Origin of the sequence: Streptomyces amritsarensis (genome assembly GCF_001953875.1) — a bacterium.
Classification (GTDB): domain Bacteria; phylum Actinomycetota; class Actinomycetes; order Streptomycetales; family Streptomycetaceae; genus Streptomyces; species Streptomyces amritsarensis.
Genome location: NZ_MQUR01000010.1, coordinates 57224 through 112895, shown reverse-complemented (window position 1 = coordinate 112895; position 55672 = coordinate 57224). Strand labels below are relative to the sequence as shown.

At 73.8% G+C, this 55672-nt stretch carries 52 protein-coding genes, 1 tRNA gene and 1 riboswitch (2 of these 54 cut by a window edge); of the genes, 31 read left to right on the top strand and 22 right to left on the bottom strand.

What is annotated here, in order from left to right; translation table 11 throughout:
* On the top strand, positions 1-957 hold the 3' portion of the coding sequence (locus AVW11_RS07225) for an S-(hydroxymethyl)mycothiol dehydrogenase (RefSeq protein ID WP_076043542.1). It extends 129 nt beyond the left edge of the window; the window shows 957 of its 1086 coding nt (coding positions 130-1086); its start codon lies off the left edge, out of view; its stop codon occupies positions 955-957.
* Positions 958-1010: 53 nt separating this feature from the next.
* Here the strand turns inward: AVW11_RS07225 and AVW11_RS07220 are convergent, their stop codons facing one another.
* Both AVW11_RS07220 and AVW11_RS07215 read right to left on the bottom strand, forming a co-directional pair.
* The gene (locus AVW11_RS07220) at positions 1011-1871 is read right to left on the bottom strand and encodes a dioxygenase family protein (protein ID WP_167389215.1); all 861 of its coding nucleotides are present in this window, start codon (positions 1869-1871) and stop codon (positions 1011-1013) included.
* A 39-nt stretch (positions 1872-1910) separates the two neighbouring features.
* Positions 1911-2876, bottom strand: coding sequence for a helix-turn-helix transcriptional regulator (locus tag AVW11_RS07215; protein WP_076043541.1), 966 nt, complete (start codon positions 2874-2876; stop codon positions 1911-1913).
* A 240-nt stretch (positions 2877-3116) separates the two neighbouring features.
* Between AVW11_RS07215 and AVW11_RS07210 the strand changes: the two genes are divergently transcribed.
* The 3 genes from AVW11_RS07210 to AVW11_RS07200 all read left to right on the top strand — a co-directional run bounded on the left by AVW11_RS07210 (position 3117) and on the right by AVW11_RS07200 (position 6218).
* Positions 3117-4427 (top strand): alpha/beta fold hydrolase, encoded by a 1311-nt coding sequence (locus tag AVW11_RS07210; protein WP_030843310.1) that lies wholly within the window; start codon positions 3117-3119, stop codon positions 4425-4427.
* Between the two features lie 124 nt (positions 4428-4551).
* Positions 4552-5316, top strand: a complete 765-nt coding sequence (locus AVW11_RS07205) for a PIG-L deacetylase family protein (RefSeq protein ID WP_060178422.1) — start codon at positions 4552-4554, stop codon at positions 5314-5316.
* A gap of 68 nt (positions 5317-5384) precedes the next feature.
* Positions 5385-6218: an enoyl-CoA hydratase/isomerase family protein gene (locus AVW11_RS07200; protein ID WP_060178468.1), complete on the top strand. Its 834-nt coding sequence runs from the start codon at positions 5385-5387 to the stop codon at positions 6216-6218.
* 85 nt (positions 6219-6303) lie between these two features.
* On the opposite strand, the gene AVW11_RS07195 is transcribed toward AVW11_RS07200, so the two are convergent.
* Complete coding sequence (locus AVW11_RS07195; RefSeq protein ID WP_079250543.1) at positions 6304-7287, bottom strand: SDR family oxidoreductase; 984 nt, start codon at positions 7285-7287, stop codon at positions 6304-6306.
* A 148-nt stretch (positions 7288-7435) separates the two neighbouring features.
* Positions 7436-8542 (bottom strand): hypothetical protein, encoded by a 1107-nt coding sequence (locus AVW11_RS07190; protein ID WP_051699775.1) that lies wholly within the window; start codon positions 8540-8542, stop codon positions 7436-7438.
* 219 nt (positions 8543-8761) lie between these two features.
* On the opposite strand from AVW11_RS07190, the gene AVW11_RS07185 reads away from it, so the two are divergent.
* The 7 genes from AVW11_RS07185 to AVW11_RS07155 all read left to right on the top strand — a co-directional run bounded on the left by AVW11_RS07185 (position 8762) and on the right by AVW11_RS07155 (position 15126).
* Positions 8762-9739, top strand: a complete 978-nt coding sequence (locus AVW11_RS07185) for an NADPH:quinone oxidoreductase family protein (protein WP_076043540.1) — start codon at positions 8762-8764, stop codon at positions 9737-9739.
* Positions 9736-10929, top strand: coding sequence for an acyl-CoA dehydrogenase family protein (locus AVW11_RS07180; RefSeq protein ID WP_060178420.1), 1194 nt, complete (start codon positions 9736-9738; stop codon positions 10927-10929). Before AVW11_RS07185 ends, AVW11_RS07180 begins: the two co-directional genes overlap by 4 nt.
* On the top strand, positions 10926-12053 hold the full coding sequence (locus AVW11_RS07175; protein ID WP_060178419.1) for an acyl-CoA dehydrogenase family protein: 1128 nt from the start codon (positions 10926-10928) through the stop codon (positions 12051-12053). The genes AVW11_RS07180 and AVW11_RS07175 overlap by 4 nt, the downstream gene beginning before the upstream one ends.
* A 115-nt stretch (positions 12054-12168) precedes the next feature.
* Positions 12169-13194, top strand: a complete 1026-nt coding sequence (locus tag AVW11_RS07170; RefSeq protein ID WP_107423247.1) for an alpha/beta fold hydrolase — start codon at positions 12169-12171, stop codon at positions 13192-13194.
* A 73-nt stretch (positions 13195-13267) separates the two neighbouring features.
* Positions 13268-13807 carry a GNAT family N-acetyltransferase gene (locus AVW11_RS07165; RefSeq protein ID WP_076043539.1) on the top strand — a complete coding sequence of 180 codons (540 nt, stop codon included), beginning with the start codon at positions 13268-13270 and terminating at the stop codon, positions 13805-13807.
* Positions 13808-13866: 59 nt separating this feature from the next.
* Positions 13867-14232, top strand: coding sequence for a tyrosinase family oxidase copper chaperone (locus AVW11_RS07160; RefSeq protein ID WP_060178416.1), 366 nt, complete (start codon positions 13867-13869; stop codon positions 14230-14232).
* Between the two features lie 30 nt (positions 14233-14262).
* Positions 14263-15126 (top strand): tyrosinase family protein, encoded by an 864-nt coding sequence (locus AVW11_RS07155; protein ID WP_030843280.1) that lies wholly within the window; start codon positions 14263-14265, stop codon positions 15124-15126.
* Positions 15127-15222: 96 nt separating this feature from the next.
* On the opposite strand, the gene AVW11_RS07150 is transcribed toward AVW11_RS07155, so the two are convergent.
* Together AVW11_RS07150 and AVW11_RS07145 are read right to left on the bottom strand one after the other, a co-directional pair.
* The gene (locus AVW11_RS07150) at positions 15223-15507 is read right to left on the bottom strand and encodes a chaplin (RefSeq protein WP_030843278.1); all 285 of its coding nucleotides are present in this window, start codon (positions 15505-15507) and stop codon (positions 15223-15225) included.
* A gap of 95 nt (positions 15508-15602) precedes the next feature.
* Complete coding sequence (locus AVW11_RS07145; RefSeq protein WP_076043538.1) at positions 15603-15923, bottom strand: hypothetical protein; 321 nt, start codon at positions 15921-15923, stop codon at positions 15603-15605.
* Between the two features lie 99 nt (positions 15924-16022).
* Between AVW11_RS07145 and AVW11_RS07140 the strand changes: the two genes are divergently transcribed.
* On the top strand, positions 16023-17504 hold the full coding sequence (locus AVW11_RS07140) for a carboxylesterase/lipase family protein (protein WP_076043537.1): 1482 nt from the start codon (positions 16023-16025) through the stop codon (positions 17502-17504).
* Here the strand turns inward: AVW11_RS07140 and AVW11_RS07135 are convergent.
* Both AVW11_RS07135 and AVW11_RS07130 read right to left on the bottom strand, forming a co-directional pair.
* Entirely contained in the window at positions 17482-18714 is a 1233-nt protein-coding gene (locus tag AVW11_RS07135) for an alpha/beta hydrolase-fold protein (RefSeq protein ID WP_079250540.1), read from the bottom strand. The genes AVW11_RS07140 and AVW11_RS07135 overlap by 23 nt on opposite strands.
* Before the next feature lie 347 nt (positions 18715-19061).
* Entirely contained in the window at positions 19062-19748 is a 687-nt protein-coding gene (locus tag AVW11_RS07130) for a GNAT family N-acetyltransferase (protein ID WP_030820224.1), read from the bottom strand.
* Positions 19749-19888: 140 nt separating this feature from the next.
* Between AVW11_RS07130 and AVW11_RS07125 the strand changes: the two genes are divergently transcribed.
* The 3 genes from AVW11_RS07125 (at position 19889) to AVW11_RS07115 (ending at position 23026) form a co-directional block, all read left to right on the top strand.
* Positions 19889-20689 carry an alpha/beta fold hydrolase gene (locus AVW11_RS07125; RefSeq protein ID WP_030843266.1) on the top strand — a complete coding sequence of 267 codons (801 nt, stop codon included), beginning with the start codon at positions 19889-19891 and terminating at the stop codon, positions 20687-20689.
* Positions 20690-20852: 163 nt separating this feature from the next.
* Positions 20853-21533, top strand: a complete 681-nt coding sequence (locus AVW11_RS07120; RefSeq protein WP_076043536.1) for a (2Fe-2S)-binding protein — start codon at positions 20853-20855, stop codon at positions 21531-21533.
* An 80-nt stretch (positions 21534-21613) separates the two neighbouring features.
* On the top strand, positions 21614-23026 hold the full coding sequence (locus AVW11_RS07115) for an alpha/beta hydrolase family protein (RefSeq protein WP_076043535.1): 1413 nt from the start codon (positions 21614-21616) through the stop codon (positions 23024-23026).
* Positions 23027-23056: 30 nt separating this feature from the next.
* Here the strand turns inward: AVW11_RS07115 and AVW11_RS07110 are convergent, their stop codons facing one another.
* Together AVW11_RS07110 and AVW11_RS07105 are read right to left on the bottom strand one after the other, a co-directional pair.
* Positions 23057-24868 carry a S8 family peptidase gene (locus AVW11_RS07110; RefSeq protein ID WP_167389214.1) on the bottom strand — a complete coding sequence of 604 codons (1812 nt, stop codon included), beginning with the start codon at positions 24866-24868 and terminating at the stop codon, positions 23057-23059.
* Between the two features lie 236 nt (positions 24869-25104).
* Complete coding sequence (locus AVW11_RS07105; RefSeq protein WP_079250539.1) at positions 25105-26499, bottom strand: cation:dicarboxylate symporter family transporter; 1395 nt, start codon at positions 26497-26499, stop codon at positions 25105-25107.
* Between the two features lie 105 nt (positions 26500-26604).
* Here AVW11_RS07105 and AVW11_RS07100 point away from each other — a divergent pair, with 105 nt between their 5' ends.
* Positions 26605-28233: a sensor histidine kinase gene (locus tag AVW11_RS07100; protein WP_076043534.1), complete on the top strand. Its 1629-nt coding sequence runs from the start codon at positions 26605-26607 to the stop codon at positions 28231-28233.
* Positions 28230-28931, top strand: coding sequence for a response regulator (locus AVW11_RS07095; RefSeq protein WP_030843249.1), 702 nt, complete (start codon positions 28230-28232; stop codon positions 28929-28931). Before AVW11_RS07100 ends, AVW11_RS07095 begins: the two co-directional genes overlap by 4 nt.
* Here the strand turns inward: AVW11_RS07095 and melC2 are convergent.
* The 3 genes from melC2 to AVW11_RS07080 form a co-directional block, all read right to left on the bottom strand.
* On the bottom strand, positions 28889-29734 hold the full coding sequence (gene melC2 / locus AVW11_RS07090) for a tyrosinase MelC2 (protein ID WP_076043533.1): 846 nt from the start codon (positions 29732-29734) through the stop codon (positions 28889-28891). The two genes, AVW11_RS07095 and melC2, sit on opposite strands and share 43 nt — an antisense overlap.
* On the bottom strand, positions 29731-30120 hold the full coding sequence (gene melC1, locus AVW11_RS07085; protein ID WP_060178409.1) for an apotyrosinase chaperone MelC1: 390 nt from the start codon (positions 30118-30120) through the stop codon (positions 29731-29733). The genes melC2 and melC1 overlap by 4 nt, the downstream gene beginning before the upstream one ends.
* A 220-nt stretch (positions 30121-30340) precedes the next feature.
* A complete protein-coding gene (locus AVW11_RS07080; protein WP_076043532.1) occupies positions 30341-31570 on the bottom strand; it encodes an erythromycin esterase family protein in 1230 nt (409 codons plus the stop codon).
* A gap of 58 nt (positions 31571-31628) precedes the next feature.
* On the opposite strand from AVW11_RS07080, the gene AVW11_RS07075 reads away from it, so the two are divergent.
* The 6 genes from AVW11_RS07075 (at position 31629) to AVW11_RS07050 (ending at position 37661) form a co-directional block, all read left to right on the top strand.
* Positions 31629-32345: a TioE family transcriptional regulator gene (locus AVW11_RS07075; protein WP_076043531.1), complete on the top strand. Its 717-nt coding sequence runs from the start codon at positions 31629-31631 to the stop codon at positions 32343-32345.
* Positions 32346-32441: 96 nt separating this feature from the next.
* A complete protein-coding gene (locus AVW11_RS07070; RefSeq protein ID WP_030843235.1) occupies positions 32442-33077 on the top strand; it encodes an ArsR/SmtB family transcription factor in 636 nt (211 codons plus the stop codon).
* The gene (locus AVW11_RS07065) at positions 33074-34423 is read left to right on the top strand and encodes an MFS transporter (protein ID WP_240528139.1); all 1350 of its coding nucleotides are present in this window, start codon (positions 33074-33076) and stop codon (positions 34421-34423) included. The genes AVW11_RS07070 and AVW11_RS07065 overlap by 4 nt, the downstream gene beginning before the upstream one ends.
* A gap of 26 nt (positions 34424-34449) precedes the next feature.
* A complete protein-coding gene (gene gad, locus AVW11_RS07060; protein ID WP_060178406.1) occupies positions 34450-35841 on the top strand; it encodes a glutamate decarboxylase in 1392 nt (463 codons plus the stop codon).
* 9 nt (positions 35842-35850) lie between these two features.
* Entirely contained in the window at positions 35851-36678 is an 828-nt protein-coding gene (locus AVW11_RS07055; protein WP_076043530.1) for a class I SAM-dependent methyltransferase, read from the top strand.
* A 74-nt stretch (positions 36679-36752) separates the two neighbouring features.
* Positions 36753-37661, top strand: coding sequence for an NAD-dependent epimerase/dehydratase family protein (locus AVW11_RS07050; protein ID WP_030843226.1), 909 nt, complete (start codon positions 36753-36755; stop codon positions 37659-37661).
* Positions 37662-37701: 40 nt separating this feature from the next.
* Here AVW11_RS07050 and AVW11_RS07045 read toward each other — a convergent pair whose 3' ends face one another.
* Together AVW11_RS07045 and AVW11_RS07040 are read right to left on the bottom strand one after the other, a co-directional pair.
* Positions 37702-39435 carry a sigma-70 family RNA polymerase sigma factor gene (locus tag AVW11_RS07045; RefSeq protein WP_076043529.1) on the bottom strand — a complete coding sequence of 578 codons (1734 nt, stop codon included), beginning with the start codon at positions 39433-39435 and terminating at the stop codon, positions 37702-37704.
* Between the two features lie 124 nt (positions 39436-39559).
* Positions 39560-40348 (bottom strand): IclR family transcriptional regulator, encoded by a 789-nt coding sequence (locus AVW11_RS07040; protein ID WP_060178402.1) that lies wholly within the window; start codon positions 40346-40348, stop codon positions 39560-39562.
* An 89-nt stretch (positions 40349-40437) separates the two neighbouring features.
* Here AVW11_RS07040 and AVW11_RS07035 point away from each other — a divergent pair, with 89 nt between their 5' ends.
* Positions 40438-41130 carry a bifunctional 4-hydroxy-2-oxoglutarate aldolase/2-dehydro-3-deoxy-phosphogluconate aldolase gene (locus AVW11_RS07035; protein WP_079250538.1) on the top strand — a complete coding sequence of 231 codons (693 nt, stop codon included), beginning with the start codon at positions 40438-40440 and terminating at the stop codon, positions 41128-41130.
* Positions 41127-42161: a PfkB family carbohydrate kinase gene (locus tag AVW11_RS07030; RefSeq protein WP_076043528.1), complete on the top strand. Its 1035-nt coding sequence runs from the start codon at positions 41127-41129 to the stop codon at positions 42159-42161. The genes AVW11_RS07035 and AVW11_RS07030 overlap by 4 nt, the downstream gene beginning before the upstream one ends.
* Here the strand turns inward: AVW11_RS07030 and AVW11_RS07025 are convergent.
* Positions 42058-43329: a serpin family protein gene (locus AVW11_RS07025; protein ID WP_079250537.1), complete on the bottom strand. Its 1272-nt coding sequence runs from the start codon at positions 43327-43329 to the stop codon at positions 42058-42060. The two genes, AVW11_RS07030 and AVW11_RS07025, sit on opposite strands and share 104 nt — an antisense overlap.
* A gap of 86 nt (positions 43330-43415) precedes the next feature.
* Complete coding sequence (locus AVW11_RS07020) at positions 43416-44753, bottom strand: glycoside hydrolase family 18 protein (protein ID WP_076043526.1); 1338 nt, start codon at positions 44751-44753, stop codon at positions 43416-43418.
* 316 nt (positions 44754-45069) lie between these two features.
* Between AVW11_RS07020 and AVW11_RS07015 the strand changes: the two genes are divergently transcribed.
* The 5 genes from AVW11_RS07015 (at position 45070) to AVW11_RS06995 (ending at position 48894) form a co-directional block, all read left to right on the top strand.
* Positions 45070-45597, top strand: a complete 528-nt coding sequence (locus tag AVW11_RS07015; RefSeq protein ID WP_060178399.1) for a hypothetical protein — start codon at positions 45070-45072, stop codon at positions 45595-45597.
* A gap of 70 nt (positions 45598-45667) precedes the next feature.
* Positions 45668-45744 (top strand) — tRNA-Trp (locus AVW11_RS07010).
* A 146-nt stretch (positions 45745-45890) separates the two neighbouring features.
* Positions 45891-46028, top strand: a riboswitch (cobalamin riboswitch).
* A 42-nt stretch (positions 46029-46070) separates the two neighbouring features.
* A complete protein-coding gene (locus AVW11_RS07005) occupies positions 46071-47063 on the top strand; it encodes an ABC transporter substrate-binding protein (protein ID WP_060178398.1) in 993 nt (330 codons plus the stop codon).
* A complete protein-coding gene (locus AVW11_RS07000) occupies positions 47060-48088 on the top strand; it encodes a FecCD family ABC transporter permease (protein ID WP_037832767.1) in 1029 nt (342 codons plus the stop codon). Before AVW11_RS07005 ends, AVW11_RS07000 begins: the two co-directional genes overlap by 4 nt.
* Entirely contained in the window at positions 48085-48894 is an 810-nt protein-coding gene (locus tag AVW11_RS06995; RefSeq protein ID WP_076043525.1) for an ABC transporter ATP-binding protein, read from the top strand. Before AVW11_RS07000 ends, AVW11_RS06995 begins: the two co-directional genes overlap by 4 nt.
* Here AVW11_RS06995 and AVW11_RS06990 read toward each other — a convergent pair.
* The 3 genes from AVW11_RS06990 to AVW11_RS06980 form a co-directional block, all read right to left on the bottom strand.
* The gene (locus AVW11_RS06990; protein ID WP_060178396.1) at positions 48864-49268 is read right to left on the bottom strand and encodes a VOC family protein; all 405 of its coding nucleotides are present in this window, start codon (positions 49266-49268) and stop codon (positions 48864-48866) included. The genes AVW11_RS06995 and AVW11_RS06990 overlap by 31 nt on opposite strands.
* Before the next feature lie 132 nt (positions 49269-49400).
* Positions 49401-51029: a N,N-dimethylformamidase beta subunit family domain-containing protein gene (locus AVW11_RS06985; protein WP_060178395.1), complete on the bottom strand. Its 1629-nt coding sequence runs from the start codon at positions 51027-51029 to the stop codon at positions 49401-49403.
* A 93-nt stretch (positions 51030-51122) separates the two neighbouring features.
* The gene (locus AVW11_RS06980; RefSeq protein WP_076043524.1) at positions 51123-52946 is read right to left on the bottom strand and encodes a CocE/NonD family hydrolase; all 1824 of its coding nucleotides are present in this window, start codon (positions 52944-52946) and stop codon (positions 51123-51125) included.
* Positions 52947-53554: 608 nt separating this feature from the next.
* On the opposite strand from AVW11_RS06980, the gene AVW11_RS06975 reads away from it, so the two are divergent.
* Positions 53555-54505, top strand: coding sequence for an aldo/keto reductase (locus AVW11_RS06975; protein ID WP_030843181.1), 951 nt, complete (start codon positions 53555-53557; stop codon positions 54503-54505).
* A gap of 95 nt (positions 54506-54600) precedes the next feature.
* Here the strand turns inward: AVW11_RS06975 and AVW11_RS06970 are convergent, their stop codons facing one another.
* Entirely contained in the window at positions 54601-55473 is an 873-nt protein-coding gene (locus tag AVW11_RS06970; RefSeq protein WP_030843178.1) for an ABC transporter permease, read from the bottom strand.
* Positions 55470-55672, bottom strand: the final stretch of a protein-coding gene (locus AVW11_RS06965; protein ID WP_076043523.1) for an alpha/beta fold hydrolase. 2623 nt of this gene lie beyond the right edge of the window; 203 of the gene's 2826 nt are visible here — the last part of the coding sequence; its start codon lies off the right edge, out of view — the gene reads right to left on this strand; the stop codon is at positions 55470-55472. The genes AVW11_RS06970 and AVW11_RS06965 overlap by 4 nt, the downstream gene beginning before the upstream one ends.

Sequence of the window (55672 nt, the reverse complement as noted above, 5' to 3'; positions counted from 1 at the left end):
ACCGACCTGCACTACCGCGAGGGCGGGATCAACGACGAGTTCCCCTTCCTGCTCGGCCACGAGGCCGCCGGCGTCGTCGAGTCCGTCGGGCCGGACGTCACCTCCGTGGCACCCGGCGACTTCGTCATCCTCAACTGGCGTGCGGTCTGCGGCACCTGTCGGGCCTGCAAGCGCGGACGCCCCTGGTACTGCTTCGCCACGCACAACGCCACCCAGCCCATGACGCTGGAGGACGGCACCCCGCTCTCCCCGGCGCTCGGCATCGGGGCCTTCGCCGAGAAGACCCTGGTCGCGGCCGGCCAATGCACCAAGGTGGATCCGGCCGCCTCCCCGGCCGCGGCCGGACTCCTCGGCTGCGGCGTGATGGCCGGCCTCGGCGCCGCCCTCAACACCGGGAACGTCGCACGCGGTGACTCCGTCGCCGTCATCGGCTGCGGGGGAGTGGGCAACGCGGCCGTGGCCGGCGCCAGGCTGGCGGGCGCCTCGAAGATCATCGCGGTGGACCTGGACGACCGGAAGCTGGAGTGGGCGCGCGGCCTCGGCGCCACGCACACCGTCAACGGCCGCACGGATGACGTGGTCAAGGCGATCCAGGGACTCACCGGCGGCAACGGCGCCGACGTCGTCATCGACGCCGTGGGCCGCCCCGAGACCTACCAGCAGGCCTTCTACGCGCGCGACCTCGCCGGGACCGTGGTCCTGGTCGGCGTGCCGACTCCGCAGATGAAGCTCGAACTCCCCCTCCTGGACGTCTTCGGCCGCGGCGGCGCCCTGAAGTCCTCCTGGTACGGAGACTGCCTGCCCGAGCGGGACTTCCCCCTGCTGATCGACCTCTACCTGCAGGGCCGGCTCGACCTGGACGCGTTCGTCTCCGAGACCATCGCGCTCGACGGCGTCGAGGAGGCCTTCGCCCGGATGGAGCGCGGCGAGGTGCTCCGCTCGGTCGTCGTGTTCTGAAGCAGCCCCGAAGGCCCCGGGCCGGACGGTCCGGGGCCCGTGCGTCCCGAGGGTCAGGCCGCCCGCCACAGCGCCGGTACGGACGGCGGCTCCCAGCCGCGCTGCGCCGTGTGCGACTGGAGGCAGACGTAGCCGCGGCCGCCGTGCACGACCCGTTCGCCCGCCCGGTACGCGGTCCCCACCGCCCAGGCTCCGCCCGGCGGGGGCGTGCCGGGCGGGGTGGGGCCGGGCCCCGGATCCTGGGCGAGGTCCAGGACGAAGTCGAAGGCCGCCTCGCGCCCGCCACCGGCGTCCCGCACGGTCATCAGCAGCCGGGGGTCGAAGATCGCGTCGGTGTTGTTGCGGGGCTCGTTCGGGAAGTACAGCTGTGTCGTCAGCACCGGACGGCCCGGGGCCTGCACCTTGACGTGGAGGTGCCGGGTGCGGCCCGGGTAGAGACCCGGGACGATCGTGGTCAGCGCGAAGGAGCCGCGCGAGTCGGTGTACTGGTGACCCCGCAGCCGGTACCGGACGTTGTCGTAGGCGCCGTTCGCGTCGGCCTGCCAGAAGTCCAGCAGGGCGCCCGCGACCGGCAGGCAGGCCCGGCCGAAGACATAGCCCGTCACCGTCAACCGCGTGCCGGGCATGCCGGGCTCCAGCAGGCTGGTGCGTTCGGGCGAGGCGGGCTTGAAGTAGGGGCCCTCGGTCTGCTCGGGGGTGGGGTGGTCGCCGTCGTCGCACGCCGGGGTCAGCGGTACGGGTGCGGCGTCCGGGGTGAAGGTGCGGGCCAGGGCCGGGCCGCCGATGAGGACCACGGGTACGGCTGCGGTGGCCGCGAGGGCCGCGCGCAGCACGGACTTGCGGGTGATGCGGCGGGGCCGCTCGGGGTCTGCGGGGCGTAACGCGTCGTCGCTGTCCCTGCCCGGATCGCGCATGCCTGCCTCCTTGGTGGGCTGTTGGATTCGGCATCGAACCTAGGCGGACGCCCGGCCCGGATCGATGGACGCAACACGGCTGCTGTGGTGCTTTCGGAACTCGCCCGGGCTGGTGCCCGTCTCCCGGCGGAAGAACCGGCAGAAGTAGGCGGGGTCGGCGAATCCGACGCGGGCGGCGACCTGGCGTACCGGCAGTTCGGTGTGCGCGAGCAGGCGCTGGGCCTGGTACGCGCGGGCCTCGTTCAGCAGCCGGCCGGGGCTGCGGCCGGTGGCCGCCCGGACGGTCCGGGTCAGGTGGCCGGGCGTCACCCCGAGCCGCTCGGCGCACTCGCGCACCGACCAGGCGACGGGTCGGGCGGCCAGCCGGACGAACGCCTCGGCCACCGTCGGGACAGTGCCGGGAGCCGCGGGCCCGCGGAGCCGGTCCGGTTCCGCTGGCCCGCCGGGGCGGCCGCCGCCGCGGGCCGGGAGCCGTGCCATGCGGACGACGAGTACGTGCAGCAGGGCGCGCAGGACGCTCTCGTGGCCGGGCTCCCGCTGCCGGCACTCGGCGGCCAGGTCGGCCATCAGCCGTCCGGTGCGCTCGTGTTCGGCCTCGCTCAGGTCGAACCAGCCGGTCCTCCCGATCCGCCGCAGGAGGGCGCGGTCGCCGGGATGGTCCACCAGGAAGTCCTCGGTGAACAGTGCGAGGGTGCCGTCGAGACCGCGCTGGTCCTGCCAGCAGTGGACCTGTCCGGGCAGCACCACGGCCAACTGGCGCGGCCGCACGGGGTGCCCGGCGAGATCGACGACGTGGGTGCCCGATCCCGCGACGATGTGGACGATCTCGTAGAAGGTGTGGCGGTGCGGGCGGTCGGACCGCGACAGCGGGCCCAGCGCGTCGAAGGGCCCGGCGGCGAACGGCACGGTGCCCGGTCCGGCCAGCTCCAGGCGGTGCAGGGGAGGCTCCCCGGGGCGCGGTGGCGCCGGGCAGGGCGTCCCCGGTACGACGGTGGTGTTCCGCATCGTTACCCCCAGCAGGTCCAGACCAATCGGGCGATGTCACGATCCCTCGCCGAAGGCCCTGCGAAACCCGGCGGGAGGAATCCACCGGGTCCCCGCGGACCCTGACCCCGAAGGCCCCGTCAGGCCCCGGCGCCCGGCCCGGTCCGGTCCACCTCCTAGACTCGGGCGGACCGCCGCGCCCGCCCGTCACCCGGCCGGGGCGCGCAACTCCATACCTCGTACTACCCCTGGGGGCCGTCCGTGACCGTCGTCCACAGCTACCGCCAGCCCGGCACGGTCGTCACCGACCACCGGTTCTCCGTCCCGCTGGACCACGCGCGCCCGGACGGGGAGCGGATCGAGCTGTACGGCCGAGAGGTGGTCGCCACCGGCAAGGACCCGCAGAGCCTGCCCTGGCTGCTGTACCTGGAGGGCGGGCCGGGCTTCGGCGCCCGCCGCTTCATCGGCCGGCAGGCCTGGCTGGAGCGGGCCCTCCAGGACTACCGGGTGCTCCTGCTGGACCAGCGCGGCACCGGCCGCTCCACCCCCTTGAACCGGCAGACGCTGCCGCTGCGCGGCACTCCCGCCCAGCAGGCCGACCACCTCGCCCACTTCCGCGCCGACTCCATCGTGCGCGACGCCGAAGCGATCCGCCCCGGTCTCACCGGCGGCGCGCCCTGGACCGTACTGGGCCAGAGCTTCGGCGGGTTCTGCACGGTCCGCTACCTCTCCAGCGCGCCCGAGGGCCTCACCGCCGCCCTGATCACCGGGGGTCTGCCGGCGCTGACCGGCACCGCCGACGACGTCTACCGGGCCGCCTACCCGCGCATCGAACGCAAGAACGCGGCCCACTACGCCCGCTACCCCATGGACGTCGAGCGGGTCCGCCGGATCGCCGCCCGTCTGGCGGAGCAGCCGGCCGAACTCCCCGGCGGCCACGTCCTGACGGTCGAGGCCTTCCAGTCCCTCGGCATCCTCCTCGGTGGCGGCGACGGCAGCCACCAGCTCCACCACCTGCTGGAGGACGCCTTCGTCCCGACCCCCGCCGGGCCTGCCCTCTCCGACGCCTTCCTGGAAGGCGCCCGCTCCCTGCTCTCCTTCGCCGGACACCCCCTCTACGCGCTGGTCCACGAGGCTATCTACGCCCAGGACCCGGCCGCGCCCACGGCCTGGGCCGCCGAACGCGTCCGGGCGGAGCACCCCCGCTTCGACGCCCGCAAGGCCCTCACGGGCGACGAGCCCGTGCTCCTCACCGGCGAGACCATCCACCCCTGGCACTTCACCACCGACCCGGCCCTCGCCCCGCTGCGCGAGACCGCGGATCTGCTGGCCGCCCGTACGGGCTGGCAGCCGCTCTACGACCCGGAGCGGCTGGCGGCCAACGAGGTGCCGGTGGCGGCCGCGGTCTACCACGACGACATGTACGTGGACGCGGAGGACTCACTGCGGACGGCCCGCGCCATCCGGGGGCTGCGGACCTGGGTGACGGACGAGTTCGAGCACAACGGCCTGCGCGCGGGCGGCCCCCGCGTGCTGGACCGGCTGCTGGCCCTCGTGAACGACGAGGTGTGACCGGCGTCCTCGCGGGTCGAAGGCGCGACGGGCGACCGCCGCCGGCGACCGCCGCGCCCTCGACGGGGCGGTGACCGGGGATACGTCCCGGCCCGTGGCGGTCCCTTCGCATAGTGTGCGACCCATGACCGAACTACGTGACCGGCAGGCCCCCTTGGAGCCCATGCCCACCGACTGGCAGCGCGCCCTCGCCGTCGTCGCCCACCCGGACGACCTGGAGTACGGGTGCGCGGCCGCGATCGCGGACTGGACGGACGGCGGCCGGGAGGTGGTGTACCTCCTGGCCACCCGGGGCGAGGCGGGCATCGACTCCCTCGCCCCCGCCGACTGCGCCGCGCTGCGCGAGGCGGAGCAGCGCGCGAGCGCCGCCGTGGTCGGGGTGTCCGCGGTGGAGTTCCTCGACCACCGCGACGGGGTCGTCGAGTACGGACTCGGCCTGCGCAGGGACATCGCGGCGGCCATCCGCCGGCACCGCCCCGAACTGGTCATCACCCTCAACCACCGCGACACATGGGGCGGGGAGCAGGGCGGCGGCTACTGGAACACCCCCGACCACAAGGCCGTCGGCCGGGCCACCCTGGACGCCGCCGCCGACGCGGGCAACAGGTGGATCTTCCCGGAGCTCATCTCCGAACAGGGCCTGGAGCCGTGGAACGGCGTCCGCTGGGTGGCGGTGGCCGGGACCGGCACGCCCACGCACGCGGCCGACGCCGGTCCGGGCCTGGAGCGGTCGGTGCTCTCCCTGATGGCGCACAAGGCCTACATCGAGGCGCTGACGGACCAGGACCCCGAGGAGTACGTCCGTACGTTCCTCACCGGCAACGCCGAGCGGGTGGCGCCGCGGTTCGGCGGCCGCCCGGCCGTCGCGTTCGAGGTCTTCCCCCGCTGACCCTCCCACCCCTATTCTGACGATCCGTCAGATGCGGGCTAACGTCGGGGCCGGGGGTGCGGGACAAGGTGATCGACACCATCTCCACGGAGATCGCGGAGGACGGGGAGCGGATCCGCCTGGAGGTCACGGACGGCATCGCGGTCCTCACCCTGTGCCGCCCGGACCGGCTCAACGGCTGGAGCTGGGAGTCCAGCCGGCAGCTCGGTCTGCTCGCGGACCGGATCCGCTTCGACCCCTCGGTGCGGGCCGTGCTGCTGCGGGCCGAGGGCCGGGCCTTCTGCGCGGGCATCGACGTGACGGCCCCGGGCGGTGCCATCACCGGCGGATCCACCGCCGAACGCACCCGCAACTACTACGAGGGCATCCGCTGGGTCCACGAGCGGTTCGCGGTCCTCGCCCGGCTCCCGCAGCCGGTGGTGGCCGCCGTCCAGGGCTACTGCCTCGGCTTCGGCTTCGAGCTGGCCCTGATGGCCGACATCCGGGTGGCGTCGCGGGACGCCGTCTTCGCCCTCCCCGAGGCCCGGCTGGGCGTCGCCGTCGACGCGGGCGGCGACCTGCGCATCGCCCGCGAGGCGGGCGCGGGCTGGGCGAAGTTCCTGGCGCTGACGGGCCGCCGCATCGACGCGGCGACCGCCGAACGGCTCAACCTCGTCCAACTGGTCGTCGAGGAACATGAATTGGCGGCATCCTCCCGCGCCCTGGCGGAGGAGATCGCAGCCAACGCCCCTCTCGCGGTGCAGGGCATCAAGCGGGCGGTCGACGCCTACGCCGACGCGGCCCTCCCCGCGGCCCTCGACCGTGTGGCGATGACCGCGGCCCTCACCCTCGCCTCGGACGACGCCCGCGAGGGATACGGCGCCAAGGCGGCGGGCCGACCGCCCCGCTTCACCGGGAGCTGACCCCGGCGGGCCGCCGGTCCGTCGTCGACCGCGGGGCCGCCCTGCGCCGATCACGGGGGCAGGACGCCCGCGCGGGCCCCTCCTCCTACCGGCCTCCTGACGGCTCCCCCGCCCGCCGGGCGGGGGCAGGGGCGGAGCCGCCGGGTGGGGCCGCCGGGTGGGGCTCGCCCGGGCCGGCGGCGAAGGGGCCGCGCCCCAGCTGCTCCCGTACCGGGACCACCTCGGGGCTGACCACCGCCCGGCGCTGCCAGTTGGCCCCGTCGACGACCAGGGTGTGCCCGGTGACGAACCTTGCGTAGGGCGAGGCGAGGAAGGTCGCCGCCCAGCCCAGTTCGCGCGGCGCCCCGACCCGCAGTGCCGGCTGCCGGACGTCCTGGGCGCCGGAGGCGGCGCGCTCCAGGCCGCCGCGGATGTCCGCGGTCATGTCGGCGTGCGGGAACAGGCCCGGGACCAGCCCGTTGATCTGGATGCCGTACGGCCCCCACTCCACGGCCAGGGTCTCCACGAGGTTCTTCACCCCGGCCTTGGCGGCGGCGCTGTGGACGAAACCCGGCCCGCCCGTCCAGGCGTAGGAGGCACCGATGTTGACGATCGAGCCGGGGGTGCCCGCGGCGAGGTGGCGGCGGCCGAACTCGCGCGTCATGAACCACGTGCCGGTCAGGGTGATGTCGACGACCGCCCGCCAGGCGTTCGGCGAGAGGTCCTCCGCGGGGGAGGGGAAATTGGCGGCCGCGTTGTTGACCAGCACGTCCGGCAGTCCGACCGCCGCCTGCGCCGCGTCGAAGACCTCCGCGACCCGCTCGGGGTCGCGGATGTCGCAGACGGCGGCCGCCACCCGGCCCGCGCCCGGTACGGCGGCGAGCTCCTCCCGCGCCGCCTCGAGCTGTTCGCGGCGCCGGCCCGCGATCAGCAGGTCGGCGCCCAGCCGTGCGAACTCGGCCGCCACCGCCTTGCCCAGCCCGGTGCCGCCGCCGGTCACGAGGACCACCTGCCCCCCGTAGGTACCGGGGGGCAGGGCGGCGGCACCGAGCGGCGGCGGCGCGGGCAGCCCGCCCTGAGGGTTCTCCATGCGCCCATCGATAGCGCGCGGGCGCTCAGACCGCCATCCCCGGGGGCCTGCGGACCTCCGCCCTCTCCCGCCAACCTCTGCGCTCTCCCGCGAACCTGTGCGCTCTCCCGCGGATCTCGCCGGCGGATCCGGAAGGGAGCCGGCGGGGCTAGCTGCCCGGGTTGTAGGCCTGCTGGGTGGCGCAGGTCCAGATCACCGGCTTCAGCTTGCCCTTCGCGTTCACGGCCGCCCCGCCGACCCGGTCGGCGTCCGACACCGCGTCCGCCATGCTCGCCCCGCCCGCGGCCAGCCGCGGCAGGGCCTTGACCGGGCCGGAGCCGGCCCGCAGCAGTGCCTGGTCCGGCAGGGTCATCTCGTCCGGGTGGAACTTGGCCGTGCCGACGCTGACGTTCGTGGTCGGGCTGATCGCCTCGAACGTGGCGTACGGATGCGAGCTCAGCCCGCCGGGAGAGGTGCCGGCGCCGCCGACCGGGGGCTCCCAGACCCAGGTCCGGTACTCGTGCCACGGTCCGGCCCAGTCGTAGCCGACGATCCGGCCGCTCTCGTCGAGGTCCTGGACATAGCTGTCGTTCATGGTGGGGTCCAGCAGCCGGGCGGCGCCGCCGTCCCCCGGCCACAGCACCGGGCGGGTGCCCTCCAGGTGGGCGCCGGTCTCGGGGACCTCGTAGTCCTGCGTCGCCATGCCGAGGATGTCGCCGTGGTTGTTGATCCCGGTGACCATCGTGATCCGGGTCCCCGGGCCGGCTTCGGCCGGGACGGGCAGTTCGCGGACCTTGTGGCCGTCCTTCCACACGGTGCCGGGCCCGCTGTCGGAGCGGGACACCACGTATCCGGCGTCGTTGACGTCGGCCTCGATGTCGTGGCCGTAGCCGTCCGGCAGCCGGGTGATCGCCGCGTCGCCCACCTGGTAGGTGAACAGAAAGACGCCGGCGGAATCGTGCAGGACGCCCACCATCAGGCCGTGCGCGTTGACGGCGACCACCCGGCCCGACGCGTTCGGGTCGGTCAGCGGGACCCGGTGCACCGTGGTGCCGGTCCAGTAGACGGGCTTGTGGCCCGAGACGCCGACGGCGAGGTCGCCCGCGCCGAAGTCGAAGACGCCCTGACTCTGCCGCATGTCGCGCGCGTAGGACTCGTCCCCGATCGAGCCGAGCACCTGGACCTTCGGCGCGCACTTCGCGTCGGACGCCGCGGCGGCCGGGCCGGCCGCGGTGACCAGGCCGGCCAGCACGACGGCGGCTGCGGCTGCGGACATGCTTCTTCTCATGTGGTCCCCCCTGGACAGGTGCTGTTCCCCGTTGAGTCATGACACGTGCACGCCACATGTTGCCTGATCTTGAGACGAACGTGGCCTGAATCGCGCGTGTCGATGCGGACCCCGGCGTTCCCCGGCGGTCGGCGGTTCACAGGGAGGCAAGCGACCGCTTAGTATGCGCGCGGAACATGATTCCTCGACGGCGGCTGGAGGCCCCGGATGCAGGCATGGCGAGTACATACCCCCGGCGAGCCCCGAGAGGCCCTGCGCCTGGAGGAGATTCCCCCACCGGTCCCGGGCGAGGGCGAGGTGCGGCTGCGGGTACTCGCGGCGAACCTCAACTTCCCCGACGCGCTGCTCGTCCGCGGCCAGTACCAGATCCGCCCGCCGCTGCCTTTCACCCCCGGCGTGGAGATCTGCGGCCTCACCGACGACGGCCGCCGCGTCATCGCCACCCCGAGCCTGCCCCACGGCGGCTTCGCCGAATACGTGATCGCGTCCGAGCGGTCCCTGCTCCCGGCCCCCGAAACCCTGAACGACGCCGAGGCCGCAGCCCTCCACATCGGCTACCAGACCGGCTGGTTCGGGCTGCACCGCCGGGCACGCCTCCAGCCGGGCGAAACCCTGCTCGTGCACGCCGCCGCGGGCGGGGTCGGCAGTGCGGCCGTCCAGCTCGGCAAGGCCGCCGGAGCCACCGTCATCGGGGTCGTCGGAGGCAAGGCCAAGGTGCGCACCGCCGAGGAGCTCGGCTGCGACCTGGTGATCGACCGTACGGGCGAGGACGTCGTCGCCCGGGTCAAGGAGTTCACCGGCGGACGCGGCGCCGACGTGGTCTACGACCCCGTCGGCGGCGACTCGTACACCGCCTCCGCCAGATGCGTGGCCTTCGAGGGCCGGATCGTCGTCGTCGGCTTCGCGAGCGGCGACATCCCCGCCCCCGCCCTCAACCACGCCCTCATCAAGAACTACGCGATCCTCGGCCTGCACTGGGGCCTCTACGCGGCCAAGGACCCGGCCGCGGTACTCGCCTGCCACACCGAACTGGGCCGCCTCGCCGCCGAAGGCGCCGTCAAGCCCCTGATCAGCGAGCTCGTCGCACTCCCCGGCGTCGCCGACGCCCTGCAGCGCCTCGCCGACGGCACCACCACCGGCCGAGTGGTCCTGGCCATGCCCCGGCAGCCGGGAGCGGCCCGATGACAGCGATCACCGCCGACCGGCTGCTCGCACGAGTCCGGGACCTGCTCGCCGCGCACCCGCCCGCGACCACACCCCGCGACGACTTCCTCCGCGCCCGCTTCGACGCCGGACTCGCCTGGGTGCACTACCCCGAGGGCCTCGGCGGACTCGGCGCGCCGCGTTCCCTCCAGGCCGTCGTCGACGCCGAACTCGACGCCGCGGGCGCCCCCGACAACGACCCGCGCCGCATCGGCATCGGCCTCGGCATGGCCGCGCCCACGATCCTCGCGTACGGCACCGAGGAGCAGAAGCGGCGCTTCCTGCGCCCCCTGTGGGTGGGCGAGGAGGTCTGGTGCCAGCTCTTCAGCGAACCCGGCGCCGGATCCGACCTCGCCGCGCTCGCCACCCGGGCCGTCCTCGACGAGGCCGCCGGCGAGTGGACCGTCGACGGCCAGAAGGTCTGGACGTCCAGCGCCCACAACGCCCGCTGGGGCATCCTCGTCGCCCGCACCGACCCGGCCCTCCCCAAGCACCGGGGCATCACCTACTTCCTCTGCGACATGCACGACCCCGGCGTCGAGGTCCGGCCGCTGCGCCAGATCACCGGCGAGGCCGAGTTCAACGAGGTCTTCCTCACCGGCGTCCGCATCCCCGACACCCACCGCCTCGGCGCCGTCGGCGAGGGCTGGGCGGTGGCCCGCACCACCCTGATGAACGAACGCGTCTCCATCGGCGGCATGCGCATCCCCCGCGAGGGCGGCATGATCGCCCCCGTCGCGGCGGCCTGGCGCGAACGCCCCGAACTGCGCACCCACGCCCTCCACCAGCGGCTGCTGGACCTGTGGGTCGAGGCCGAGGTCGCCCGCCTCACCGGGGAGCGGCTGCGCCAGCAGCTCGCCGCCGGCCAGCCCGGCCCCGAAGGCTCGGGCATGAAGCTGACCTTCGCCCGGCTCAACCAGGAGATCAGCGGCCTGGAGGTCGAACTCCTCGGCGAGGAAGGCCTCCTGTACGAGGACTGGACGATGCGCCGCCCCGAACTGGTCGACTTCACCGGCCGCGACGCCGGCTACCGCTACCTGCGCGCCAAGGGCAACAGCATCGAGGGCGGCACGAGCGAAATCCTCCTCAACATCGTCGCCGAACGCGTCCTCGGCCTGCCCCCCGAGCCGCGCGACGACAAGGACCTCGCATGGAAGGACCTGTCCCGATGACGGCACCGGCAGCAGCGCCCGCGGCCCCGGCCGACCTCCTCTACTCCGAGGCCGAGGAGGAACTGCGCGCCGCCGTACGCTCGCTCCTCACCGACCGGTGCGAGGCCAAGGCGGTCCTCGCCCGGGCCGAGACGGGCCGGCCGCACGACCCGGGCCTGTGGCACACCCTCGCCGTCGAGATCGGCACGGCGGGGCTCCTCGTACCGGAGAAGTTCGGAGGGCAGGGTGCGGGGCACCGTGAGGCCGCCGTGGTGATGGAAGAGCTGGGCCGGGCCGTGGCGCCCGTCCCGTACCTCACGAGCGCCGTGCTCGCCACGGAGATCCTGCTCGCCTGCGACACGGCCGAAGCCGCCCCGCTGCTGGCGGAGATCGCCTCGGGCCGCACCGTCTGCGCGCCCGCCGTGCCGCTGACCCTCGCCCCCGGCGCCCGGCTGCCGGCGCCCGTACGGGACTCCGGCGGGGGGACCCTGACCGGCACGGTCACCGCCGTGGCGGACGCGGTGGCCGCCGACGTCCTGCTCGTCCTGGCCGACACCGGGCTGTACGCGGTCCGCGCCGGGGATGTCGGCGTCGCCCCGCTCGTACCCCTGGACCTGACCCGCCCGCTCGCCACCGTCACCCTGGAGGCGGCCCCGGGCGCCCGCCTCGCCGACCCGGCCACGGCTCGGGCGGCCGTCGCCGGAGCACTGCTCTGCGCGGCGGGACTGCTCGCGTCCGAGCAGGTCGGGCTGGCCGAGTGGTGCCTGACCGAGACCGTCGCACACGTCAAGGGCCGCTACCAGTTCAACCGGCCCGTCGGCTCCTTCCAGGCCCTCAAGCACCGCCTGGCGCGGCTCTGGCTGGACGTGGCCTCCGCCCGGGCGGCGGCCAGGGCCGCCGCCGACGCACTCGCCACCGGAGCCCCCGACACGCCCCTCACCGTCGCCGTGGCCCAGGCCCACTGCTCGGGGGTGGCCGTCCGCGCCGCCGAGGAGTGCGTCCAACTCCACGGAGGCATCGGCATGACGTGGGAACACCCGGCCCACCTCTACCTCAAGCGGGCCAAGGCCGACTCCCTCGCCCTCGGCACGGCCGGCCACCACCGCGGCCTGGTCGCCGAGTTCGCGGAACTCCCGGCGCCGTAGGAGGTGCCCGGCGGATGGTGCCGGACCCGCGGACCCCGGCACCGCCGCGCCGCCCCGGCGCAGGAAACCGACCGCGGCGGCTGCGGTCCCGGGAGGCGGGTGCCAGACTGGACGCATGCCCGCACCACGCCGGGCTCCGCCGTCGCGCACCGCGGCGCGTCGCCCCCGCCGGCTCGCCCCGGCCGTCGCGGCCGCGGTGGCCCTGTCCGCTCTCCCGGCGCTCGCCGCCCCACCCGGTCTCGCAACGGGGGTCCGTACCGTCACCCGCGACGGTACGGACCCGCCCGGCGACAGCGCCTCCCGGGGCGACTTCGCGGGCACCGTGTCCCTCCCCGGCGGCCGTCGCGTCCACGTCGAGTGCCGGGGAACGGGCACGCCGACGGTGGTGCTGGTGTCCGGAGCGCGCGGCGCCGCGGACGAATGGACCCACGCGGTCGACCCGGCCCGCCCGGAAGCCGCCCCGACGCCGAGGAGCTCCGCGGTCCTCCCGACGGTCGCCTCCTTCACCCGGGTGTGCGCCTACGACCGCCCCGGCACCACGAGGTTCGGCGACGGGCCGAGCCCCACGACCGCGGTGCCGCAGCCCACCACGGCGGCGGACGGCGCCGCCGACCTGCGGGCGGTGCTCGCCGCGGCGGGCGAGCACGGCCCCTACGTCCTGGTCGGAGCCTCATGGGGAGCGATGATCACCGTACTCGCGGCGCGCACCGGCGACCTCCGGGTCGCGGGCCTGGTCACCGTCGACGGCGCCTCGACCCACCTGCGCGACACCCTGACACCGGCCCAGTGGTCGGGCTGGATGAACAAGATCGACGCGATGAAGGGGCCGGAAGGCCTCGAAGTGCCCGACTACCCGGCGAGCGTGGCCGAGATCAGGTCCGCACCCCCTCTCGCCCGCCCCCTCCCCGCGGCCGTGCTCAGCTCCGACGAACCGTGGGATCTCCGTGTGGGGGACGGCGGTTCGACCTGGCCAGCCTGGTCGGCCGCCCAGAAGCGGCTGGCCGCCGAACTGCACGCCCGGCACGTGGACGACACCCACAGCGGACACGGCATCGCCGTGGAGCAGCCCCGAGCCGTGGCGGACGCCGTGCGCGACGTGGTCGACCGGGTGCGGGGCGGCACACAGGGGCCCGGGCGCTGACCGGGTCGCCCCGGCCGGAGGTCCGGCCTGCCCCGCCTGCGGCCCGTCCCCGACCGATCCCTATGCTCACCGCATGACCGCCGTGATCACGCCGTTGTCCGCGACCGCGCTACGCACCCACCGTGACGAACTCGCCGCCCTCCTGCACGCCGTGGTCCGCGACGGCTCCTCACTCGGCTTCCTGGAGGGCCTCGACCACACGGCGGCAGCCGACTGGTGGGACTCCCTGCTGCCCGCCGTCGAGGACGGATCCCTCGCCCTGTGGGTCTCCCGCACCGGCGCCGACGGCCCCATCGACGGCACCGTCAGCTGGTACCGGGAGTCCAAGCCCAACGGCCGCCACCGCGCCGAGCTGCGCAAGCTCATGGTCCACCCGGCCTTCCGGGGCCGAGGCACCGCCCGCGCCCTCCTCGCGCACGCCGAGGCCGAGGCCGTCCGCGCCGGGGTGCTGCTGCTGTTCCTGGACACCGAGACCGGCAGCGGCGCCGAGCACGTCTACCGCTCGGCGGGCTGGACCGAGGCCGGCACCATCCCCGACTACGCCACCGACCCGGCGGGCCGGCTGCACCCGACGACCCTCTTCTACAAGCAGCTCCGCGGCACCCACCGGTGACCTCCCCCGCCGCGCGGCGTTAGACCCGTAGCCGCCGGCCACCGAGCGAGGGAGACCGCATGTCCGCAGCCGCCGCCGCACCCCTGACCCGACGCGCGCTGCTGCGCGCGGCGTTCACCGCGGCCGTGCTGGCCGGCACGGGCGCGGCCCTGGCCCCCGTGCTGCGCGCCCGCCGGCCCCGGCAGACCCTCACACCGGCGCCGCTGGCCGAGGAGGAGACGTACCGCGGCCGGCACATCGCCGTCGACGCCGCCGGGGTCCGCATCGACGGCCGGCCGCTGCACGTCATGCGCCGGGCCGACGGCAGCTACCTGAGCGGCATCAACCACTTCCAGTCCTATCCGACCCCACTGGAACTGGCCCGGGCCGCCGTCGACGAACTGGGCACGACCCAGCTGGCGTTCGCAGCCCCGCACCACGGCTGACTGATCCAAGGGAACGGGAGGACCCACGCGTTGCACGTCCGGCAGAACCAGAAGAACCTCACCAGCGCCCAGAAGAAGCGGTTCACCGCGGCGGTACTGGAGCTGAAGCGCAGCGGCGCCTACGACGCCCTGGTGCGCACCCACGACAAGTACTTCGTGCCCGACCGCGACCGCAAGCTGCGCGTCGGGCACATGTCGCCGTCCTTCTTCCCGTGGCACCGGCTCTATCTGCTGGAGTTCGAGAAGCAGTTGCAGCAGATCGACGCCGGCGTGTCCGTCCCCTACTGGGATTGGACCACCGACACCAGCCCCGTCTCCTCCCTCTGGGCGGACGATTTCCTCGGCGGCACCGGCCGCTCGACCGACCGCAAGGTGATGACCGGGCCGTTCGCCTACGACAAGGGCAACTGGACGGTGACCGTGGGCATCACGGAGTCCGCGTTCCTCACCCGCAACCTGGGCAGGCCGCAGAACCCGATCGCCCTGCCCACCCCGGCCGAGCTCCAATGGGCCATCGACGACCCGGTCTACGACGTCTCGCCCTGGGACTCCACCGCCACGGCGGGCGGGTTCCGCAACAAGCTGGAGGGCTGGGCGGCCCCCAGGAGCGAGCGGTGGCGCAACCACAACAAGGTCCACCAGTGGATCGGCGGCCACATGACGGGCGGTACGGCGCCCAACGACCCGGCGTTCTGGCTGCACCACGCCTTCGTCGACCTGATCTGGGACCGCTGGCAGCACCGGCACCCCCGCTCCGGCTACCTGCCCGCGGCGCCCCTGGCCCTCGGCGATGCCCAGCGCGGCCGGGTGATCGCCCTCGACGAGCCGATGCCGCCCTGGGACGTCACCCCGCGCGAGGTCCTCGACCACCGGGGACTGTACCGCTACGAATGACCCGCCCGCGCAGCAGCGGGGAGCGGGGGAGAAGTCAGCAGGGCACAGGGGAAGGGCCCCCGCCGAGCGGCGGGGGCCCTTCGGTCGAGCAGGCGATCAGTGGCCGTAGCCGTCACCCTCGGTGTGGTGGTCGCCGCCGCCCGACGCGTTGACGCAGGTGTTGCCGAACGCGGGGTTGAGCAGGCCGACCACGTTCACGGTGTTGCCGCAGACGTTGATCGGGACGTGCACCGGGACCTGGAGAAGGTTGCCCGACAGGACACCGGGGGAGCCGACCGCCGCACCGTGCGCTCCGGCATCGGCGACAGCCAGGCCCGCACCGGCGACCACGGCGCTACCGGTGACAGCGGTGAGGGCGAATGCCTTCGCGATACGCGACATCAAGATCTCCTCGTGAGATATGGGGCGCCACAGAATCTGTGGCATTTGACATGGCATACAACGCGGGGAGGGCCGAGGGGTCACGGCCCCTGCGCCTACCCGGTGACGGCAAAGGCCACGGAAGCGAAATGCGGCCGCACCTGGGTGACCTCCCCGGGCCGCAGCACCCCGACGACCCGGCCCGTGCAGCGGGGCCCCTGGTACAGGGTCGCCGAGCCGCGGGTCGTGTTCGTGACCGCACGGCCGCCGCCGCCTTCCGCCGCGGCACAGCCCCGCGGCGCGGTGAGCCCGTGGACCCGGTCGTCCTGGCCGACGTACTGGAAGTCCGGCCCCGCGGCGTGGGCCGGACCGGCGGCGTACGAGATGCCCACCAGCAGAAGGACGGGCAGAGTGTGGTGGATACGCAGGATTCGCATGCCCGTCCAACCGGGCCGGTCCCCGGCCCGGTCACGCGTTGTCACCCGTTGGGCGGCTGTGCGACCGTGCGGGACCGGTACCAGCAGCAGGAGGACGGGATGAGTGCACAGGGCGTCGCAGGCGGCGTCGGCCGGCCGCGGGTCGAGACCCGGGCCGGCGTGGTGGAGGGCCGTACCGGGGCGGACGGGATATCCGTCTTCCTGGGCATCCCCTACGCCGCCCCACCCGTCGGCGCCCTCCGCCTGGCACCCCCCGCGCCCCCGGCCCCCTGGGACGGCGTCCGCGAGGCCGCGGCCTTCGGGCCGACCGCCCCGAAGGTGCCCTACCCGCCCACGTTCGCGGCCCTGCTGCCCGACCCGGTCATCCCCGGCGACGACTGCCTGAACGTGAACGTGTGGACCCCCGAGCCCGCTGACGGGGCCGGCCTTCCGGTCATGGTGTGGATCCACGGCGGGGCGCACACCCGCGGCTCCTCGGCCGTGCCCGTCTACGACGGCTCCGCCTTCGCCCGCGACGGCGTCGTGCTGGTCTCCTTCAACTTCCGCCTCGGCGTCCTCGGGTACGGGCTCTTCCCCGACGCACCCGCCAACCGCGGCCTCCTGGACCAGATCGCCGCCCTCGAATGGGTCCGCGACAACATCGAGGCCTTCGGCGGAGACCCGGCCCGCGTCACCCTCTTCGGCGAATCCGCCGGAGCCATCAGCATCGGCGCCCTCCTGGCCGCGCCCCGCGCGGCCGGACTCTTCCACCAGGCGGTCCTGCAGAGCGGAGCCCCCGAGGCCCTGCCCCGCCCCCGGGTGCGGGCCATGGTCCGGCGGATGGCCTCGCTGCTGAAGGTCGAGGCGACCGCCGCGGCCTTCACCGCCGTCTCCCTGCCCGACCTGATGGCCGCCCAGGCGGCCGTCCTGCGCAGATCGGGCCCCCTCCTCGACGGACCCGCCTTCGGCCTGGTCGTCGACCCGGACACGCTGCCCGCCGATCCCCTCGACGCCCTGACCGCCGACGAGGACCCGGCTTCCGGCGCGGTGCCCCTGCTGTTCGGATGGACCACCGAGGAGTACCGGCTCTGGCTGGCCCCGACCGGCGGAATGCGGCTGCTGGACCGGATGGGGCCGCTCGCCGTGGCACTGGCGCGGACCCGTACCGGCAAGGACCGGGCCGCCGTGGCGGCACTGCGCACCGCCCTGCCCGGGGCCGGTCCCGCCGAGCTCGCCGGTCAGCTGTTCACCGACCGGCGGCTGCGCGACCCGCTGCGCAGGCTCGCCGGGGCCCGGCGGGCGGCGCCGAGCTTCCTGTACGAATTCGCCTGGTGCTCGGGCGTCCCAGGACTCGGGGCCTGCCACGCCCTGGAGCTGGGCTTCGTGTTCGACACCCTGTCCGTGCCCGAGGCCGGGTGGCTGGCCGGCCGGGACACCCCGCAGGAGCTGGCCGACGAGATGCACGGGGCGTGGGTGCGGTTCGCGACGACGGGCGAACCGGGCTGGGCGCCCTGGAACGGCGGCGGCCCGCCGAAGGTGTTCGGCGGGCCGGAGCTGGAGCGGACGCAGGAGCCGAGGGCTACTCGACCGGCCCTTCCATGACCTTGCTGATGTACTGGATCGGCCCCTCGCCCATGTTCGGGACGTAGGTCTTTGCGTTGTGCCGGCCGCCCGGGATCACCCGCAGGCTGGTGTGCACGGGCCCCTTGTTGCCGAAGGTGGCGACGAACTTCTCCACGTCCGGCAGGGTCTTCTTGTTGCTCTCGTTGTCGCCGACCTGGAAGGCGATGTAGACGTCCGGGCCCTTGGCGTCGATGAGTTGCTTGGCCAGCAGCTCCGGGTTGTTCTCGGCCTTCTCCTTGTCGTGGCCCTTCCACAGGGAGGAGTCCGGGACGATGTCCGGGCCGGAGGCGATCACGGCCTTGAACTTGTCCGGGTGCTTCAGCACGGCCTTCATGCCCGCGAACCCGCCGGTGGAGGAGCCCATGAAGGCCCAGCCGTCACGGGACTTCACCGTACGGAAATTCGCCTTCATCAGGTCCGGGACGTCCTCGGTCAGCCAGGTGCCCATCTTCGGCTGGCCGGGGATGTCCGAGCCGTCCCAGTAGACGCCCTTGTCGTCCGGGCCGGGGTTGAGCACCGGCATGGCCAGCAGGAAGGGCTTGCTCTTGCCCTCCGCGTACCACTTGCTGATGCTGGTCTGGAGGCCGAGGTCGGTGCCCATCCAGTAGTTGTTCGGGTAACCTGCACCGCCCGGCAGGGCGATCATGACCGGGAAGCCGCTCTTGGCGAACTTCGGGTCGTTGTACTCCTTGGGGGCCCACACCCAGACCTTGCCCTTGAAGCCGGACTTCTTGCCGTCCAGGGTGGTCACGGCCACGTGCGTGCCGTCGGCCAAGGTCATCGAGTTCTTGAACTCGGCCGCCGGCCCGGTCGGCATGAGCATCTTGGAGTTGGCCGGCTGCCCGCTCCCCGCGCCGCCCTGACCGGAGCCCTTGCCGCCCCCGTCCTGCCCGAAGGAGACCGCCGAGCCCTTGTCGGTGAAGGGGGGTATCTCGTAGTAGGCCATCACGCCGGCGGCTATGCCCGCGAGTGCGAGGACCGACACACCGGCGATCAGCAGGCGCCGGCCCCGGCGGCGCGGGGCCTCGGTCCGCTCCTGCTCCCCGAACGCCGGGGCCGGCCCGCCGTACCGGTCCGCGTACGGTGACTGTCCGTGCGGCTGCCCGTACGGGTCGCCGGCGGGCGGCTGCGGGCTCTGCCCCTCCGGCCGGTAAGGCTGGTGCTGCTGCCCCTCGGGTGCGTACGACATGTGCGGTGGCTCTCCGGCTGGTGCTGCCCCCGGAAGGGGCGGGTGGTCCGACGTCTCGGTTCTTGCGTTCGGAAGATGAACGTGAGTACGCCGGGGGTTCCGCACTTTCCCTTCTCTTGGGGTTTCCTGGGGCAGCCCATTGCACGGTGGTCGTAGCAGGCACCGATCCGGTGGCGCGCGCACCCGGCCGTCCACTGCCTGCCGGGGGACCGCGGCGCCGACCTGTACGCCGTACCGGGCGACGGGAGCGGAGCCCCGGCCCGGCGGCGGACTCGGCCCTCGCCCCGGCCCCCCTCGGACGAGGGGCCGGGGCAGGACCGTTTTTCCGTCCGGCCCGGTCGCGGTGACTAGGCCGGGATCAGGGTCTTGCGGCGGCGCTTGCGCTGCGCCCCGGCCGACAGCCTCAGCTCGATGATCGACCGTACGGCCGGCCACTCCTCGTCGAGGATCGAGTAGAAGGCCGTGCTGCGGACGGCGCCGTCCAGCCCCCGCGAATGGGCCCGGCGGACCCCCTCGCAGGTGAAGCCGAGACGTTCCATCGCGGCCCGCGACCGGCCGTTGCGCGCGTCGGCGCGCAGCGAGATGCGCCGGACCCCCCAGGTCTCGAAGGCGTGGCGGAGCATGAGCAGCTTCGCCTCGGTGTTGATGCCGGTGCCCTGGGCCGTCGGGGACAGCCAGGTGTTGCCGATCTCGGCGGCGTCGGGGATCGCCGTCGCCGGATCGCCGAACGGGACGCCCGGCACGGCGGGCCACACCAGCGGCCCCTGCCAGTAGTCGAGTTCCAGGAACCGCGTCGAGCCGACCACGCGCCCGTCAGTGGCTCTGACGATGGCGAACGGAAGCGATCGACCCGCTGCCTGATCGGCGAGCGCGCGGTCGATGTACTCGTGTGACGCCTGCACTCCGTGGGGTACGGGGGTGAAGGCGTAAGTCGTACGATCCTCGGCACCGGCCACGGCCAGGGCCTCGGTGTGGTGGGGTGCGAGGGGCTCGAGCCGCACGGTGCGGCCCGCGAGGTGTACGGGTACGGGCACGGAGCCTTCGGTCCTTCTGGGCGGTGGGGTGGTTGCACAGTCTGCGTCCATGACGTCGCCCCCCGTGCAAAACACGAGTGAAAGGCAACCGGCTGTCAGGTGAACGCGAGTGGCTCAATGTAGCCCCTTAAAGTCCTCTCATGAAGCCCCAATTTGGCAATGGTGTGACGCTGGTTTTCGACGACTTGGGTCCCCGCGCCGGAGCGCCCGTAATCCTGATCCACGGACATCCCTTCAACCGCACGATGTGGGCCCCCCAGACGGCCGCGCTCACGGCCGCCGGATACCGTGTGATCACGCCTGACCTGCGAGGATACGGAGACAGTCCGGTGCTGCCGGGCAAGGCCCTGCTCGCCGATCTCGCGGACGACCTCGCCGCCCTCCTCGCCGGGCTGGGCATCGAACGTGTGGTCGTCGGTGGAGTGTCCATGGGCGGGCAGATCGCGATGGAGGTGCGACTGCGCCACCCGGGTCTGGTACGGGCCCTCGTGCTCTGCGACACCTCCCCGGTCCCCGAGACGGAAGCCGGGGCGAAACTCCGCCGGGAGACCGCCGAGCGGCTGATCACCGAGGGCATGCGGCCCTACGCGGAAGAGGTGATCGGCAAGATGCTGGCGCCCTACAACGTGACCGGCATGCCCGAAACCGCCGCCCGGGTCCGCGCCATGATGTGCGCGACCGACCCCGAGGGCGCGGCCGCCGCCCAGCGCGGCCGGGCCGAGCGCCCCGACTACCGGCCGGTGCTCGCCGGCGCCGCCGAGCCCTGCCTGGTGCTGGTCGGCGCCGACGACGTCTTCACCCCGGTCGCGGAGGCCGAGGCCCTGCACGCGCTGCTGCCGAACTCGGTGCTCACCGTGATCGAGGGCGCCGGGCACCTGCCGGGCGTGGAGCAGCCGGAGGCCGTCAACCGGGCGCTCCTGGAGTTCCTCGCCGGCCTCTGACCCGGGGGCGGGCCCCGCGGCGCCGGGCGGCGCGGTGGCCTACTGGGTCGTCGACGACCTGCCGGGGGGCTGCCGGCGGCTCCCGGAGCGACCCCGGACCCGGCCTGACCGCCCGCGCGGTGACGTGAGCACGACCATGCAGGGGCCTGAGATCATTCCGGGTATGGACGACGTACTGCGGCGACTGGCCGACGTGGGGCCCTTCTTCACCGTCGGGCACGGCGAGGAGCCGCCCGGGCCCGGCTTCCTGCCGCTCACCGCGCTGTACGACGGGCACCTCGACCCGTACGTGGCCGAGGTGGGCCGCCGGATCGGCAGCGGACCCGGCAGGGTGGCCGCCTCGACCGCCCAGTTCGGGATCGCCTCCCGGCTGTGGTCGATCGGGCTGGGGTGCGCGGCCCTGTCCGGGCGGGTGCCGGACCTGGCCGCCGACCGGGTCTGGTGGCGGGTGCCGGAGGCGGGTTCGCTCCAGCTCTGGCTGCCCGAGCCCGCCGGCCGGCCCGCGGACGACCTCGGAGAGTCGGTCCTGGGACACCTGGCCCTGCTGGAGACGGCTCTGCGGGCGCGGTACGGGGTCTCCCCGACGGTCCTGCGGGGCAACGCCGCGTCCGGGCTGGTCGGCGCGCTGCGGGTGCTCGTCGACCGGGTCCCGGGCGGCGCGGCCCCCGGGCTGGTGCGCGACCTGCTCGCCGAGGACGGCGCGCTCGCCGGCACCGGCGCGTTCCTCCACGAGGAAGGGCTCGGCGTGGCCTTCGTACGGCGCAGCTGCTGCCTCTACTACCGGGTCCCGGGCGGCGGCGGACTGTGCGGCGACTGCGTCCTGCGCACCCGGCGCAGTGGCTGAGCCGTCCGCGGGAGCCCGTTCGGAGCAGGGGAGGGCGCGGCGGCACCTGCGGCGCGCGGGTGCGTCGTAGCGTCCCCTCCATGACCGCAAGCACACCGCACCAGCCCGCTTCCCTCACCCGCCGTGCCGCCCTGACCGGGCTGGCCGCGGGCACCGGGGCGCTCGCCGTCGGGACCACCGCCTGCACCGCGGCCGCCGCTCCCAGCCCGTCCGCGTCCACCACGCCGACCCCCACGGCCTCGGATCCGGCGCCCGGAGCGATGAGGCTCTTCGCCGACCCCGGCTTCAACTTCGCGGGGCTGCTCGCGCTCGGAGCCGCCGGCATGCGCGCCTCGGAGGTCGGCGAGGTGCTCACCGCGGTCAACACCATCAACGCCGCCGGCCTGTCGGAGCAGACGTACACCGACACCTTCCGGTCCTGGGGCGACCGGCTCGCCGCGCCGCCGGCCGCAGGCCGCGGCGGCGCCGGGGCACCGTCGCAGACCCGCCGCTTCCGCTCCCTGCGGGCGGCCCAGTACTACGCGCAGGCGTTGTTCTACGTCCTGGGCACCGACCAGCCGGGGGACGAGGAGGCGGTGTACCGGGAGGGACGCGACGCCTGGGACACCTTCGCGAGGCTCTGCACGCCGGCCGCCGTCACCGACCGGGTCCCGTGGGGCAGGACGCACCTCCCGCTGTGGTTCTTCCGCCCGGACGGTCCCGCCGAGCGGCGCCCCACCGTCATCCTCACCAACGGCAGTGACGGGCAGAACGTGGACATGTGGACCTACGGGGTGTCCGCGGCCCTCGACCGCGGCTGGAACGCCCTCGTCTACGACGGCCCGGGACAGGGGCAGTTGCTGTTCGTGGAGGAGATCCCCTTCACCACCCGCTGGGAGACCGTGGTCAGCCCGATCGTCGACTGGCTGCTCCGGCGCGAGGACGTCGACGGGAACCGGATCGCCCTCACCGGACTGAGCATGGGCGGCAACCTCGCCCCGCGCGCCGCCGCCTTCGAGCACCGGCTCGCCGCCGTCGTCGCGCAACCCGGGTGCCTCAGCCCCTGGCTCGGCTTCGACAAGGAACTGCGCGACATCGTCACGCCCGACAAGGAGGAGACCAACCGGGTCTGGAACGAGGAGGTCGTCCCGGAACTGACCCCGCAGCTGGCCTTCACCGTCAAGAAGCGCTTCGAGATCTTCGACCGGCAGGCGCTGCGCCAGGCGCGCGCGGGCAAGGTCCTCACGGACCTGTGGACGCCGGCCCAGGTGGCCATCGGCCTCGACATCACCAAACTGGTCGGCCGGATCAAGGCCCCGACGCTCGTCCTGGACTACGACTTCGAGCAGTTCTACCCGGGCCAGCCGCGGGCGATGTACGAACTGCTGCGCACGCGGCGGGAGTACGTGAAACTGACGAAGGCCACCGGGGCGCAGTTGCACTGCTCCCCGATGGCCCCGCAGCAGCACTGCGAGGTCGTCTTCGACTGGCTCGCCGACGTCCTGCGGCGCTAGACGCCCGTGTGCCCTACCGGTTCACGCGAATCAGAAGGTGAGGTTCCAGGAGTCGATCCGGCCGATGTCGCCGCCGGCGTTGTCGTTGACCCGGAGCTTCCAGGTGCCGTTCGCGACCTCGGAGGAGGCGTTGACGGTGTAGACCTGGTTGATGTTGTCGGTGCTTCCGCCCGAGCGGTTGTGGAGCGTGTAGACGGAGCCGTCCGGGGCGATCAGGTCGACCTTCAGGTCGCCGATGTAGGTGTGGACGATGTTCACACCGACCTTGAGGGTGGTCGGGGCGTTGCCGGTCACGCCGCTGACGGTGAGCGAGCTCTCCACCGTGGTGTTGTCGCCGATGGCGAAGTCGGCGGTGTTCTCGAAGAACTTGCCGGGCGGCGGCGTGCTGCCGACCGCCTTGAGGGCGTCGACCTGGCCCTCGCCGAAGAAGCCGTTCTTCGCGGTGGTGCCCTTGCAGCGGCTGTCCGACGGGCAGGCGACGTCGTTGGCCTGGGTGGCCAGCTTGTCGCGCAGCTGCGCGGGGGTGATGCCCGGGTTGGTGCTGACCAGCAGGGCCGCCACACCGGCGACGTGCGGCGAGGCCATCGAGGTGCCGCTCATGGAGCCGTACTTGCCGCCCGGCAGCGTGCTGTAGATGCCGGTGGCGTCTCCGCCGGGTGCCGTGATGTCGACGACGTTCAGGCCGTAGTTGGAGTACGAGGCCTTCGCCGTGGTGCCCATCGCCGAGACCGTGACCACGCCCGGGAGCTCGGTCGGGATGTCCAGGCAGGCGTTGGTGATGGTGCGGGTGACCGGCGTCGAGTCGTTCGGGCTCTCGGTGTCGGTCGTCTTGTTGGCCAGGTCGAGGTTGGAGTTGCCGGCGGCCGCGACCTGCAGCGAACCCTTGCCCTCCGCGTACTCCTGGGCGCGCTTGACGCCCTCGATGATCGCGGCCTGGTCGGCGTTGTCCGGGCAGTTGAACTGCCACGGGTCGGTGTAGTAGCTGTTGTTGGTGACCTTGAAGCCGTGGTCGCCGGCCCACATGAAGCCGCAGATGGTGTTCTCGGCGAAGAACAGCGAGGAGTTCGGCTCGGCGATGCGCACCGAGGAGATCTTCACGCCGGGGGCCACGCCGATGACGCCCTTGCCGTTCTTGGCGGCGGCGACCGTACCGGCCACGTGCGTGCCGTGGGTGCCGATGTCGCGCCAGGCGCCCGTACGGGTGTCCGGCTTGCCGTACGCGCAGGACGCGGAGTCCGCGGCGTTGAAGTTCGGGGCCAGGTCCTGGTGCTGGTCGTCCACACCGGTGTCCAGGATGCCGACCTTGACGGACGCGGAGCCCGTGGTGACGGCCCAGGCCTGGTCGGCCTTGATCTGGGTCATGTCGGCGCGGACCGGCTCGCCCGAAGGCGTCGTGGACTGCGCCGGGTTGGCGGGCAGCGCCGGGTTGTAGGCGTCCGCCGGCACGTCCGAGGTGCGGGTGGCGCCGACCTGCTGGACCCCGCTGACGCCGCGCATGGTGGCGGCGAAGGACGCGGACGCGGAGTGGGCGGTGATGACGCCGATCGCGTCGTAGTACTGGAAGACCGTTCCCCCGTTGGCGGTGACCGCGTTGCGGACCGCCGTGGTGTCACCGGGGGCGGTGATCACGAGGTAGGCGCGTGTGCCGGCAACCCAGGTCGCACTCTGGGAAGCCGGGGCCGCGGCCTGGGGCGCCGCCGCGGGAGCGGAGGCGGCGGAGCCGGACGGCGAGACCGGGGCGGTGCCGGCGAGCGCGGCGGGTGCCCCGAAGGCGAGGGCCGCACCGAGGGTGGCGGCCAGTACGAGGGTACGTCGAGGTCGGCCGGATATGTGGGGTATCAATGCGTCCTCCGTTGACCCGGTGGTCAGGCCGGGCCGTACGAAACAAGTGGTGGACGCAAGATGTCATGCACGCGGCCGGTTGCGGAAGTACCTTTTACAGCCCGGGGGTTCGTTTATCGGTGGCGGAATACCGACTATGGGTGCAAGTGCGGAGAATGCGGCGGGCCGGCCGGGCTGGGCACCGTGGGGGCGAGCCCTGCCCGGCCGGCCCGGAGGGGCCGGCCGGCCGGGGGATCCTAGACCGGTACGCCGTCCTTGGAGGTGTGTGCCGGGACCGGCGCGGCGGATGCTGCCGGGGTCGCCTCCGGGGCCGTGCCCGGTTCGGCCGGCTGCGTCCCGTGCCCGTCGTCGACCAGCGTCTTCTCGTCGAACGGCAGCCGTCCCGCGAGGACTTCCGCGGCCCGGTCCCGGTCGAACTCCTTCGTCCACGTCCCGATCAGCACCGTCGCGACCGCGTTGCCCGCGAAGTTCGTCAGCGCCCGGGCCTCGCTCATGAACCGGTCGATGCCCACGATCAGGCCGACGCCGTCGACCAGTTCGGGCCGGTGCGACTGGAGGCCGCCGGCGAGGGTGGCCAGACCCGCGCCCGTCACCCCGGCCGCGCCCTTCGAGGCGATGATCATGAACAGCAGCAGGGAGATCTGCTCGCCCAGGGCCAGCGGCGTGCCCATCGCCTCGGCGACGAACAGCGAGGACATCGTGAGGTAGATCGCGGTCCCGTCCAGGTTGAAGGAGTAGCCGGTCGGCACCGTGATGCCGGTGACCGGCCGCGAGACGCCCAGGTGCTCCATCTTCGCGATCAGCCGCGGCAGCGCCGACTCCGACGAGGAGGTCGACAGGATCAGCAGGAACTCCCGGCCCAGGTAGCGCAGCAGGGCGAAGAGGCTGACCCCGGTGCACACGCGCAGCAGCGTGCCCAGCACCAGGAAGACGAAGAGCAGACACGTCGCGTAGAAGCCGATCATGATGACGGCGAGGGACTTCAGGGCGTCGATGCCGGTCGCGCCGACCACCGCCGCGATCGCCCCGAACGCGCCCACGGGAGCCGCCCACATGATCATCGCGAGCACCCGGAACACCAGCTTCTGCACGTGCCCGATACCGCGGAGCACGGGCTCGCCCGCCGCCCCCATGGCCTGGAGCGCGAACCCGACCAGCAGGGCCACCAGCAGTGTCTGGAGCACCTCGCCGCCGGTGAAGGCGGAGACCATCGTGGTCGGGATGATCCCGAGCAGGAACTCCGGGGTGCTCTCGGCCCCGCCCGCCTTGGCCTGCGCCTCGCCCGCGCTGCGCGCCGCCTCGGTCAGCTGCAGCCCGCTGCCCGGCTCCAGGAGGTTGCCGACGAGCAGGCCGATGGCGAGCGCCACCGTGGACATGACCATGAAGTAGCCGAGGGCCAGTCCGCCCACGGCGCCCACCTTGGCCGCCTTGCGTACCGAGCCGATGCCCAGCACGATCGTGCAGAAGATCACGGGCGAGATCATCATCTTGATGAGGTTCACGAAGCCCGTGCCGAGGGGTTTGAGCTCCACGGCCACGCCGGGTGCGGCGAAGCCGACCGCGATGCCGAGCAGCACCGCGGCGATCACCGCGATGTAGAGATAGTGCGTTCTGTCGCGCTTGGCGGCCACGTTGCCTCCTGGTGGTGAAGTCGTCCGGGGAGACCATCACCCAGGGCTGTGACCCCGGTCACCCTTGCGTTCATTGAGTTCACGACCCGGTGCACACTGAGCGCCATGTTCCGCTTCCCTCGTCCGCCGCGCAGCCTCGCCGGCCAGCTCTTCGCCATGCAGGTGCTGGTGGTCGCCGTGGTCGTCGCGGGCTGCGCCGTCTTCGCCTACGCCACCGCCCGCGGCCAGGCCGAGGAGGCCGCCATGCGCCAGGCGGGGGCGGTGGCCCGCGCGGTCGCGGACTCGCCCTCCGTACGCGAGGCCGTACGGGGAGCGGCGCGCGGCACCGACCCGTCGGTCGAGCTCCAGCCCTACGCGCAGAAGGTCCGCGTGGACTCCGGGGTCGACTTCGTGACGATCATGGCCCCGGACGGCAGGCGCTGGACCCACCCCGACCCGCGCCGGATCGGCGAGCCCTTCCTCGGCAACACCGCCCCGGCCCTGCGCGGCGAGACCTTCAGCGAGACCTACACCGGCACCCTCGGCCCCTCCATCCGCGTGGTCACCCCGCTGGAGGACGGCGGCAGGATTGTCGGCCTGGTCAGCGCCGGGATCACGGTCCGCGCCGTCAGCGACCGGCTCGGCGCCCAGCTCGCCGCGCTCGTCTGGGTCGCGGGCGGCGCGCTCGCCCTGGGCGGCGCGGGCACCTACGTCGTCAACGCGCGGTTGCGCCGCCACACGCACGGCATGAACGCGGCCGAGCTCAGCCGGATGTACGACTACCACCAGGCGGCCCTGCACGGGGTGCGCGAGGGGCTGCTCATGCTCGACGGGCAGCGCAGGATCACCCTCATCAACGACGCCGGCCGCGAGCTCCTGGGCCTGCCGGGGGACGTCACCGGCACCGGGGCCGCCGACCTCGGGCTGCCGGCCCCCCTCACCGGGGTGCTGCTCGCCGACCGGCCCCGGATGGACGAGGTGCACCTGACGGCGGACCGGGTGCTGGTGGTCAACAGCTCGCCGGTCGCCGGCGGCGGCCGCCGCGGCACCGTGGTCACCCTGCGCGACCACACGGAACTGCAGGCACTGACCGGCGAGCTGGACCACGAACGTGGCTTCACGCAGGCGCTGCGCTCCCAGGCCCACGAGGCGGCCAACCGGCTGCACACCGTGGTCTCCCTCATCGAGCTGGGCCGGGCGCAGGAGGCGGTGGACTTCGCCACCGCCGAGCTGGAACTGGCCCAGGCCCTCACCGACGAGGTGGTCACCGCGGTGGGGGAGCCGGTCCTGGTCGCGCTGCTGCTGGGCAAGGCCGCCCAGGCACACGAACGAGGCGTCGAACTCGTCGTCACCGCCGACAGTCGCAGCCTTGCCGACCTGGGCGGACTGCCGCCGGCCCGGGACCTCGTCACCGTGCTGGGCAACCTCATAGACAACGCCGTCGACGCCGTGACGGCCGTCCCCGGAGCGCGGATCGCGGTCACGCTGCGGCCCGAGCGCGACGAACTGCTGCTGCGGGTCGCCGACAACGGGCCCGGGCTGCCGGAGGGGGTGGACGTGTTCCGCCGCGGCTGGTCCGGCAAGGGGGAGGGCCGCGGCCTCGGCCTCGCACTCGTCGCCCAGGTCGCACAGCGGTACGGCGGCGCGGTGGTCGCCGCGCAGGGACCGGGCGGCGGCGCGGAGTTCACCGTACGGCTGCCCACGGCGCCCGAGCAGGCCGCGGACCGGGCCCCGGCCGCAGGGGGGCCGCGGTGAGCGGCACCGACGTGCGGGTGCTGGTGGTCGAGGACGACCGGGTCGCCGCCGACGCGCACGCGCTCTACGTCGACCGGGTGCCCGGCTTCACCGCCGTCGGCGCCGTCCATTCGCTCGCCGAGGCCACCCGGGTGCTGGAGCGCACCCGCGTCGACCTCCTGCTCCTCGACCTCGGCCTGCCCGACGGGCACGGCCTGCGCTTCGCACGCGGGCTGCGGGCCGCCGGCCATCCGGTCGACGTGATCGTGGTGACGTCCGCCCGGGACCTGGCCGTGGTCCGCGAGAGCGTCTCGCTCGGCGTGGTCCAGTACGTCCTGAAGCCCTTCGCCTTCCCGACTCTGCGTGAACGGCTGCTGCGCTACGCAGAGTTCCGCCAGGCGGCGGGCGAGGCGGCCGGCCAGGACGACGTCGACCGGGCGATGGCGGCCCTGCGCGCCCCCCGCCCGGCCGAACTCCCCAAGGGGCTGAGCGCGCCGACCCTGGACCGGGTCGCCGCCCTGCTGCGGGCCGCGCCCGAGGGGCTGACCGCGGCAGGGGCGGCCGAGGCGGCCGGGATCTCCCGGATCACCGCCCGCCGCTACCTGGAGCACCTGGTGGACAGCGGCCGCGCGGACCGGACCCCCCGGTACGGCCAGGTCGGCCGCCCCGAACTGCACTACCGCTGGCTGGCGGCGGCCGGCTCGGTGTCGAACGTGTAGAACTTGCGGTGGTCGAGCATGTCCGCCGGGGTCACGTCGTTCCACGGCCGCATGGTGTCGTTCAGGTCCACCACGTTCGTGGTGCCCGCGGCCGGCAGGTACGTGGACTGCGGGTGCTTGGCCTGCCAGTCCGCCCACAGCTTGTCGATGAAGGCGTGGTGCATCCAGAACACCGGGTCGTTGGGGGAGACCCCGGTGGACATCTGTCCGCCGACCCACACGTGCACCCGGTTGTGCAGATTGGCGCCGCGCCAGCCCTCCAGGTGGTTGCGGAAGCCGCCCGAGGAGCTGTTCCAGGGAGCCATGTCGTAGACCGGCATGGCGAGGACGGAGTCCACCTCGGCCCGGGTCGGCAGCTGGGCCACGCCCGCGCCGAGCGCGCGCCGCAGGTACGGACGGCCGTCCACGCGCACGTCTATGTTCCAGCGGCCCGTCGAATAGGCGAAGGGGCCGTCGACGACCTGCCCGTCACGGGCCCGCCCGGTGCCGCCGAGGAAGTCCGGGGCCCAGAGGGAGGAACGGGTGGTGCGGTCGACGGTCCAGTCCCAGTACGGAAGCGCGACGCTCGCGTCCACTTTCTGCAGCGCCTCCTCGAACTCCAGCAGGAAGCGGCGGTGCCACGGCAGGAAGGAGGGGGAGCGGTGGCCGACGCGGTCGCCCGAGTCGGTGTCGCTCATGATGAAGCCGTTGTGGGTGGTGACGAAGCGGTCGTAACTGCCGTTCCGCTTGAGTTCCAGCAGTGCCGAGGTGAAGGCGCGCTTCTCGTCGGGCGTCAGCGCGGCCTGGTTCTTGCGGACGGTCATGCCGCACCTCCGAAGGGGACGAGGGGCGCGCCCTGGAGGTCGCGCACGGCGGCGCGGGCGAGCAGCCTGGGCTCGGTGAACGTCTCGTAGTGGTTGATCACGCTGATCCAGCTGCCGTCGGCGTTGCGCATGATGTGGAGTTCTCTGCCGTCTATCCGGACGGTGGGTTGACCGGGTGAGTGGTGGCCGCCGTGGTGGCCTGCGCCGCCCGGGGTGATCTGGATGCGACGGCCCTGGTAGACCTCGTCGACCGTGCCCTGGGGTGTGGACGCGGCGGGGGTGGCGGCGGCGCTTGTGGCGACGCCGGTTGCTGCGGCGGTCAGGCCGAGGACGGTGAGTGCACCGGCAGTTGTCCCCAGGGCCTGACGGCGGGTGATCTTGTTCATGCCCGAAGAGGTATCAGCGCTGGGGAGGGGCTCCGCCGCTATCCGGACATCGGCGGATAAGTTGCCGGTAGAACAAGTTGGATGATCTTCCCGTCGGGATCGGCTCCCGAGGTCCGGACGGGAAGATCTACGGTAGTGACTCTACTGAACGGTAATTTTTTCGGGGAAGCGGGGGTCGTATGAACGGTGTCACACGGCAGAGTCGGCCGGAAGCAGAGTGTCAGGGGATCCGTCGGTCGGACGCGGCACGGCCTTGCGGGATGTCCTTGATGAACACGAGCCCGTCGGTCGCGGTCAAGTGGGCCGGATCGAAGGGGAAGTAGCCGAACCAGGCGGACGCGCGGGGCGCGGCCAGCGCGTCGGCGAGGGCGGCGCCGAGGCGGGGGGAGTCGACCACACAGAGGTCGTCCGGGAGTGCGTACAGCAGCCCTTCCAGCGTGCCCGGCTGCGGGGCGTCCACCCCCCGGTGCCGGATCGTCCCGAGGGCCGTCGCGAAGAAGGCGTAGTCCTCGCCCAGCCGCGCGCTCGCGATCGAGCCGGCGCCCCACCAGCGCAGTGGCCGGCCGCCCATCCGCATCGAGCTCCTCTCCCGCTGGAGATGGCTGTTGTGGGCGTGGACCAGGGTGGGGCCGCGCTCGGCGAGGGCGAGGAGGTTGTCGGCCATCATCACATCCCGCAGGCCGGTCAGCCGCGCCAGGCGGTCCGTGGAGGTGTCGGCCATCCAGAAGTGGTAGCGCAGCAGGCCGGTGGCGGTGCGCCCGTACAGGAGGGCCCGCTCCCACTCCTGACGGGAGGTCACCGCGAGCAGGTGCGGCGTCTGCGCGTCGAGCAGTGCCGCGAGGTCGTCGGCGATCAGCCGCAGCCGCACCGCCTCGGCCGACCGGCCCGTCGACCGGGCCGGGTCCGTCATCGCGGCCGGCTCGGTCCACCGCCCGTCCGATCCGAGCAGGCGGTCGAGCGCCCGCTCCGAGCAGGGGAGCAGGCCGGCGTCGACGTGGCGGGCGAGGTATCCGTGGAGCGAGGTCAGGGCCTCGCGCGGGCTCGCGGCTCCGGTCATCTCCAGCGGGCCGTCGATGCCGGCGAAGCGGAGCTGCTCGGATGCGGGCCGGCCGGCGTTGTACGCCCGCATCCAGCACACGAGTTCGCGGTTGGCCTCGGAGCCGCCCAGGCCGTGGCTGAACCCGCGCTCCATGACCTCGTCGAGGCTGCCGGAGGCGGAGGTGACGTACGCGTCGACGAGCAGCCCCGCCAGGCAGTCGCTCTCGATCGCGATCGTCCGGTAGCCCTCCTCCTCGACGAGCTGCCGGAAGAGCTCGTTGCGCACGTCGAGCAGTGCGTCCTCGCCGTGGGTGGGCTCGCCCAGCGCGAGCACCCGAGGCCGGGTCGCGAGCAGCCCCATGACGGCGGCGGCATCGACGGTGCGGACGGTGTCCTTGATGTCAGTAGCCATGCCTTCAACGCTATCGTTGAAGCTCCGGTTGAAACTTTCCCGCTATATCGTGGGGAAGATGGGGCGAAACCTTAAAAGCAGCGACAAGCTGAGGCCGGTCGACCTGGCGCGCGCCCACGGCCTGTCGGCGCAGGCGGTCAGGAACTACGAGGAGGCCGGCGTCCTGCCGGCCGCCGACCGCACACCCCACGGCTACCGCACCTACACCCCCCTGCACGCCCGTGCCCTGGACGCCTTCCTCGCCCTCGTGCCCGGCCACGGCCACCGGACGGCGACGTCGATCATGCGGGCGGTGCACGAGGGCGAGATCGACGAGGCGTTCCGCCTCATCGACGAGAGCCATGCCCAACTGCTCGACGACCGGCGGACCCTGCGGGCCGTGGAGGACGCCCTCCGCGACCTGGCGCCCACCGCGGAGGCGCCCCCGTCGGGCCAGATGTTCATCGGGCCGCTCGCGCGGCAGCTCGGGATCCGCCCCGCGACCCTGCGCGCATGGGAGCGGGCCGGGCTCGTCCGGCCGCGCCGCGATCGGCTGACCGGATACCGCGTCTACGACGGGGCCGCCGTCCGGGACGCCCGCCTGACCCGCCAACTCAGGCGGGGCGGCTACCTGCTGGACCAGATCGCCCCCCTGCTCGCCCAGGTCCGCTCGGCCGGCGGCCTGGAACCCCTGGAGTCGGCGCTGCGCACCTGGAGCGACCGCCTGTCGTCCCGCGGCCGGTCCCTGCTGGCCGGCGCCGCCGAACTGGAGGCGTACCTGCGCGCCGGCGGCTGACGTCCCGGGCGGGCCCCGCATCGAGCAGACTCTGCAAAAAACATTCTGCAAAAGTATTTTTGGCAAGTGTGCGCGGGCCGCTCTACGCTCCCCCTCATGCCCAGCGAAGATCAAAAGCGCGTGCTCGATCCGGAACAGGACGCGGCGGCGCTCAAGGCCCTCACACACCCCCTGCGCATCCGCCTGCTCGGCATGCTCCGACAGGACGGGCCGGCCACCGCCAGCGAACTGGCGGTCAGGACCGGGGAGTCGTCCGCTTCGACCAGTTACCACCTGCGGGTCCTGGCGAAGTACGCGTTCGTCGCCGAGGCCGAGCACCGCGACGGCCGGGAGCGCCGCTGGCGGGCGGTGCACGCCCTGACCTCCTGGAGCAACCGGGCCATGGAGGCCACGCCGGGCAGCCGCGCCTACGTCAACCTCTCCCGCAGGGTGCAGATCCGGCGCCTGGAGGAGTGCCTCGCCCGCTACGAGGCCGACATCGCCGACGGCCGACTGGGCCGGGAATGGGTGGAGCCCTCCGGGATCAGCGATCTGATGCCCAGGCTGACCCCCGAGTCCCTGGCCGAACTCCGGGAGGCGTTCGGCCGGACGCTGGCAGAACTGGCCGCGCGTGACGCGGGCGACCCGCGCGCGGTGCAGGTCGTCGTGCTCACCGCCGGCCTGCCCCTGGCGCCGCGCTCGACCGGGGCCGGACCGGACACCGACGCCGCGGACGCGGAGGGCGCCTCGTGAACGGCATACCGGAGCCGCCCGCCGCACGCCGGCGCTACGTCACGGTCTGCGTCCTGTTCTGGCTGCCGATCGGGCTGGCCATCGCCCCGCTGATCCTGCTGCTCACCGAGCGCGGGCTGACCTTGGCAGCCATCGCCGGCTGCTTCGCCGCGCACTCCCTCACCGCCGCCGCGCTGGAACTGCCCACCGGAGGCCTCGCCGACGTCATCGGGCGCCGCGCCGTCCTGGCCGCCGCGGGCGTCTCGAACCTGGCCGCACTCGTCCTGGTGGCCCTGGGCACCTCGCCCTGGCAGCTCGGACTCGGCATGGCCCTGATGGGTGCGGGCCGCGCCCTGTCCAGCGGGCCGGCCGAGGCCTGGTACGTCGACACCGTCCACGCCCGCTGCGGTCCCGACGCCGAACTGCGCACCGGCCTGGCCCGCGGCGCCTCCGCCATCTCCGGCGCACTCGCCGGCGGCACCCTGCTGGGCGGCGCACTGCCCTGGCTGCTCGGACTCGGGCCGGACCTCGGCGGCCGGCTCGGCGCGGCGACCTCCGGGCTGGTGCTGCCCCTGTCCGTACCGCTCCTGCTGGGCGCGGCGGTCGAGGTGGCCTTCGTCCTGTACGCCCTGACGGCCCTGCCCGAGCCGCCCCGGCCGGCGGCCACCCTGCGCGGCGTGCTCCGGGACGTACCGGCCACCGTGGCGGGCGGGCTGCGCCTCGGCGGCCGCGACGCACTGGTCCGCCGCGTCCTCCTCGGCGCGGCGGGCGCCGGCAGCGCACTGGCCGTGGTCGAACTGCTCACCCCGGGCCGCACCGCGGCCGTGACGGGTGCTCCGGAGTCGGGCGCGGTGCTCTTCGCCCTGCTCGCCTGCGCCGGATTCGCCTGCTCCGCCGTCGGCAGCCACCTCGCACCCCGCGCCGCCAGGCTCGCGGGCGGCGCGGAGCGCGCGGTCCTGGCGGGACTCGCCGCCGCCGCGGGCGGCCTGCTCCTGCTGGGCGCCACGGCGGCGGCCGGCGGACCGGGACCGGCGGTCCTCGCGGCCACCGGCTTCGGGCTGGTCTACCTCGGCCGCGGCGCGGCCGGCCCCAACGAGAACGAGCTGATGCACCGGCGCGTCGGAGGGTCGGGGCGGGCCACGGCCCTGTCCGTCCAGTCCCTCGCCCTGCAGTTGTCGGCGGCCCTCACCGGTTCGGTCGCGGGCCTCCTCCCGCCGGGCCCGCTGCCCTGGCTGCTGGGGGGCGCCGCGATGCTGGCCGCAGCCCTCCTGTGGTCCGGCCGCGGCGGCCGCCGGACCCCGACGGCCCCGTCCGGCGGCGACGGTCCGGCCTCACCCCGCGTCGATGTCCGTTCTATCAATGGATGACGGAGTTCGTCACTTATAGTCCCGATATGGCCCTACATGAGACGAAGGACGCATCCCGCCAGGACGCCGATACGGACGTGTTCGCATCCACGCTGAGCGGCCAGATCCTCCCCAAGTACCGGATCCCGGAGGACCACTCGCCCACCGAGGTCGTGTACGAGCTCCTGCGCAACGAGCTCCTCCTCGACGGCAACGCCGCCCAGAACCTCGCGACCTTCTGCACCACCTGGTCGGACGAGGGCGTGCACCGCCTGATGAACGTCTGTCTCGACAAGAACATGATCGACAAGGACGAGTACCCGCAGACCGCGGAGATCGAGTCCCGGTGCGTCAACATCCTGGCCGACCTGTGGAACGCCCCCGCCGGGACCACCGCGACCGGATGCTCCACCACCGGCTCCAGCGAGGCCGCCATGCTCGGCGGCCTCGCCCTCAAGTGGCGCTGGCGCGAGCGCCGCCGCGCCGAAGGGCTCCCCACGGACCGGCCGAACCTCGTCTGCGGGCCGGTCCAGATCTGCTGGGACAAGTTCGCCCGCTACTTCGACGTCGAACTGCGCCAGGTGCCGCTGGAGCCCGGCGCCACCGGCCTGCAGCCCCATCAGCTCGCCCAGTACGTCGACGAGAACACCATCGGCGTCGTCGCCATCCTCGGCGTCACCTACACCTGCGACTACGAGCCCGTCGCCGAACTCGCCGCCGAACTCGACCGGATCCAGGCCGAGCACGGCTGGGACATCCCCATCCACGTCGACGGCGCCAGCGGCGGTTTCGTCGCGCCCTTCCTCCACCCCGACGTGGTGTGGGACTTCCGGCTGCCCCGCGTCGCCTCCGTCAACACCTCCGGCCACAAGTACGGCCTCGCCCCCCTCGGAGTCGGCTGGATCATCTGGCGCTCCGCCGACCTGCTGCCCGCCGACCTCGTCTTCAAGGTGGACTACCTGGGCGGCGACATGCCGACCTTCGCCCTCAACTTCTCCCGCCCCGGCGGCGAGATCGTCGCCCAGTACTACCTCTTCCTGCGTCTCGGCCGGGGCGGCTACACCCGCGTCCAGCAGGCCTGCGCCGACACCGCCCAATACCTGGCGCAGCAGATCGCCGACATGGGCCCCTTCACCCTCCTCTACGACGGCAAGGGCGCCCTGCCCGCGGTCTCCTACACGCTCACCGACCCGGCCTCGTCCCCGTTCACCCTCTACGACCTTTCCGACCGGCTGCGCATGCGCGGCTGGCAGGTGCCCTCGTACCCGCTGCCCGCCGACCGCGACGACACCGTCATCCAGCGCGTCCTGGTCCGCCACGGCGTGACCCGCGACCAGATCGCCCTGCTCGTGGAGGACCTGCGCCGGGCCGTGGAACACCTGACGGCCTCGCCCCCGCCCGCACCGGCCACCGCACCCCGCTCCGGCTTCCACCACTAGCAGCACGGGATGCAGGCGGGCGGCCCGTCCGACGTCTGGGCGGAAGGCGACGCCTACGAGCGGTACATGGGCCGGTGGAGCCGCCGGGTCGCCGAGGTGTTCGTGACACGGCTCGGCGGCCCGGCCGGCCTGTGCTGGCTCGACGTCGGCTGCGGCACCGGGGCGCTGACCGCGGCGGTCGCCTCGCGGTGCCGGCCGCGCACCCTGCTGGGGCTGGACCGGTCGCCGGAATTCGTGCGCGCGGCCCGGGCCGCGGCGCCCGCACCCGCCCGCTTCGCCGTGGCCGACGCGTCGGCGCTGCCGGTCCGCGACGCGGCGTTCGACGCGGTCGTCAGCGGGCTGGCCCTCAACTTCCTCCAACCGCCCGGGGCGGCGGTCGCCGAGGCCGCCCGGGTGGTCCGGCCCGGCGGCCTGGTCGCGGCGTACGTGTGGGACTACGCCGACGGCATGGCCCTCCTGCGCCGCTTCTGGGACGCCGCGGCCGCCCTCGACCCGGCGGCCGCGGCACTGGACGAGGGCCGCCGCTTCGCGCTGTGCCGGCCCGGCCCGCTGCGCGCCCTGTGGAGCGGGGCCGGACTGGTCGACGTGAGGGTCGCCCCCGTCGAGGTGCCCACGGTCTTCGGCGGGTTCGACGACCTGTGGGAGCCCTTCCTCCGCGGCCAAGGGCCGGCCCCCGGCTACGTCGCGACCCTCACCCCCGCGGCCCGGGAGCGGCTGCGCACCCGGCTCGCGGAGGCCCTCCCCACCGACCCCGGCGGCGCGGTCGCCCTCGCCGCCCGCGCGTGGACGGTCCGGGGCAGGCGCCCGCCCGGCCCGGGGAGCGACGCACGGCCATGACGCGGAGGACCGGGGAGACCCAGGTCACACCGCCCCCGATGTCACATCCGCCACCGGCCGCCGGTCCTGCGGGTATGACCGACACCAAGAACGTACTGCTGGCCGGGGCGAGCGGAGTCCTGGGACGCCACATCACCGCCGCGCTCACCCGCGCCGGCCACACCGTGACCGGCCTCGGCCGCGGCGCCGACGCCGATGTACGGGCCGACCTGATGGACCGTGACGGACTGCTGCGCGCGGTCGACGGCCTCCGGATCGACACGGTGGTGCACGCCGCGACCGCCCTGCGCGACGCGCCGATGAGACACCGGGACATGTACGCCACCGACGACCTGCGCCTCATCGGCACCGGTCACCTGATGGAGGCCGCCCGCGAGCTCGGCGCCCGGCGCGTCATCGCCGAGTCGATGGTCTTCGGCTACGGCTACCGCGACTTCGGCCGCCACGTGCTCACCGAGTCCGGGGACCCGTTCGGCCCGTCCGGCGACCGCGCGGTGGACCGCCACGTCGAGGCCATGCGGGTCAAGGAGCAACTCGTGCTGGGCGCCGCCGGCGTCGAGGGGATCGCCCTGCGGTTCGGCCTGTTCTACGGGGCCGGCGCAACCGGCGCCCTTGTGGAGCTGCTGCGCCGCCGCAAGCTCCCGGCGGTGGCCGACCACGGGCGGGTCCTGCCCTGGGTCGACCTGGCGGACGCCGGCCGGGCCGTCGCGCTCGCCGTCGACGGCGGCCGCGCCGGACAGGCGTACAACATCGTCGACGACACGCCCACGGGCTTCGGCGCGCACGTCAAGGCCGTCGCCGAGGCCTTCGCCACCCCGAAGCCGCTGAACGCGCCCACATGGCTGATGCGCGCCTACCCCTACGTCCACCGGATGGTCACGACGAACATGCGGGTCTCCAACGCCAGGGCCAGGGCGGAGCTGGGCTGGAGCCCGCGCCACCCGGACTGCGCCGAACGGCTGCGCGCACTCGCCCGTGGCTGAGGCGGCCGGGCGGCCGGTCCGGCCGCCCCGCGGGCACCTCCTACTTGGCGCCGAAGTTCTGCGTCCACCAGGGGCCGCCCGCGCCCTGGTGGACGCCCACGCCGATGTCCTTGAAGGAGCAGTTGAGGATGTTCGCCCGGTGGCCCGTGCTCTTCATCCACGAGTCCATGACCGACTGGGCCGTCTGCTGGCCCTTCGCGATGTTCTCGCCGTACGTCGACCAGCGGTAGCCGGACGCCGTCGTGCGCTGCCCCGGGTCCTCGCCGTCCGGGTTGGTGTGGTCGAAGAAGTCCCGTGCTGCCATGTCGTCGGAATGCCCCTGCGCCGCCGCCCGCAGCTGCGGATCCTCCTTGAGGGGGCCGCAGCCGGCCGCCGCCCGCTCGGTGTTGACCAGCGCCACCACCTGGCCGGCGATACCCGGCGGCGCGGGCACCGGCTTGGGCGCCGAGGCGCGCGGGCTGGGCGAGGTGCTGCGGCTCCGCGTGGGGCTCGGGCTCGCCGACGGGCTCGCCGACGCCGAGGGGGACGCAGAGGCCGAGGCGGAGGGAGAGGGGGAGGGCGACTGCGAAGGCGCCCCGGCGGACTCCGTGGCCGAGAGCGCCGCCAGGGGCGCCGCGGACGCGCCGCCCTCGTCCTTCGCACCGCCGGCACCGGGCAGTCCGCCGAGGTACACCAGCCCGCCGCCCGCGACGCAGGCGGCGACCACCGCACCGCCGACCACCCGGCGCCGGCTCTGCCGGCGCCTGCGCAGCGCGCCCCGGCCGCCGGCGCCTGCACCGGCCACCGGGGATAGCTGGGTCGCCGCCTCACCGAACCCGCCCTCGGCGCCGAACCGGCCGGTGGCATCGAACCCGTCGGCATCAAGCCGGCCGTCGGCATGGAATTGGCCGTCGGCATCGAACCGGCCGTCGGCGCCGGATCCGCCGGTGGCGCCGCTCTCGGCGCCCACACCCTGCGCGAAGGCCGCCGGGGTGAAGCCGGCCGGGCCGGCCGTGCGCATCCCCGCCAGCAGGGCCGCCGAGACCGGGACGAGCGCCAGACCGGCCAGCAGTCCCTCCGCCGGAACCAGGCCGCTCCACAGCCCGGAGCACCGTACGCACGCACGCGCGTGACGGGCTATTCGCTTGCGCCACAGCGCCGACGGCTGACCGTCCCAGCCCGCCAGCACGGACCGCAGCTCCTCGCACCCCGGCTGGGCGTCCAAGGCGCGCTCGACCACCCGCGCCGCCTCCAACTGCGCCTTCATCCGCTGCACCCGCACCGCGGTGTGCTGGGGGGACAGCTCCAGCGCCGTGGCCACCTCCGCCCGGGTCAGCTCCCCGGCGCACTCCAGCCACCACAGCGACAGCAGCCCCCGGTCCTCGGGCTCCAGCCAGCGCGTCGCCCGTGCCGTCTCGCGGCGCTGGCCCGCCAGGTTGAGGCGTACGACGGTCAGGTCGACGAAGTCGGCGCCCGGGTCGGCCACGTCCCAGGCGGACTCCAGGGAGCTCTCGCCGAAGCCGCTCTGCCGGGCCTGCCAGTGCGCCCGCACCCGGTTCATCGCGATGGCCACCAGCCAGGACCGGAAGGACTCGTCCGCGCGCAGGCCGCCGAGCCCGTCGAGGGCCCGCAGCATCGTGTCCTGCACCACGTCGTCCACGTCGCAGGAGCCGCTCAGGGCCCGCCCGACGATGTTGTAGACGAGCGGGAGGTGGGCGCCGACGAGCTCGTCCTGCGCACGGGGATCGCCCGCGCGTGCCGCTGCCACCAGCGCTGCGGTGTGCTGAGTAGTCATGTGAGTGTCCCTGTCCGTACCGGCGGTCGATGATGCCCGATACATGGGAGACCGCCGAGGGGGGCCTCGATAACAGTTAATCGGAAGAATTTTCCCGGGGGCCATTTGCGGGCACCCACCGGGGTCACAGCAGGGGCGCCAGCGCCTCCGCGGCGGCGCGCACGGCGGGTGCGTACGACTCGATCTCCTCCCGGGAGACGAGGAAGGTCACCGTGGTGACGCTGACCCCGCCGACCGGCCGGCCCGACGGTCCGAGCACCGCCGCCCCGATGCAGCGGATGGTGGGCTCGTTCTCCTCGTCGTCGAGCGCGTGGCCGCGCGAGCGGACCGCCTCCAACTGCGCGTACAGCGCCTGCGGGCTGGTGAGGGTGTTCGGCGTCCGGCGCGGCAGCCCGGTGGCGGCGACGAGTCCGGCCACCTCCCCGGCGGGCAGGTGGGCCAGGACGCCCTTGCCGATCGCCGTCGTGTGCAGCGGCATGCGCATGCCGACCCGGGAGGCCGTCCGGAAGGGCTGGTCGCCCTCCAGCTTGCGGATGTAGGTGATCGTGTCCCCGCTGTGCAGGGCGAGGTGGACCGTCTGCCCGGTGGCCCGCTGCAGTTCGCCGAGGACGCGCCCGATCCCGGCCGGCTCCCCGCCGTCGACCAGGGCGGACAGTGCGCGCAGCCGCGGCCCCACTTCGTAGCGGCTCTCGAATTCCTGGCGCACGAACCCCTGGTCGACCAGGGAGGCCAGGATGCGGAAGGTGCTCGACTTCGGCACGGCGGCGGCCGCCGCCACGTCGGTCAGCCGGTGCGGACCGCCCGGCGCCGCCACCGCCTCCAGGACGCGCAGGGACTTCTCCGCCGCCGAACCGGCCGCCGACGAGCGGCCCGCGCGCACGGCTTCGGGGGTTTCCTCGGCATGCGTCGGCACGGCAACTCCCTGAGTGAGTAAGGTCTGGACCACATCGTTCCGTCGGACGATACGCAGTTCCACTACGTGGAACAAGTGGGGAGGGTCCCATGTCCAGCCACCCGTACGAGGTGCTCGCCGCCCAGCGCCTCCTCCCGGTACTGCGCAACGCCGGCGCCGGCCAGGCCGTCCGCGCCGCCACCGCCCTGCTCGCCGCCGGCTGCCGCGCCGTCGAGCTGACCACCTCCACGCCCGGCTGGGCCGGGGCCGTCGCCCGTACGGCCGGACTCGCGGACGCGCACGGGCGTCCCGCCCTGATCGGGGTGGGCACGGTGACCACCGCCGCGCAGGCCCGGGCCGCCCTGGACGCGGGCGCCGCCTTCCTGGTCTCCCCGTACCCGGCGCCCGAGGTCCGCGAGGCCGCCGCGCGGCACGGAGCCGTCTTCATCGAGGGCGGGTTCACCCCCGCCGAGATCGCCTCCGCCGTCCGCGCCGCCGGAGCGGCCAAGGTCTTCCCGGCCCATGTGGGCGGCCCGGGGTTCGTCCGCTCCCTCCGGGCCGTCCTGCCGGACGCGGTGCTCGTACCGACCGGCGGCATCCGGCCCGACGAGGTCCCCGACTGGATCGCCGCCGGCGCCACCGCCGTCGGCATCGGCAGCGGCCTGCCGGCCGACCCGGACGCACTGGCCGCCGTGTTCGCCGCGTTCACGCCGGTCGCCCCACCGGTCCGGCCGGGCGGGGACGCCGCCGGTGTCCGGGGCCCCGCCGCCCACCGCGCCGCGGCCCCGCAGGTGCGGCCGTGACCGGGCGGGCCGCCACCGGCTACGACGTCCTCGTACTCGGCGAGGTCCTGGTCGAGATCCACGCGGGCACCGCCCTGCGTGAAGCCGCCGACGGCACCGCGGCCCGCCTGTCCTACTCCGGCGACGCCCTCAACGCCGCGGCCGCCGCCGCTGCCGCCGGGGCCCGGACCGCCCTGCTCGCCGTGGTCGGCGACGACGAGCTCAGCGTCCCGCTGCTGCGGCGGGCCGCCGAACTCGGCGTGGACGTCTCCCACGTACGCCGCGCCCCGCGTCCCAACGGCGCCTACCTGCTCTCCGCCGACCCCGACGGCGACCGCGCGTTCGTCTACTGGCGCACCCGCAGCGCCGGATCCACCCTGGCTCCGCGGCACATCGCGTCCTGGGCCGCACTGCTGAACCGCTGCGGGGCGCTCGTCACCAGCGGGATCACCGGCGCCCTGTCACCGAGCAGCCGGGCCGCCGTCCTGGCCGCCGCCCGTCTCGTCCACCGGGCGGGCGGGCACGTGACGTACGACCCCAACTTCCGCCCCCGGCTCACCGGCCGGGCCGAGGCACGGGACCTGCTCGCCCGGATCGCCCCGCTGACCGCCCTGCTCAAGACCTCCTGCCCGGCCGACGCGCAGGCCCTCCTCGACACCGCCGACCCGCGTACGGCCGCCACCCGGTTGCGGGCGCTCGGGGCCCGTACCGTCGCGGTCACCGCCGGGGCCGGCCGGCTCCTGCTGGACGACGGCACACGGGCGGTCCACCACCCGGTGCCAGTAAACCCCGCACCCGTCGACGCGACGGGTGCGGGCGACTGCTTCGCGGGCACCGCGACCGCCCGGCTCGTCCTCGGCGACACCCTCGAGGACGCCGTGGCCCACGGCATCGCCGCCGCCTCCCTGTCGGTGTCCGGCCGCGGCGGCACCGGGCGGATCCCGGCCTTCACCGAGACGGCGGCGCTGGCGGCCGCACACCGGGGAACGGCGGCGGAGGGAGCGGGCCCGCCGCCCCGGGCCGAGGCCGCGCCGCCGGTTCCGGATCGGTGACCCAGCCCGCGGCCAGGACCAGCCCGCAGGCGCGGTGGACGGCCAGGAAGCCGAACGGCCGGTCGAACCTGACCACGGCGCGGCGGACCCGGTGGCTCACCGGCCGGGCGGCCCCGCCCGGCCTGGCGGCGATGGCGGTGACCGCCGCCGCCTCGAACCCGGCGGCGTGGAACCGGGCCATCGCCGACTGCCGTGCCGAGGCGATGGCGAGGCCGTCCCGGCTGATGCCGGGGAAGTGCCCGCGGGCCGCGTCGGTGGCGGTCAGGAGCCCGAACAGTGTCGCGTCCTCCAGCAGGTCGTGCTCCGCGGACAGGGAGAAGGCCACCGTGGACACGGACAGCTGGGGCTGCGGGCTGAACGCCTCCACCGTCGCGATCGCCAGGCCGGGTCCGGGACTTCCGTCCGGGAGGGCGTCGCCCGCCACGGACGGAAGGCACCCGGAGACGGCCGCGATGCCGGCCGCCAGCACCTCGGCGGCCGGCGCCGCCGGGTCGCCGAGCACCAGGTGCACGTCCACGTCCATGTCGCCGGCGCCGGTGACCTCCAAGGCCGTGACCGGACCCGTGGGGCCCTGCGCCACCCGGACCGGATCCAGCGAGGACGTGGTGCGCGACAGCTGCCGCAGGGCGCGCCCCGCCCAGGGGCCCTCGGACGGCCCGCCCGGGAACTCCCGGAACGGCTCCGCCCACTTCAGCGTCAGCGCGAGCGCGGAGGCGAGCACGAGACGGGTGTCGTCCTGGAGGGTGACCGGCATGCGTTCGATCAGGCCGCCCGTCCGGTCCGCCGCCCACCCGTCCAGGGTCCTCGTGTCCGCCTCCAGGTCACCGGTCAGCGTGCCGCGGGTACCGGGCGGGAGCTTCGCCGACCACCCCGCCTCCAGCGGCAGGTCGGCCGCGGCCCACAGGCCGGTCGCCGTGCTGAGCCCCCGTACGCCGGCCAGCTCGGCCAGCAGCTCCCGCGCGGCCCCGGCCGCGTCCTCGGCGGGTATGCCCAGGGCCTCGGCCAGTTCGTCGCGGGCGGGCCCGTCGGCGCCGTCCGCGAGCAGGGCGAGCAGCGGCCAGACCCCGGCCGCGGTGAGGACCGTGCCCCGGGTGCCGTCCACGGCCTGCGCGGCCCAGCGGGTGGTGAGGTGGTTGACCGCCCGTACCATCGTGTGCGTCTGTGTCATGCGGGGGAGCGTACGGGGAGGGACACCGCCGGGCCGGACGCAGGTCCACGGCCCGGCGGCGCCGGTCAGCGGCCGCGCAGGGCCCGTCAGCGGCCGCGCAGGCCCCGGTCGACGGCCGTCATCAGCTCGCCGTCGGCGGTGTCCGCGTCGAGCGACCAGAACATCGCGCCGCCCAGGCCGTGTTCGCGGATGTAGCCGGTCTTGGCGCGCAGCACCTGGGGATCGTCGTACGTCCACAGGGTGGTGCCGTCGAAGAGCCAGGCGTGCCCGCCGCGCCGGTCGCGGTGGACCTGGTACGCACCCGATTCGGCCAGCTTCTTCAGCGCCTTGTAGTCCTCGTACCCGGCGGCCCAGGTCGCCGGGGCCGGCCCGGTGGCGGGCTGACCCAGACCGTCCCCGCCGCCGCTGACGCCGGTCCAGCCCTGCCCGTAGAACGGCATGCCCATCACGAGCTTGTGCGCGGGCGCGCCGCGCCGCTGCCAGGCCTCCACGGTGCCGTGGACGCTGAAGTCGCCGCGTGCGTACAGGGCGGACTGCTGCGCGGTCCTCGGTTCGCCGGAGACGTGGAAGTCGTAGCCCTGGAGGTTGACGAAGTCCAGGTCGCGCATGATGCGGCGGACGTCGAAGCCCGCGTCGATCTTGGCCGGGGCGGTCGGCACGAAGGCGGTCAGCTCGTACTTGGCCCTCTTCTGGCTCCGGGCGTACGCGTCGAGCTGGGTGCGGAACTCCCTGACGAGCTCGGTGAAGTTGCGCTTGTCCTCGGGCCGGTACTTCGTGTCGGTGTCGCCCGCGGAACCGGGCCACTCCCAGTCGAGGTCGATCCCGTCGAACACGCCGGCGGCGGCTCCGGCTCCGCCGCGCGTGCCGTCCTGGGGGAGGGTGCCCTTGATGTACAGGTCGATGCAGGACTCGACGAAGGCCTTGCGGGAGGCCGGGGTGAGCGCGGCGTCGGAGAAGTGGGTGGACCAGCTCCAGCCGCCCAGCGAGATCAGCACCTTGAGACCGGGGTGCTTGGCCTTGAGCTCGCGCAGCTGGTTGAAGTTGCCGGCGAGCGGCTGGTCCCAGGTGTCGGCGACCCCGTCGACGGAGTTCGCGGCGTCGAGCGGGCGGGCGTAGTCGGCCCAGGCGTCGGCCTCGCCGGGGACGTTCCCGGTGAAGCACCTGCCCTCCGCGCTGACGTTGCCGAAGGCGTAGTTGATGTGGGTGAGCTTGCCGGCGGAACCGTTCGCATCGAGGTCCTGGACCTGGAAGTCCCGGCCGTAGACGCCCCATTGCGTGAAGTAGCCGACCTTCTTGTACGCGCGACCGGATCCCGGGCCCGCCGCGGAGGCGCCCCCGTCCGCACCGGCGGCGGGGGCGAAGGCGGTCAGCAGGGAGAGGGAACAGGCGGCGACGGCCAGTCTGCCGAGCATGCTGCGGCGCATGGGCTTCCTTTGCGGATGCGAGGGGTGGGCGTGAGCGCGTGCGGCGGTGCATGCCGGAAACTATTGGTCTGGACCAGGGTGGTCAAGGGGGTGGCCGAAACTCGGCAGACCGGTGCGCGGGCGCCGAACGGGCGGGCGGGGCGGTCGTCCTGTCCCTTCAGGCCCGGCCCGACCGCACCGGGCCGACCGCACCGGCCCGACCGCACCGGCCCGACCGCACCGGCCCGGCCGCACCGGGCCGGCTCCGGCGCCTTCCGTGGCGGCTTCCTTCCGGCCCCGGCCCGACCTGCGGGCGTCGCCCCGTTAGTGTGTGCGAGTGACGCTCAACGACGATCGACAGTTCCCCGCCGCGCTCGCCGCCGCCCTGGCGGTCCCCTTCGACCACGCGGGCGGCGACGGGGTCGACTTCGAGCCCTTCGAGGCCTTCCTGTCCGCCGAGGACACCGACGACTGGTTCAGGGCGTGGACGGGCAACAACGACCTGGACGGCGACGCCTTCCGCGTCTTCGGCCAGGACGGCTCCGGCGGGTACGCGGCGTTCTGGCTGGCCCGCCCCGGCCGGCCGCTCGCCGAACAGCCCGTGGTCTTCCTCGGGTCCGAGGGCGAGACGGGAGTCGTGGCGCGCGATCTGGGCGACTTCCTGTGGCTGCTGGCCGACGGCTGCGGCCCGTACGAGGCGGCCGCGCCGTACGGGGCCGACCTGACCTCGCGCCCGGACGAGGCCCTGTCGGCCGTCGCCGACCGCTTCGCCCCGGACGCGCGGCGCACGGCCGGCGCCGTGGTCGAGCTGGCGGCCGAGGAGTTCCCCGGCTTCGACGACATGATCATGGCGCTCTGCCGCTGATCCCGTCCCGCGACGCGACGGGAATTCACTGGATCGCCGGGCCCGGCCGTGCCATGGTTGGTCTCGCCGAAGGGGTGTAGCTCAGCTGGTCAGAGCAACGGTCTCCAAAACCGTAGGCCGCAGGTTCGAATCCTGCCGCCCCTGCCATGAGGCCGAGAGCCGACAGGCTCTCCTCGCTGGGAGAAGGGTGTGAGCCCCGCCGACGGTTCGGCGGGGCTCTACCGCGTGAACGCGCCGACGTACCCGAGCCGCCCCCACGGCCGTGACAGGCCCCCGCCCCGGCCGACGTGGGCGTTCTGGCAGACTGGGGGCGCACGACCAGGCGGTGCAGGACAGGAAACCGGTGCGATTCCGGTGCGGTCCCGCCACTGTGACCGGTCGTCCCCCAGGGACACCGGGAGTCAGACACTGACGCACCGCCTCTGCTCCTTCACGTCGACCAGGGGACGCGGATCCCCCGGAGAGGCCACGCCATGTCGCGTTCCCGTGCCGCCCTGCGCGCGCTCACCCCCGTCACACTCCTGATATCCCTCACCGCCTGCGCCGGCTCACCCGGCGGCGGGCAGGACCGTGCTGCGGATGACGCCGCAGCGCCCGGCTTCCCGTACACCCTCACCAACTGCGGTGTGAGCAACACCTACCAGGCCCCGCCCCGGCGGGCGGTCACCATGAACCAGCACGCCACCGAGCTCATGCTCGCTCTCGGCCTGGGCGACCGGATCGCCGGCACGGCCTACCTCGACGACGCCGTACTGCCCGCCTACAAGCCCGCCTACGACAAGATCAAGGTGCTGGCCGAGGAGTACCCCTCCAAGGAGATCCTGCTCGGCGCCGACCCGGACTTCGTCTACGGCGGCTACGCCAGCGCCTTCGACAAGGCGCAGGGCCGCGACCGCGAGGGCCTTGCCGCATCCGGCATCAACTCCCGCCTCAACGTGGAGTACTGCACCCAGGGGAAGGTCGGCCTCGACCAGCTCAAGACGGAGATCACCGAAGTCGCGCGGACCTTCGGGGTACCCGATCGCGGCGCGCAGCTCATCGAGGACGAGCAGCGCCGCATCGACGCGGTGACCGCCCGCGTCAAGGACCGGCCCCGGCCGACCGTGTTCGCGTACGACTCCGGCGAGGCCACCGCCTCCACCTCCGGAGGCAACGGCGTGGGCAACGAGATCATCTCCCTCGCCGGCGGCACCAACGTCTTCGCCGACCTCGAGGACACCTTCGGCGACGTCGCCTGGGAGAAGGTCATCGAGCGAAAGCCCGAGGTCGTCCTCATCTACGACTACGGCGGCACCACCGTCGAGGCCAAGAAGCAGCGCCTGCTCAACGACCCGGCCCTCGCCGAGGTCCCCGCCGTGAAGAACCGGCGGTTCGTCGTGCTGCCCCTCTCCTCCGCCGTCCTCGGCGTCCGCGTGGCGGACGCGGTGGAAGCGCTGGGCAGCCAGCTCCACCCCAACCCCGCGTGAGGCTGCGCACCGGGGCGGTCCTCGTCGTCCTCGCCGCCGCGCTCGCCGTCTCGGCGATCGCGGGCCTGGCGCTGGGGCCCGTACGGATCGCCCCCGGCCGTGTGCTCGACATCGTCGTCGGCGGCCTGTCGGGGAACCGGCCCACCGGCGCCTTCGCCTCCATCGTGTGGGACGTGCGGATGCCGCGGATCCTCCTCGGCGCCGTCGTCGGAGCGGGGCTCGCCGTGGCGGGCACCGTCCTCCAGGCCCTCGTACGCAACCAGCTCGCCGACCCGTTCCTCCTCGGCGCCTCCTCCGGGGCCTCCGCCGGCGCCGTCCTCGTGATCGTCTTCGGCGCGGCCGCGGCAGGATTCGGCCTGGGCGTGCCGCTGGCCGCCTTCGCCGGCTCCATGGCCGCGCTCGTCGCCGTCTACGCGATGGCCCGGCGCGGCGGCACCATGACCACCGGCCGGCTGATCCTGGCCGGTGTGGCCGTCCAGTACATCCTGTCCGCCCTCACCAGCCTCGTCCTCGTGCTCGCCGCACACCCCGACCAGATCCGCTCCGTGCTGTTCTGGACCCTCGGCGGCCTCGGCGGGGCACGCTGGGACGAACTGGCGCTGCCCGCCGTCGCGCTGGCCCTCGGCGGTGCGCTGCTCCTCACCCTCGCCCGGCCGCTCGACCTGCTCCTCACCGGGGAGGAGGGCGCGCACACCCTGGGCCTGGACACCGGACGCTTCCGCGCCGCCGTGTTCGTCCTGACCTCCCTCGTCATCGGTGTGCTCGTCGCGTGCAGCGGGGCCATCGGCTTCGTCGGGCTGATGGTCCCGCACGCCGCCCGCATGGTCGTGGGCGCCGGGCACCGGGCACTGCTGCCCGTCGCCGCGCTGGGCGGGGCGGTGTTCCTGATCCTGGCCGACCTGGTCGCCCGTACGGCCGCGGCCCCCCAGGAGATACCGGTGGGTGTGGTCACCGCGCTCGTGGGCGGGCCGTTCTTCCTCTGGATGCTGCGCCGCTCCAGCCGCACCGAAGGGGTGACCGGATGACGTACGGGACCGCACCGGCCCGGCCGGTGGAATTGGCCGTCGAGGCCGTGCGCTACGCGACGGACGGCCACACCCTGCTCCACGGGATCGACCTCACCGCACGGCCCGGGGAGACGGTGGGGGTCGTCGGCCCCAACGGCAGCGGCAAGACCACCCTGCTGCGCTGCGTCCACGGCGCCCTGCGGGCGACCGCCGGCCGGGTGCTGCTCGACGGCGCGGACGCGGCCGCGCTCACCGTCAAGGAACGGGCGCGGCGTGTGGCGGTGGTGCCGCAGGACGCGGGCGGCACCCTCGGGTTGACCGTCCGCGAGGTCGTCGCCATGGGCCGCAGCCCGCACAAGCGCTTCTGGGAACAGGACGGCCCGGACGACGTACGGCGTGTCGCCGACGCCCTGGAGACCGTGGGGGCGGCCGCCTTCGCCGCCCGCCGCTTCGACGAGCTGTCCGGGGGCGAGCGGCAGCGCGTCCTGGTGGCCCGGGTGCTCGTCCAGGACCCGGGGCTGCTCGCACTCGACGAGCCGACCAACCACCTGGACATCCGCTACCAGTTGGAGATCCTCGGCCTGGTCCGGGCCCTGCCGGCCACCGGCCTGCTCGTCCTGCACGACCTGAACCTCGCGGCCGCCTTCTGCGACCGCCTGTACGTCCTCGCGGGCGGCCGGGTCGCGGCCTCGGGGACGCCGCGGGAGGTGCTCACCGAGGACCTGCTGGCCGAGGTGTACGGGGTGCGGGCCCGGGTCGAGGTGCACCCCGACACGGGCTCGCCCCACGTCGTCTACCTGCCCGTGTCGGCGGGCTCCTGGTAGCCGTACGGGCGGGTGATGATCTCCATCCCGTGCCCGGCGGGGTCCGTGAAGTACACGCCGCGGCCCCCGTCGTTGTGGTTGATCTCGCCCGGGAACCTGCCGTGCGGGTCGGCGAAGTACGGCACGCCGGCCGAGCGGATCTTCTCGAACGCCGCGTCGAACTCCTCCTCGGAGATGAGGAAGGCGTAGTGCTGCGCAGTGATGGACCCGGCCGGGATGGTCGCGAAGTCCAGGGTGACGCCGTTGGCGGTGTCGACGGGGATGAACGGCCCCCACTCGGTCCCGACTTCGAGACCGAGGATGTTCGCCAGGAACTCGGCGGACTCCCGGTTGTCACGGGAGTGGATGATGGTGTGGTTGAGCTGTACGGACATGGGTGAATGCCTCCGGAAGGCACATCACGGGCACCTCCATGCCTCACCCGGTCGGTGACCGACACGCGATGCCGTGATCACGATCCTAGACATGTCGCCGGACGGAGCCAAGCCGATTCCACCGTCACCCGATCACGAACCCCCGTACACCGCCTTGACGTTGTCCTGCGCCGGATGGGAGCGCCCGGCCGGGCCGGCCGCGAAGACCCGCAGCAGATTCTCCGTCACGCGCGTCGTCAGCGCCCCGGAGCGGGCGTCCAGGCCGTGGTTGCGCCCGCTGCGTCCGTCGCCCGTCGCGTCCAGGGCCTCCACCCAGCGCATCGTGCCCGTCGCGAAGACGCCCGCCCCGCTCGGCACCGTGTAGTACGCCGTGTCCTGGTGGCTGGGGCGGCCGTCGCACACCACGGGGGAGTGGGCCAGAATCTCGATCGGCCGGGGCGTCGCGAAACCGGTGTTGACCTTGTCGTACTCCACGCCGACCAGGTGCTCGAAGCGGTCGCCCGCCTTCGCGCCGGTGCCCTCGAACAGCCAGTGGCCGGGGTGGGCCACCACGTAGGGGGCGTCCACCGGATAGCCGTCGTAGATCACACCGAGCAGGGAGCTCTCCGGGTCCGCGCCGGGAGCCGAGCGGAAGTCCACCGTCGCGGGATGGCCCCGCTTGAAGCCCGGGTCCTGGCCGTAGGAGGACTTGTAGCAGACCAGTGTGCGGTCCGGCCCCAGCTCGGAGGGCTCCAGCCGGATCCGGCGGAAGCAGCAGTTCGCACCGAGGATCGCGAGGTTGGTGCCGGCGTCGCGGGCGGCCGTGACGTGGGCGCGCTGCTCCGGGGACCAGTACTCGTCGTGCCCGAGCGAGAGCACCGCCGAGGCTCCCTCCAGCAGCCGCTTCTCCCGCGCCACGTCGGTGGTGGTCGCGTAGGCGAGGGGTATGCCGAGCCGCTCCGCCAGCGCGATCAGCGGGGCCTCGTACACCAGGAACAGGCCCGCGCCGTCGTCGTACTCGTACGGCCGGTCGAAGGACACGGCGAGGGAACGCGTGGCGTAGCCGCCGCTGGGTCCGTCGTAACTGCCGTAGCCGCCCCACCGGTTGTACGCCTGCCAGGTGGCGACGGCGTTGACCACGACCGTACGCCCGGCCGTCGCCGCCGACCGGACGGTGACCGGTACGAAACGCTGGCCGCCCTCGCCGCCCTGCGCGTCCAGGCGCAGCAAATAGCTCCCCTCCGGCCAGTCCTTCGTCTCGACGGTGGCGGTGCGGGCCCACCGGGTGCGGACCATGCGGGTGTCGGAGTCCACCGTGTGTTCGGGCTGCCGCACCCCGGGCAGGGCCTGCGAACGCCACACCAGCCGGGCGCGGGCGCCGCCGTACCAGCCCATCCGGTAGGCGGAGACGGTGAAGCGGGGTGCGGTCGTCGACACGTACAGCCCGAAGGACTCGCCGGGCAGCACGCTGACCCTGTCGGCGAAGCCCTCGACGGCGCGAGGCGGGCCGGCCTGAGCCACGGCCCAGTCGGCGTTGCCCGGGCGGGCGTTCTCGGCCTTCACGTCGAGGCCGGGCGGCCCTCCTGCCGGCGGCTTGCCGTCCGGGGCCGGGGACCCCGCCTTCTCGCCGGCGCGGAGGTTGCCGCTCCCGTCCCCGCCCGCGCAGCCGGCCGCGGCCCCGAGTCCCGCGGCCGTCGCGGCGCCCGTGGCCATCGCGAGGAACCGCCGCCTGCCCGCGCCCTCGCCGCCCCCGGACGGGCCGGCTATGTGCTCCTGATCCATGAGGGCACGCTATGCCACCCTGCGCGCCCGGTTTCCACCGCCCTGGGGGGTGGCGGAAAGCCGGGCGCGGGTCGCGTGCCCCGCCTCGCGGGACTACCCCAGGGGCAGGACCAGGCGGGCGGAGGTGTCCTCGGCGGCCGTGAAGGTGATGCCGGCGGCGGCGCCGTCGCCCGCGTCGGAGTAGAGCTGGTCCCTGCTGTTCACCACGAGCATGAGCCGGTGGTTGGGGGCGAGGTCGTAGCCGGCGGCCTGGAGCTCCCAGGTGGCCCGGCGGTCCTCGCCGGGGGAGAGCTCCCGCAGGGTGAACGGCTCGTGCGTGATGATGCGGGCCGTGTCGTCGGGGGCGACGTCGAACAGGTAGGCCACCAGAGTCGCGGCCGTCGCGGAGCTGCGGACCGTCAGGGTGAGCCGGGGGACACCGCGGATGCGGCGGCCCGCCTGGAGCGGGCCGCTGGTCCACACGGCGAGGTGCCGGCGGTCGAAGGTGCCCGTGGGATAGGGCTTCGGGTTGCCCTTCCACTCCGCCTGCCCCGTCGTGATGATGGCGTCCACGGCGGTGGCGGCCGTGATCTGGCCGGCGGTGAACTCCCGCTTCCAGCCCGTCTCCGGCGCGCTGCCGAGGCCGCCGTCACGGCGGTCCGTGGAGGAGGCGGTGAGATACCAGGATTCGGTGGAGGTGGTGACCTCCGCCCAGGACGTGGCCGCTTCGCGGACGGCCGGCTCGGTGATGACCTGCTGGCCGGATTCGGGGTCGGGCTCGGTCGTGTACGTGAACATGATCTGGCTGCTCACCGGCTTCCAGCCGGGTACGCCGTTGTCGGCGCCGAGCAGGTGGTGGTCGAGCCAGGCGAACGCCTCCTCGACGGGGAGGTTGGGTCCGCTGAACGGGATGCTGAGGCCGGCGCCCTCCGGCGCGGCGTGGTCGCCGATCCAGAGGTTGAGCCGCTTGGGCACGGTCAGCTGCTCGAAGTGCGCGATGGCCTGGTTGGCCGGGAACAGCGTTTCGTGCCAGGTGTTGGAGATGAAGGTGGGGACGCCGCGGGCGTTGGTCAGCTCGGCGTACGAGGACGGGGACCGCTCCTTGCCCCACGCCACGACGGCGTCGAGGTTCCGGCCGGCCAGGAAGTCGTCGAGGATCTGCCGGGTGGCGGGGTCGAACTTCCGCTCGACCGGGCCGCCGGTGAAGTCGATGAGGGCCTGCACCGCCTTCAGGTGCCGGGTGTCGTTCTGGTAGAGGCTGTCGGCCAGGTCGCCCCAGGTGCTGAGGGCCACGACCGCGTCCACGCGTGCCGCCGGGTCGTGCGCCGCCACCAGCTGGCTGATCCCGGAGCCGTAGGACTCGCCGAGGAAGGCGATCCGGCTCGGGGCGAAGTGCTGCTGGGCGTAGTCGATGACGGTGGATCCGTCGGCCCAGTCCGACGGGCCGCCCACGTCGATCGTGCCGCCGGAGGTCCAGGGCGCGTCGATGAAGGAGCCGTCCGGGCCGGGGAAGGTGAGGCCGATGCCGCGGGGGGTGTACGCCAGTACGTGGTAGCCCCGCAGCGCCAGCTGGAGGTAGGCGTACTCGAACAGGATCCACCCGAAGGGCGTCCAGCCCGAGGGCACGATCACCAGCGGCCGGGGCTCCGTGGTGTTGAGCTTGATGGTGTGCGCGGAGAGCCGCACGCCGTCGTCGGCGGTGATGCGGGGGAAGCCGAAGGCCGCCTTCTGCCGGACCTCGTCGGTCAGCCGCTGGAGCTCGGGGGTGAGCAGCGCAGTCTCGGCCGTCCCGTCCAGTGTGGCGACCAGGGCCTCGGCGACGTTGACCGCGTCGGGGTCCACGGACGTGGCCGAGGTGTAGATGCCCTGGCCGGAAATCCGGTTCAACTGGGCCGCGGTGACGGGGGTGATCGGGTTGTCGTCCTGCGAGTGGCTCACGAAGCCGTCCTCTCGAAGTCTCCGACCGTACGGACCGGTCGGTGCCGTGGGGGGCACCCGTTCTAGTCCCGACAGGACGTCCCGTAGCACATATCAGGACATCTGCTCTCTTGGTGGCAGCGTGTGCGATTCACTCGTGCAGACGGTTTGAACGCATCCGGAGCTTCCGGGATGCGGAAAACGGTCAAGATGCGCCGAGGGGTGTACGTATGCGGTCCTCAAGGCGCCCGTAGTGATCGACTCGATTCGGCCGCAGTCGCGCCGCAGAACGGGGGAGAGGGGTGGCGGACACCCCGCTCGGGCGTTCTAGGCTGGTCCCTTGTCGTTTTTCGGCGGCAGCGCATGCTGACCGACGACCAGGACGGGTTCCGGCGCGCGGGCCGCCCCCCACCGGATCGTCTCGGACTGCGGCGGGACGGGCGAGAACGAGATCGGCGTCCTCGAACCGGACCGTCCCGGGTCCCCGGCCTTCCCTCGCGCGACCACCCGGACCGCGGCCGCCCGCGGGTCGTCCCCCCTCCGGTGCACACGGCCCACCCGCCTGGCCCAGCGTCCTAGACTGACGATCCGTTGATCACCCACCCGGCGAGTCGGAGGAACGAAAACGCATGCGCCATCTCCCCCTGGGCAGTTCCGGTCTGCAGGTGTCCGCCGTCGGCCTCGGCTGCAACAACTTCGGCGGGCGACTCGACGCCCGGGCCACCCGCGCCGTCGTCGACGCCGCCCTGGACGCGGGCGTCACCCTCCTCGACACCGCCGACATCTACGGCGGCGCGGGCGGCTCCGAACGGCACCTCGGGCAGGCCCTGAAGGGCCGCCGCGACCAGGTCGTCCTCGCCACCAAGTTCGGCTACGACGGCGTCGACATGGGGTACGGCCCCGCCGCCGGATCCCGCGGCGGCCGCGCCTACATCCGGCGCGCCGTCGAGGAGTCCCTGCGCCGCCTCGAAACCGACCACATCGACCTGCTCCAGCTGCACAGCCCCGACCCGGCCACTCCCGTCGCCGAGACGCTGGCCGCGCTCACGGAGCTCGTCGCCGAGGGCAAGGTCCGCTACATCGGCCACTCCAACTTCACCGGCTGGCAGCTCGCCGAAGCCGCCCACGTCGCCCGCGAGACCGGCTCCGTCCCCTTCGTGTCCGCGCAGAACGAGTGGTCGCTGCTGGAGCGGTCCGCCGAGCGCGAGCTGGTCCCGGCGGCCCTGCACTACGGCGTCGGCGTACTGCCGTACTTCCCTCTCGCCAACGGCCTGCTGACCGGCAAGATCCGCCGAGGCGCACCCGTGCCGGCCGGCTCCCGCCTCGAAGGCAGGGACGCCTACCTCACCGAGGAGCGCCTCGACGTGGTCGAGGCGCTGGCCGCGATCGCCGAGAAGCACGACCGCACCGTCCTCGAACTGGCCATCGGCTGGCTCTCCGCCCGGCCCGGCTGCGCCTCCGTCATCGCCGGTGCGACCTCTCCCGAGCAGGTACGTGCGAACGCGGCCGCCGGTGAACGCCCGCTCGACGCGGAGCTGCTCGCCGAGATCGACGCGATCGCCCCTGGCGTCGCCGCCTAGTGCTGTGACGCCGAGCTGTGACGCCGACGGGCGCCGCACGCCCCGCGGGGCGTGCGGCGCCCGTCGTCCGGCGCCCGGCGGCTCGCCGCCGAAGCTCAGGACACGATGTCCTTGCGGGAGAATCCGCGGAAGGCGAGGGCGAACAGCACCAGCGCGTACGACACCGACACCACCGCCCCCTTGGCCATCCCGCCCCACTCCAGCTGGGGCTGCAGGGCGTCAGCCCACGCGAACTGCCAGTGCGCCGGAAGGAAGTCGCGCCACGAGCCCAGCGCCGTCACCGCGTCCAGTACGTTCCCGACGATCGTCAGCCCGACCGCGCCCCCCACCGCGCCCAGCGGTGCGTCCGTCCGCGTGGACAGCCAGAAGGCCAGGCCCGCCGTCACCAGCTGCGACACGAAGACGAAGGCCACCGCCAGCGCGAGCCGCGGCACCGTGTCCGCGGCCGGCAGCGCGCCGCCCGCCGGGAGCTTCAGCGGCCCCCACCCGTACGCGGCCGTGCCCGCGGCCAGCGCCACCACCGGCAGCAGCACGATCGCCGCCAGGCTGAAACCCAACGCGACCACCAGCTTGCTCCACAGCAGCCGCGCCCGCGGCACCGGCGACGCCAGCAGATAGCGCAGCGAGGACCAGCTCGCCTCCGAGGCCACCGTGTCCCCGCAGAACAGCGCCACCGGCACCACCAGCAGAAAACCGGCCGACACGAACAGGCAGGTCGCGGCGAAGTTCGCACCCGACGCCGTGGCCGTGTCGATCAGGGTGATCCGGTTGCCGCCGCCGCGCCGGTCCTCCGGGCCGCCGCCCACCGCGAACGCGATGATCATGATGAAGGGCAGTGCGGCCAGCACCCCGCCCATCACCAGCGTCCGCCGCCGGCGCCACTGCCGCAGCGCCTCCACGCGCAGCGGCAGCGTGCGGCTCGCCCGGTAGCCCGGAGCCACCTCCCGCGCCGTCGTCGCCGTACTCACGCCGCACCTCCGATCAGGGTGAGGAACGCGTCCTCGAGTCTGCGGTGCGGCCCCACTCCGGTCACCGGCACCTCCAGCCGCACGAGTTCGGCGATCAGCCCGGCGGCCGTCGCGCCGTCGAGCCGTACGAGCAGCCCGTCGTCGGCGGCCACCACCGAACCCACGCCCTCCAGCGCCGCCACCTTCTCGACGGCCACCT

Excerpts from the sequence above, each read along its gene's own strand:
- AVW11_RS07220 (WP_167389215.1), bottom strand. The coding sequence starts at position 1,871 with ATGCGCGATCCGGGCAGGGACAGCGACGACGCGTTACGCCCCGCAGAC.
- AVW11_RS07215 (WP_076043541.1), bottom strand. The coding sequence starts at position 2,876 with ATGCGGAACACCACCGTCGTACCGGGGACGCCCTGCCCGGCGCCACCG.
- AVW11_RS07205 (WP_060178422.1), top strand. The coding sequence starts at position 4,552 with ATGACCGAACTACGTGACCGGCAGGCCCCCTTGGAGCCCATGCCCACC.
- AVW11_RS07195 (WP_079250543.1), bottom strand. The coding sequence starts at position 7,287 with ATGGAGAACCCTCAGGGCGGGCTGCCCGCGCCGCCGCCGCTCGGTGCC.
- AVW11_RS07190 (WP_051699775.1), bottom strand. The coding sequence starts at position 8,542 with ATGTCCGCAGCCGCAGCCGCCGTCGTGCTGGCCGGCCTGGTCACCGCG.
- AVW11_RS07185 (WP_076043540.1), top strand. The coding sequence starts at position 8,762 with ATGCAGGCATGGCGAGTACATACCCCCGGCGAGCCCCGAGAGGCCCTG.
- AVW11_RS07180 (WP_060178420.1), top strand. The coding sequence starts at position 9,736 with ATGACAGCGATCACCGCCGACCGGCTGCTCGCACGAGTCCGGGACCTG.
- AVW11_RS07175 (WP_060178419.1), top strand. The coding sequence starts at position 10,926 with ATGACGGCACCGGCAGCAGCGCCCGCGGCCCCGGCCGACCTCCTCTAC.
- AVW11_RS07170 (WP_107423247.1), top strand. The coding sequence starts at position 12,169 with ATGCCCGCACCACGCCGGGCTCCGCCGTCGCGCACCGCGGCGCGTCGC.
- AVW11_RS07165 (WP_076043539.1), top strand. The coding sequence starts at position 13,268 with ATGACCGCCGTGATCACGCCGTTGTCCGCGACCGCGCTACGCACCCAC.
- AVW11_RS07160 (WP_060178416.1), top strand. The coding sequence starts at position 13,867 with ATGTCCGCAGCCGCCGCCGCACCCCTGACCCGACGCGCGCTGCTGCGC.
- AVW11_RS07150 (WP_030843278.1), bottom strand. The coding sequence starts at position 15,507 with ATGTCGCGTATCGCGAAGGCATTCGCCCTCACCGCTGTCACCGGTAGC.
- AVW11_RS07145 (WP_076043538.1), bottom strand. The coding sequence starts at position 15,923 with ATGCGAATCCTGCGTATCCACCACACTCTGCCCGTCCTTCTGCTGGTG.
- AVW11_RS07140 (WP_076043537.1), top strand. The coding sequence starts at position 16,023 with ATGAGTGCACAGGGCGTCGCAGGCGGCGTCGGCCGGCCGCGGGTCGAG.
- AVW11_RS07135 (WP_079250540.1), bottom strand. The coding sequence starts at position 18,714 with ATGTCGTACGCACCCGAGGGGCAGCAGCACCAGCCTTACCGGCCGGAG.
- AVW11_RS07125 (WP_030843266.1), top strand. The coding sequence starts at position 19,889 with ATGAAGCCCCAATTTGGCAATGGTGTGACGCTGGTTTTCGACGACTTG.
- AVW11_RS07120 (WP_076043536.1), top strand. The coding sequence starts at position 20,853 with ATGGACGACGTACTGCGGCGACTGGCCGACGTGGGGCCCTTCTTCACC.
- AVW11_RS07115 (WP_076043535.1), top strand. The coding sequence starts at position 21,614 with ATGACCGCAAGCACACCGCACCAGCCCGCTTCCCTCACCCGCCGTGCC.
- AVW11_RS07100 (WP_076043534.1), top strand. The coding sequence starts at position 26,605 with ATGTTCCGCTTCCCTCGTCCGCCGCGCAGCCTCGCCGGCCAGCTCTTC.
- melC2 (WP_076043533.1), bottom strand. The coding sequence starts at position 29,734 with ATGACCGTCCGCAAGAACCAGGCCGCGCTGACGCCCGACGAGAAGCGC.
- melC1 (WP_060178409.1), bottom strand. The coding sequence starts at position 30,120 with ATGAACAAGATCACCCGCCGTCAGGCCCTGGGGACAACTGCCGGTGCA.
- AVW11_RS07080 (WP_076043532.1), bottom strand. The coding sequence starts at position 31,570 with ATGGCTACTGACATCAAGGACACCGTCCGCACCGTCGATGCCGCCGCC.
- AVW11_RS07075 (WP_076043531.1), top strand. The coding sequence starts at position 31,629 with ATGGGGCGAAACCTTAAAAGCAGCGACAAGCTGAGGCCGGTCGACCTG.
- AVW11_RS07070 (WP_030843235.1), top strand. The coding sequence starts at position 32,442 with ATGCCCAGCGAAGATCAAAAGCGCGTGCTCGATCCGGAACAGGACGCG.
- gad (WP_060178406.1), top strand. The coding sequence starts at position 34,450 with ATGGCCCTACATGAGACGAAGGACGCATCCCGCCAGGACGCCGATACG.
- AVW11_RS07055 (WP_076043530.1), top strand. The coding sequence starts at position 35,851 with ATGCAGGCGGGCGGCCCGTCCGACGTCTGGGCGGAAGGCGACGCCTAC.
- AVW11_RS07050 (WP_030843226.1), top strand. The coding sequence starts at position 36,753 with ATGACCGACACCAAGAACGTACTGCTGGCCGGGGCGAGCGGAGTCCTG.
- AVW11_RS07045 (WP_076043529.1), bottom strand. The coding sequence starts at position 39,435 with ATGACTACTCAGCACACCGCAGCGCTGGTGGCAGCGGCACGCGCGGGC.
- AVW11_RS07035 (WP_079250538.1), top strand. The coding sequence starts at position 40,438 with ATGTCCAGCCACCCGTACGAGGTGCTCGCCGCCCAGCGCCTCCTCCCG.
- AVW11_RS07025 (WP_079250537.1), bottom strand. The coding sequence starts at position 43,329 with ATGACACAGACGCACACGATGGTACGGGCGGTCAACCACCTCACCACC.
- AVW11_RS07020 (WP_076043526.1), bottom strand. The coding sequence starts at position 44,753 with ATGCGCCGCAGCATGCTCGGCAGACTGGCCGTCGCCGCCTGTTCCCTC.
- AVW11_RS07005 (WP_060178398.1), top strand. The coding sequence starts at position 46,071 with ATGTCGCGTTCCCGTGCCGCCCTGCGCGCGCTCACCCCCGTCACACTC.
- AVW11_RS06995 (WP_076043525.1), top strand. The coding sequence starts at position 48,085 with ATGACGTACGGGACCGCACCGGCCCGGCCGGTGGAATTGGCCGTCGAG.
- AVW11_RS06990 (WP_060178396.1), bottom strand. The coding sequence starts at position 49,268 with ATGTCCGTACAGCTCAACCACACCATCATCCACTCCCGTGACAACCGG.
- AVW11_RS06985 (WP_060178395.1), bottom strand. The coding sequence starts at position 51,029 with ATGGATCAGGAGCACATAGCCGGCCCGTCCGGGGGCGGCGAGGGCGCG.
- AVW11_RS06975 (WP_030843181.1), top strand. The coding sequence starts at position 53,555 with ATGCGCCATCTCCCCCTGGGCAGTTCCGGTCTGCAGGTGTCCGCCGTC.